The sequence below is a fragment of the Catenibacterium faecis genome, from assembly GCF_014306455.1.
Taxonomy (GTDB): Bacteria; Bacillota_I; Bacilli_A; order Erysipelotrichales; family Coprobacillaceae; genus Catenibacterium; species Catenibacterium mitsuoka_A.
Genome location: NZ_JACRWG010000012.1, coordinates 1 through 45,536, shown reverse-complemented (window position 1 = coordinate 45,536; position 45,536 = coordinate 1). Strand labels below are relative to the sequence as shown.

41 protein-coding genes, 1 pseudogene and 1 other annotated feature are annotated in these 45,536 nt (G+C 35.5%); of the genes and pseudogenes, 2 read left to right on the top strand and 40 right to left on the bottom strand.

The window, feature by feature from the left end:
- Positions 1-181 (top strand): annotated as a pseudogene (locus tag H8909_RS04590) (ISNCY family transposase); the annotation flags it as partial.
- Positions 182-262: 81 nt separating this feature from the next.
- On the opposite strand, the gene H8909_RS04585 reads toward H8909_RS04590, so the two are convergent.
- The 35 genes from H8909_RS04585 to H8909_RS04415 all read right to left on the bottom strand — a co-directional run bounded on the left by H8909_RS04585 (position 263) and on the right by H8909_RS04415 (position 37,869).
- Positions 263-1,060: a Cof-type HAD-IIB family hydrolase gene (locus H8909_RS04585; RefSeq protein WP_187012013.1), complete on the bottom strand. Its 798-nt coding sequence runs from the start codon at positions 1,058-1,060 to the stop codon at positions 263-265.
- Positions 1,061-1,189: 129 nt separating this feature from the next.
- The gene (locus H8909_RS04580) at positions 1,190-3,571 is read right to left on the bottom strand and encodes a YhgE/Pip domain-containing protein (protein ID WP_187012012.1); all 2,382 of its coding nucleotides are present in this window, start codon (positions 3,569-3,571) and stop codon (positions 1,190-1,192) included.
- A gap of 180 nt (positions 3,572-3,751) precedes the next feature.
- Positions 3,752-4,936 carry an elongation factor Tu gene (tuf, locus tag H8909_RS04575; RefSeq protein WP_187012011.1) on the bottom strand — a complete coding sequence of 395 codons (1,185 nt, stop codon included), beginning with the start codon at positions 4,934-4,936 and terminating at the stop codon, positions 3,752-3,754.
- An 89-nt stretch (positions 4,937-5,025) separates the two neighbouring features.
- A complete protein-coding gene (gene fusA / locus H8909_RS04570; RefSeq protein WP_187012010.1) occupies positions 5,026-7,098 on the bottom strand; it encodes an elongation factor G in 2,073 nt (690 codons plus the stop codon).
- A 51-nt stretch (positions 7,099-7,149) separates the two neighbouring features.
- Positions 7,150-7,620 (bottom strand): 30S ribosomal protein S7, encoded by a 471-nt coding sequence (gene rpsG, locus H8909_RS04565; protein ID WP_006505720.1) that lies wholly within the window; start codon positions 7,618-7,620, stop codon positions 7,150-7,152.
- Between the two features lie 39 nt (positions 7,621-7,659).
- Positions 7,660-8,073: a 30S ribosomal protein S12 gene (gene rpsL, locus H8909_RS04560; protein WP_022425216.1), complete on the bottom strand. Its 414-nt coding sequence runs from the start codon at positions 8,071-8,073 to the stop codon at positions 7,660-7,662.
- 168 nt (positions 8,074-8,241) lie between these two features.
- The gene (locus H8909_RS04555) at positions 8,242-8,946 is read right to left on the bottom strand and encodes an SDR family oxidoreductase (RefSeq protein ID WP_187012009.1); all 705 of its coding nucleotides are present in this window, start codon (positions 8,944-8,946) and stop codon (positions 8,242-8,244) included.
- Positions 8,947-9,004: 58 nt separating this feature from the next.
- Positions 9,005-12,718, bottom strand: a complete 3,714-nt coding sequence (gene rpoC, locus H8909_RS04550; RefSeq protein ID WP_187012008.1) for a DNA-directed RNA polymerase subunit beta' — start codon at positions 12,716-12,718, stop codon at positions 9,005-9,007.
- Positions 12,718-16,497, bottom strand: a complete 3,780-nt coding sequence (gene rpoB, locus H8909_RS04545) for a DNA-directed RNA polymerase subunit beta (protein WP_117459729.1) — start codon at positions 16,495-16,497, stop codon at positions 12,718-12,720. The genes rpoC and rpoB overlap by 1 nt, the downstream gene beginning before the upstream one ends.
- Before the next feature lie 154 nt (positions 16,498-16,651).
- Positions 16,652-17,239 carry a class I SAM-dependent methyltransferase gene (locus H8909_RS04540; protein ID WP_187012007.1) on the bottom strand — a complete coding sequence of 196 codons (588 nt, stop codon included), beginning with the start codon at positions 17,237-17,239 and terminating at the stop codon, positions 16,652-16,654.
- A 61-nt stretch (positions 17,240-17,300) separates the two neighbouring features.
- Positions 17,301-17,666: a 50S ribosomal protein L7/L12 gene (gene rplL / locus H8909_RS04535; protein WP_006505726.1), complete on the bottom strand. Its 366-nt coding sequence runs from the start codon at positions 17,664-17,666 to the stop codon at positions 17,301-17,303.
- Between the two features lie 25 nt (positions 17,667-17,691).
- Positions 17,692-18,234, bottom strand: coding sequence for a 50S ribosomal protein L10 (gene rplJ / locus H8909_RS04530; RefSeq protein WP_187012006.1), 543 nt, complete (start codon positions 18,232-18,234; stop codon positions 17,692-17,694).
- A 37-nt stretch (positions 18,235-18,271) separates the two neighbouring features.
- Positions 18,272-18,392, bottom strand: a sequence feature (ribosomal protein L10 leader region).
- Positions 18,393-18,397: 5 nt separating this feature from the next.
- The gene (rplA, locus tag H8909_RS04525) at positions 18,398-19,078 is read right to left on the bottom strand and encodes a 50S ribosomal protein L1 (RefSeq protein ID WP_187012005.1); all 681 of its coding nucleotides are present in this window, start codon (positions 19,076-19,078) and stop codon (positions 18,398-18,400) included.
- Positions 19,079-19,159: 81 nt separating this feature from the next.
- On the bottom strand, positions 19,160-19,603 hold the full coding sequence (gene rplK, locus H8909_RS04520; RefSeq protein WP_117459723.1) for a 50S ribosomal protein L11: 444 nt from the start codon (positions 19,601-19,603) through the stop codon (positions 19,160-19,162).
- Between the two features lie 129 nt (positions 19,604-19,732).
- Positions 19,733-22,777, bottom strand: coding sequence for an FtsX-like permease family protein (locus H8909_RS04515; protein WP_187012004.1), 3,045 nt, complete (start codon positions 22,775-22,777; stop codon positions 19,733-19,735).
- Positions 22,771-23,475 carry an ABC transporter ATP-binding protein gene (locus H8909_RS04510; RefSeq protein WP_187012003.1) on the bottom strand — a complete coding sequence of 235 codons (705 nt, stop codon included), beginning with the start codon at positions 23,473-23,475 and terminating at the stop codon, positions 22,771-22,773. Before H8909_RS04510 ends, H8909_RS04515 begins: the two co-directional genes overlap by 7 nt.
- 78 nt (positions 23,476-23,553) lie before the next feature.
- A complete protein-coding gene (gene nusG, locus H8909_RS04505) occupies positions 23,554-24,153 on the bottom strand; it encodes a transcription termination/antitermination protein NusG (protein ID WP_187012002.1) in 600 nt (199 codons plus the stop codon).
- Position 24,154: 1 nt separating this feature from the next.
- Positions 24,155-24,454 carry a preprotein translocase subunit SecE gene (secE, locus tag H8909_RS04500; RefSeq protein ID WP_022425227.1) on the bottom strand — a complete coding sequence of 100 codons (300 nt, stop codon included), beginning with the start codon at positions 24,452-24,454 and terminating at the stop codon, positions 24,155-24,157.
- Positions 24,455-24,467: 13 nt separating this feature from the next.
- Positions 24,468-24,617, bottom strand: coding sequence for a 50S ribosomal protein L33 (gene rpmG, locus H8909_RS04495; protein ID WP_006505734.1), 150 nt, complete (start codon positions 24,615-24,617; stop codon positions 24,468-24,470).
- 48 nt (positions 24,618-24,665) lie between these two features.
- Positions 24,666-25,292, bottom strand: coding sequence for a sigma-70 family RNA polymerase sigma factor (locus H8909_RS04490; RefSeq protein WP_117459353.1), 627 nt, complete (start codon positions 25,290-25,292; stop codon positions 24,666-24,668).
- A gap of 14 nt (positions 25,293-25,306) precedes the next feature.
- The gene (gene rlmB, locus H8909_RS04485; protein WP_187012001.1) at positions 25,307-26,032 is read right to left on the bottom strand and encodes a 23S rRNA (guanosine(2251)-2'-O)-methyltransferase RlmB; all 726 of its coding nucleotides are present in this window, start codon (positions 26,030-26,032) and stop codon (positions 25,307-25,309) included.
- Positions 26,029-26,427 (bottom strand): Mini-ribonuclease 3, encoded by a 399-nt coding sequence (locus H8909_RS04480; RefSeq protein WP_187012000.1) that lies wholly within the window; start codon positions 26,425-26,427, stop codon positions 26,029-26,031. Before H8909_RS04480 ends, rlmB begins: the two co-directional genes overlap by 4 nt.
- Positions 26,427-27,770 carry a cysteine--tRNA ligase gene (gene cysS / locus H8909_RS04475; RefSeq protein ID WP_187011999.1) on the bottom strand — a complete coding sequence of 448 codons (1,344 nt, stop codon included), beginning with the start codon at positions 27,768-27,770 and terminating at the stop codon, positions 26,427-26,429. The genes H8909_RS04480 and cysS overlap by 1 nt, the downstream gene beginning before the upstream one ends.
- 243 nt (positions 27,771-28,013) lie before the next feature.
- Complete coding sequence (locus tag H8909_RS04470; RefSeq protein ID WP_187011998.1) at positions 28,014-28,334, bottom strand: hypothetical protein; 321 nt, start codon at positions 28,332-28,334, stop codon at positions 28,014-28,016.
- A 49-nt stretch (positions 28,335-28,383) separates the two neighbouring features.
- Complete coding sequence (gene glgA / locus H8909_RS04465) at positions 28,384-29,814, bottom strand: glycogen synthase GlgA (RefSeq protein WP_117459358.1); 1,431 nt, start codon at positions 29,812-29,814, stop codon at positions 28,384-28,386.
- On the bottom strand, positions 29,814-30,923 hold the full coding sequence (glgD, locus tag H8909_RS04460) for a glucose-1-phosphate adenylyltransferase subunit GlgD (protein ID WP_117459359.1): 1,110 nt from the start codon (positions 30,921-30,923) through the stop codon (positions 29,814-29,816). The genes glgA and glgD overlap by 1 nt, the downstream gene beginning before the upstream one ends.
- Before the next feature lie 14 nt (positions 30,924-30,937).
- Positions 30,938-32,065 carry a glucose-1-phosphate adenylyltransferase gene (locus tag H8909_RS04455; protein WP_117459360.1) on the bottom strand — a complete coding sequence of 376 codons (1,128 nt, stop codon included), beginning with the start codon at positions 32,063-32,065 and terminating at the stop codon, positions 30,938-30,940.
- Positions 32,066-32,239: 174 nt separating this feature from the next.
- Positions 32,240-33,445: a bifunctional folylpolyglutamate synthase/dihydrofolate synthase gene (locus H8909_RS04450; RefSeq protein WP_117459361.1), complete on the bottom strand. Its 1,206-nt coding sequence runs from the start codon at positions 33,443-33,445 to the stop codon at positions 32,240-32,242.
- Positions 33,445-34,101, bottom strand: coding sequence for a uracil-DNA glycosylase (locus H8909_RS04445; RefSeq protein ID WP_117459362.1), 657 nt, complete (start codon positions 34,099-34,101; stop codon positions 33,445-33,447). Before H8909_RS04445 ends, H8909_RS04450 begins: the two co-directional genes overlap by 1 nt.
- Complete coding sequence (locus H8909_RS04440; protein ID WP_187011997.1) at positions 34,088-34,918, bottom strand: Cof-type HAD-IIB family hydrolase; 831 nt, start codon at positions 34,916-34,918, stop codon at positions 34,088-34,090. The genes H8909_RS04445 and H8909_RS04440 overlap by 14 nt, the downstream gene beginning before the upstream one ends.
- Positions 34,919-34,921: 3 nt before the next feature.
- On the bottom strand, positions 34,922-35,743 hold the full coding sequence (locus H8909_RS04435; RefSeq protein ID WP_187011996.1) for an HAD family hydrolase: 822 nt from the start codon (positions 35,741-35,743) through the stop codon (positions 34,922-34,924).
- 2 nt (positions 35,744-35,745) lie between these two features.
- Positions 35,746-36,510 carry an alpha/beta hydrolase gene (locus H8909_RS04430; protein WP_187011995.1) on the bottom strand — a complete coding sequence of 255 codons (765 nt, stop codon included), beginning with the start codon at positions 36,508-36,510 and terminating at the stop codon, positions 35,746-35,748.
- Between the two features lie 34 nt (positions 36,511-36,544).
- Positions 36,545-36,832 carry a septum formation initiator family protein gene (locus H8909_RS04425; protein WP_187011994.1) on the bottom strand — a complete coding sequence of 96 codons (288 nt, stop codon included), beginning with the start codon at positions 36,830-36,832 and terminating at the stop codon, positions 36,545-36,547.
- Between the two features lie 72 nt (positions 36,833-36,904).
- On the bottom strand, positions 36,905-37,177 hold the full coding sequence (locus tag H8909_RS04420; protein WP_117459367.1) for an RNA-binding S4 domain-containing protein: 273 nt from the start codon (positions 37,175-37,177) through the stop codon (positions 36,905-36,907).
- On the bottom strand, positions 37,177-37,869 hold the full coding sequence (locus H8909_RS04415) for a glycerophosphodiester phosphodiesterase family protein (protein WP_187011993.1): 693 nt from the start codon (positions 37,867-37,869) through the stop codon (positions 37,177-37,179). The genes H8909_RS04420 and H8909_RS04415 overlap by 1 nt, the downstream gene beginning before the upstream one ends.
- A 329-nt stretch (positions 37,870-38,198) precedes the next feature.
- Between H8909_RS04415 and H8909_RS04410 the strand changes: the two genes are divergently transcribed.
- Positions 38,199-39,449: an RNA-guided endonuclease InsQ/TnpB family protein gene (locus H8909_RS04410; RefSeq protein ID WP_187011992.1), complete on the top strand. Its 1,251-nt coding sequence runs from the start codon at positions 38,199-38,201 to the stop codon at positions 39,447-39,449.
- A gap of 91 nt (positions 39,450-39,540) precedes the next feature.
- Here the strand turns inward: H8909_RS04410 and H8909_RS04405 are convergent, their stop codons facing one another.
- From H8909_RS04405 to H8909_RS04385, 5 genes are all read right to left on the bottom strand, one after another.
- Entirely contained in the window at positions 39,541-39,903 is a 363-nt protein-coding gene (locus H8909_RS04405; RefSeq protein ID WP_129982112.1) for a hypothetical protein, read from the bottom strand.
- Positions 39,903-41,222 carry a M18 family aminopeptidase gene (locus tag H8909_RS04400; protein ID WP_117459370.1) on the bottom strand — a complete coding sequence of 440 codons (1,320 nt, stop codon included), beginning with the start codon at positions 41,220-41,222 and terminating at the stop codon, positions 39,903-39,905. Before H8909_RS04400 ends, H8909_RS04405 begins: the two co-directional genes overlap by 1 nt.
- A 67-nt stretch (positions 41,223-41,289) precedes the next feature.
- A complete protein-coding gene (locus H8909_RS04395) occupies positions 41,290-42,720 on the bottom strand; it encodes an amino acid permease (RefSeq protein ID WP_187011991.1) in 1,431 nt (476 codons plus the stop codon).
- Between the two features lie 278 nt (positions 42,721-42,998).
- Positions 42,999-44,639, bottom strand: coding sequence for a putative manganese-dependent inorganic diphosphatase (locus H8909_RS04390; protein ID WP_187011990.1), 1,641 nt, complete (start codon positions 44,637-44,639; stop codon positions 42,999-43,001).
- Between the two features lie 10 nt (positions 44,640-44,649).
- The gene (locus tag H8909_RS04385; RefSeq protein WP_187011989.1) at positions 44,650-45,309 is read right to left on the bottom strand and encodes a helix-turn-helix transcriptional regulator; all 660 of its coding nucleotides are present in this window, start codon (positions 45,307-45,309) and stop codon (positions 44,650-44,652) included.
- Positions 45,310-45,536: the final 227 nt, after the last annotated feature.

Below are 45,536 nucleotides of genomic sequence, written 5' to 3'. Positions count from 1 at the left end.
TCTTTATCTGATGGAAGAAGTAGCTGAACATGAACTAGTATCAAAGGAATTTGATACTCCTCAGGAGGCACCTAAGAAAGAAAAGAAAAAGTATATTCCTCCAATGGATCATCCATGGAGAAAATCCATCTTTGCGAATTTTGCCACAAAACAAAAGCACCGTTGTGGTGCTAATGTTTGATTATTTTTGGGACATTATCAATTTCGGTTGACACACCCTTTTACAATATGACAAAATTACCCTTTTATAATATGACAAAAATTAGTCTTTGATATAGTTAAAATGCTTACATGCAGCAGTGATTCCTTCTTCTTCAATATTTGTTGTAATATATTTTGCGACTGATTTAAGTTCTGGTACTGCATTACCCATCGCAATACCGAGTCCTGTTTCTTCAATCATTTCTATATCATTACGTCCATCACCAAAAGCAATGGTATCATCAATACTTCTTCCTAGTTCCTTCACTAATTCTTTAATTCCTACTGCTTTAGATGAACCCTTAAGGGTTAAATCAAAAGAACGATCACTTTGATGTCTCTGTACATCAAAATAAGGACTTAAAGCTTCTACCATGACTGGAATATCATCCTTAGAATTGACTACTATCATACCAATATAAGTTTCTATATTCTTATAATCAAATGTATCAATGATTGTTTCTTCCTTCATGCCCCAGTTATTTGCGAATGCCTGGTGAACTGGATCTTCAGAATCTCTGACATATATAAAATCATTACCTTCAAAATAATAGTTAAAATGATGTTTTTCACATAGATCCATAGTAGCTTTAATCGCTTTGGCTGGTACAACATTCTTATAGACACATTTGCCTTTATATTCTACATAAGCACCATTACATGTAACATAGCCTGAAAATGGATACTTCATAACACCATCCACAATAAAACATTTACATCTACCTGTTGATAAGAACACATCATGTCCTTCTTCCTTTAGTTTATCTAAAGTACGGATAGTTTCAGGTGTGATTTCATATATATCCTGATTACAATCAATAAGTGTCCCATCTATATCAAAAAAGAATAATTTATTCATATTACAATCTCCTTTTCTAGCAAGTACTCCCATTATATCAAATGTATATAGAAAAGAAACTACTTAAGATAAGTCTCACAAAATCTTTAATAAGCGATAAAAAAAAGATGGGTATTTCTACCCATCTCACTAACATTCTCCATTAAATACTTCTGGAAGGAATACTTTATGTGTTTTACTTCTATGTCTTACAATTACATAAGTAAGAAGTACAGATACAACAAGTAAACCAACGAAGAATAAGATTTCTGTTGTAGGAACTGCAGTTGCATTCGCAATAACTGATCTAAATCCATTTACACTATATGTGAATGGTACAAATGGATGTAATACTTTATACCAATGTGGTGCAGTTTCTAGTGGATAAGTACCAGCAGAAGCACCAAGGTTAAATACCATGAAGATTAAAGCAATAAATTCACCGATACGACCAAATGCGATTGCAAGGAATGCGATGAATGCCATAAAGGCAAGTGATAATAAGAGCATGAATGCGATACATAATCCTGGTCTAGCAGGAGTGAATCCACAAAATCCTCTTAAGCTGAAGTATAAGATTAATGCCTGTACAATTGATAATGGAACCATGACTGTAGCTTTTGCAAGTAAGAACTTAACTGGGCTATCTGTAGTAGTCATACCCTTACCAAATGGATACATTAAGCTTAATGCCATACATGCAACATATAAAGCAACACTCATCATATAAGGTGCCATTGCATGACCATTGTTTGGCATGTTAGTTATTTCTTTCTTTTGTGTATCTACTGGAGTAGACATCTGTTTGTATGTCTTGTTAGTAGATTTGATATTACTCTTCCTAGAAGCATCTTTTAAGCTGCTTGTAAGTGTATTAGTTCCATCACCAATAGTAGTTAATCCTTCACCTAATGTTGCAGATCCTGCTGCTAACTGGTTAGATCCAGAACTGATCTTTAATGCACCATCAGCTAACTGAGAAGCACCACTATTTAATGTTTTATTGTTTGAAGCAAGTGTACCTAAACCATTATTTACCTGTTTAACGCCACCTGTATAAGTCTTTAAACCACTCTGTAATGTACCTAAGCCTTCATCAATCTGGCTTACTGCACCAACCATACCAACTGAATTAGAAGTTCCCTTCATATTAGCCTGTACTGTTTTTAAGTTAGATACTAATGAATTAACTGCTGAGTTGTTGGCAGTGGCTAATTGTTGTGAACCAGCTAATAATTCCTGTGTCTTTGCATTCGCTGTTGACTGATTCTTTAATACTTCCGCATTACCATAAAGTAATGTAGTTAACTGTTTTAAATCACTTGTATTTAATTTATTTGTTAACTGAGAAGCTACCTGTCTTAATGTCTGTGCCTGTGTGGCATGACTTGTTGCCTGCAACATTAACTGTTGTGCTAGTAGAGGCTGAGTTGCCTGTAAACTTTCTGCCTTTGCCTTTTCTGCTGCAGCTAATTTATCTAGCTTATCCGCATTTGTATTCATAGTACCAATTGTAGTTGCCATTACAGAAACCATACTATCTAATTTTTTAGCTGCCTGTAAGTTGTTTTCTACTAAATTGTTATCATCAATACCTGCCTGAATCTTAGTAAGTGCTTCTGATAACTGTTTTGAACTTTCGTGCATTTCGTTATTCTTCTGAGTTAATGTATTTAACTGTTCAGCGTTCTGATTCAAACCATCAGATAACTGTTTTTCAGCAGCCTTCACAGCACTTAATAACTGTGAGCTACCAGACTTTAATTGAGCAGCACCATTATTTAATGTAGCACTGTTGTTATCTAACTGCTGTGTACCCGCTTTTGCAGTAGATACACCTTCTGTATAGGCACTTAATCCTTTTACTAAAGAATCAGCACCATCATTGAACACTAATGCGCTTGAAGCAAGAGTATTCAAGTTTTCTGTGATAGTCTTATTACCTTCACTTGCAGTAGCTACACCATCACTTAATTTCTGTGAACCATCTGCAGCTGTATTGAAACCTTTACTTAATGTTTTTACATTCTTGAATAAGATCTTTGAATAAGTCTTAGTCACTGTTGATGAGATTTCAGCTTTTACTTTAGCCATAGCTGAATCATCCATCTTAGTCGCAATGTAGTTTGTCTGTGGATTTGTAGTATATGTGAGCATCATTGTCTGTGGATCATCATCCAATAATGTCGTCGCATTTTTAGAGAAGTTTTCAGGAATAGTAATTACCATGTAATAATTTCCATCTTTTAAACCTTTCTGTGCTTTTGTTGATGAAACAATATTGAAATCCATTGAATCATTCTTTGATAGTTTATCACTTAGCTGTTTACCAATATCCATAGTAGAACCATTATATTTAACTTCTTTATCCTTATTTACAACGGCTACTGGAAGCTGATCCGTTTGACCATATGGATCCCACATAGAACCTAAGAAAACACAAGCATAAATCATCGGAATGATCATGATTGCACAAAGTACAATTTTAAGCCATGTACTTTTCGCAATGTTTTTCCATTCTGCTTTAATCATATTACCCTTTCCTTTCTGTCATCTTCCTAATGACTAGTAGTCATTTTAGTTGACCGTTAGTCATTTATCAATTTACAAATAAGGTCATTTGATAAAAAAACATGATGTAAGCGTATATCATTTTTTAATAAATATAAAAAAAAGACTGCTGACATAAGTCAACAGTCTAATGAACTAAAATTATTCAATGATTTCAGTTACGTTACCAGCACCTACAGTACGTCCACCTTCACGGATAGAGAACTTAGTACCGTTTTCGATAGCGATTGGGTGAATTAATTCTACAGTGAATTCTACGTTATCGCCTGGCATAACCATTTCAGTTCCTTCTGGTAATTCGATAACACCAGTAATATCAGTAGTTCTGAAATAGAACTGTGGTCTATAGTTACCGAAGAATGGAGTATGACGTCCACCTTCATCCTTAGTTAATACATAAACATGAGCGTTGAATTTCTTATGTGGATGTACTGAACCAGGTTTAGCTAATACCTGACCTCTTTCGATCTGGTCTCTGTTGATACCTCTTAAAAGAACACCAATGTTATCACCAGCTAGAGCGTAGTCAAGTAACTTTCTGAACATTTCGATACCTGTAGCAACAGTCTTCTGAGTTTCATGGATACCAATGATTTCAAGTTCATCGTTAAGGTTTAACTGACCACGTTCAACTCTACCAGTAGCAACTGTACCACGACCAGTGATTGTGAATACGTCTTCAACTGGCATTAAGAATGGCTTATCAGTTTCACGAGCTGGATCTGGGATATAAGAATCCATAGTGTCTAATAATTCATGGATTGCAGGAGTCCACTTTGGATCACCTTCAAGAGCCTTTAATGCAGAACCACGGATGATTGGAGTGTCATCTCCTGGATAGTCGTATTCAGATAATAAATCACGAACTTCCATTTCTACTAAGTCGATTAATTCTTCGTCATCAACCATATCGCACTTATTTAAGAATACGATGATGTATGGAACACCAACCTGACGAGATAATAAGATATGTTCTCTTGTCTGAGGCATAGGTCCATCAGTTGCAGCTACTACTAAGATAGCACCATCCATCTGAGCAGCACCAGTGATCATGTTCTTGATGTAGTCAGCATGGCCTGGACAGTCAACGTGTGCATAGTGACGATGAGCAGTTTCATATTCAACGTGTGCAGTGTTGATTGTGATACCACGTTCTTTTTCTTCTGGAGCAGCATCGATTGCAGCATAGTCCATAGCTTTAGCCTGACCTTCACTAGCTAATACAGTAGTGATAGCAGCTGTTAAAGTTGTTTTACCATGGTCAACGTGACCGATAGTACCAATATTTACGTGAGTTTTCTCACGGTTAAATTTTTCCTTAGCCATTTAAGGTTATCCTCCTATATAATTCTAAAATTTTACATAACTATTTTAATAGATTTTATTGAGAATTGCAATAAAAATCATAGTTATTCTTATTTTACGCCGTTCTTTTTAATGATTTCTTCCTTGATTGATTTAGGAACAGGTTCATAACGGTCGAACTGCATTGTATAGTTACCACGACCCTGTGTGAATGATCTTAAGTCTGTTGCATAACCGAACATTTCAGCTAGAGGTACAGAAGCTTCAACCATTACAGCATTTCCTCTTTCTTCCTGACCATCGATCATACCACGTCTAGATGAGATATCACCCATAACGCTTCCTAAGTATTCAGAAGGTGCAGTTACTTCTACCTTCATGATTGGTTCAAGGATTACTGGAGCACACTTCTTACCAGCAGCTTTTAATGCCATAGAAGCAGCTACTTTATATGCCATTTCTGATGAATCGACATCATGGTAAGAACCGTCGAATAATGTAGCCTTAACGTCAAGTACTGGGTAACCAGCGATCATACCAGTTTCTAAAGCGTCTTCAAGACCAACTTTTACAGAACCGATATATTCTCTTGGAACTGATCCACCAACAACAGCGTCAACGAATTCAAATCCTTTACCTTCATTAGGTTCGAACTTGATCCAAACGTGACCGTACTGACCACGACCACCAGACTGTTTAATGTATTTACCTTCACATTCAGCAGCCTGAGTAATAGTTTCTCTATAAGCAACCTGAGGAGCACCAACGTTTGCTTCTACATGGAATTCTCTCTTTAATCTGTCAACAATGACATCAAGGTGTAATTCACCCATACCAGCGATGATAGTATCACCAGTTTCAGGGTTTGTAGATGTTCTGAAAGTTGGGTCTTCTTCAGCTAATTTAACTAAAGCTTCACCAAGTTTGTTCTGGTCAGCTTTTGTCTTAGGTTCAATTGCTAATTCGATAACTGGTTCTGGGAATTCCATCTTTTCAAGGATAACGAAATCGTCTTCCGCACAAAGAGTATCACCAGTTGTAGTGTTCTTGAAACCTACTGCAGCAGCGATATCACCAGCATAAACTTCATCAATTTCTTTACGTGTATTAGCATGCATTAATAAGATACGACCAAGTCTTTCTTTCTTATCTTTTGTTGAGTTCAATACATATGAACCAGCAGTTGCAACACCTGAGTATACACGGAAGAAAGTTAACTTACCTACGAATGGGTCAGTCATAACTTTGAATGCTAAAGCTGAGAATGGTTCTTCATCAGATGCATGACGATCAACTTCGTTACCTTCAGCATCTACACCCTTGATTGCAGGGATATCAGTTGGAGCTGGTAAGTAGTCAATTACAGCATCAAGCATTGGCTGAACACCCTTATCTTTGTAAGCAGAACCACAAAGAACTGGGAATAATTCAACAGCGATTGTACCCTTACGGATAGCAGCTTTAACATCTTCGATTGCAGGTTCTTCACCTTCAAGAATCTGCATCATTAAATCATCATCAAATGAAGCAGCAGCTTCTAATAAAGTCTGATGATATTCTTCAGCCTGATCAACATATTCAGCTGGGATTTCTTTTTCGATTACATCGATACCTTCAGCACCATCGAAATAGATAGCTTTCATCTTTAATAAGTCGATAACACCTTCGAATGTATCTTCAGCACCGATAGGTAACTGTAATGCAACAGCATTAGCACCTAATCTTGAATTTAATGAGTTAAGTGACATGATGAAATCAGCACCAGTAGCGTCCATCTTGTTTGAGAAAACAATTCTTGGTACGCCATAAGTAGTAGCCTGTCTCCAAACTGTTTCAGTCTGAGGTTCTACACCTGCTTTAGAGTCAAGTACTGTAACGGCACCATCAAGTACACGTAGTGAACGTTCAACTTCTACAGTGAAGTCTACGTGGCCTGGTGTATCGATGATGTTAATACGATATCCTTTCCAGTGAGCTGTAGTTGCAGCAGAAGTGATAGTGATACCACGTTCTTTTTCCTGTACCATCCAGTCCATCTGAGATCCACCATCATGAGTTTCACCGATTTTATGGATTTTACCTGTATAGTAAAGAACACGTTCAGTAGTAGTTGTTTTACCAGCATCGATGTGAGCCATGATACCGATATTACGTGTTTTTTCTAATGGAAATTCACGAGCCATAATTTTCTCCTTTCAAATACTTTTTCTTTTAATTTATATGTAATAAAGATATTACCAACGGAAATGTGCGAAAGCTTTGTTAGCTTCTGCCATTTTATGAGTATCTTCTTTCTTCTTAACAGCAGCACCTGTACCGTTAGAAGCATCGATAATTTCGTTAGCTAAACGATCAACCATTGTATTTTCGTTTCTTAAACGAGAATAGTTAGTTAACCATCTTAAACCTAAAGTCATTCTTCTTTCAGGTGTTACTTCAACTGGTACCTGGTAGTTAGCACCACCAACACGTCTTACCTTTAATTCAAGTACAGGCATGATGTTGTTGATAGCTGCGTCGAATACTTCCATAGCTGGCTTTCCAGTCTTTTCTTCAACTTTTTTGAATGCTTCATATAAGATGTTCTGAGCAACACCTTTTTTACCATCTAACATGATGTTGTTAATAAGCTTAGTGATTGTTTTACTATTGTAAATTGGATCAGGTAAAACATCTCTTTTCGCAATACGTCCTTTTCTAGACATCGGCAAATTCTCCTCTCTCTATTTTATTAATTTAAAAATTTATTTCTTAGGCTTTTTAGCTCCGTATAATGAGCGGCTCTGCATACGATCTTTAACACCAGCACAGTCCATAGTACCACGGATAATATGGTAACGAACCCCTGGTAAGTCCTTAACACGACCACCACGAATTAATACAACAGAGTGTTCCTGAAGGTTATGACCGATACCAGGAATGTAAGCTGTAACTTCTAATCCATTTGATAATCTAACACGGGCATATTTACGTAATGCTGAGTTAGGCTTCTTTGGTGTCATTGTAGCAACACGGGTACAAACACCACGCTTCTGAGGTGAATTATCATTAGTTGGTCTTTTTGCTAATGAGTTGTAACCTCTATTTAAAGCTGGAGACTTACCCTTTTTAGTCTTTTCGCTACGTCCTTTTCTTACTAATTGGTTAATTGTAGGCATGATTTTCTCCTTTCTAATTCTAACACACAATTCCGGGTGTTTCACAAATTTGTTTTTATATATGTGCCCTCATCGGACACCTTTGTCAGTATATGACAAATAAAAGTCCTCGTCAACTACTTTTTTTAGTTTTTTTTATCAATTTTTTTTTTAGTTTTTTTTATCAATTTAATCCAAATGCCATCCACCATCTTCATGATAGATCATCTGTTTAGTCATTCCACCATCAATACAAATATTCTCACCATTGATGAATGTTGCTTTTGACGAACATAAAAATAAAACCATAGAGGAAATATCTTCTGGATTCCCTACTCTTCCTACTGGCTGTTGATAAGCATCAGGCCCTGTATATGTATTCCCGTGAGTATCAATCCATCCTGGCGAAATAGAATTCACTCTCACTTTTCCACTTAGACTCATCATTAATGCGTGTGTAAGGGCTGATATGCCACCTTTTGCTGCAGTATAGCTTTCTGTATTAGCCTGACTCATTCGGTCTCTAGAAGACGAAATATTGATGATTACGGCATCGCCATTAAAATACTCTTTAAATAGCTTAGTTAAATAGAATGGTGCAGTGACTCCTACAGACAATGCATATTGAAATTCTTCATAGCTACATTCATCAATACCTAGCATGAGTGGTAATGCATTATTTATTAGATAATCTATATGTCCATGTTTATCTAATACATAAGATACAAATGATTCTAGAGTTTCTTTACTCGCAATATCTCCTACATAGTGATTTCCTTGTACTTTATCAATTATTTCTACAAAAGCACCTTGTTTTTTGAAATCTTCTGCTATTGATTGTCCTATTCCATGTGCCCCACCTGTAACAACTACAACTTTATCCTTAAACTCCATAATTTCCTCCATATATATGAAAACACTATGAACATTTGTCCATAGTGTTTCTTATTCATTAAGCGTCATGGTGAGCAGAAACAAATTCTTCTGCTTCATCAAACATTGTAGATTCAGGAGTGAAGTTTTCAGCTTCTTCTCTTGATTTTTCAAGTTCAGCCTGCTGAGCAGCTTCTTCTTCCTCTCTCTTAATTGTTTCGTCAGACTTTAAAGGTCCTCTTAAGCCAGTACCTGCTGGTAATAGCTTACCGATAATAACGTTTTCTTTTAGACCCTTAAGTGGATCGACTTTACCTCTGATGGCAGCATCAGTAAGAATTCTTGTAGTTTCCTGGAATGATGCAGCTGATAACCAAGAATCAGTTTCTAATGAAGCCTTAGTAATACCAAGTAAGATTGGTCTACCTACAGCTGGATGTTTACCTTCCTTAAGAACCTGTCTGTTTAATTCAGTGAAGTTCTTAACTGAAACATGAGATCCTGGTAATGCGTCTGTATCTCCGCCTTCTACAATCTTCATTCTTCTCATCATCTGCTGAATGATGATTTCGATATGCTTATCAGAAATTTCGATACCCTGTAATCTATATACCTGCTGTACTTCTTTTAAGATGTACTTTTCTACAGCTTCTGCAGAGGCAACAGATAATAATTCTTTTGGAGAGATAGAACCTTCAGTAATCTTATCACCTGGTTCAACAATATCTCCTTCTTTTACAGCTAACTTAGCACCAATTGGTGTTAAGTAAGTCTTAGTTTCAAGATCATTTGCGACAGTCACTTCTGAACGCTGGTTGTTATGGTCACCCTGAGTTGTAATTGATGAAACATGTCCATTGATTTCAGAAATAATAGACTTAGCCTTTGGAACACGTGCTTCAAACAATTCCTGGATACGAGGAAGACCCTGTGTGATATCGGCGTCACCGGCAACACCACCCATGTGGAATGTACGCATTGTAAGCTGAGTACCTGGTTCACCGATTGACTGTGCAGCCATAATACCGATTGTTTCACCAAGTAATACTTCCTGACCAGTTGCTAAGTTTAGACCATAGCACTTACGGCAGATACCGTTCTTAGACTTACATCCGAAGATGTTTCTAATTTCAACAGTCTTGATACCAGCATCAGATACTGCTTTTGCTGATTTTTCAGTCATTAATTCATTTGCATGGACAATGATTTCACCAGTTGCTGGATCAACGATATCCTTTAATGAAGTACGACCAATAAGTCTATCTACTAATGGTACGATGACGTTACCATCAGCTGTATTAATTAATTCAGATACTTTGAATCCCTTATCAGTATGACAATCATCTTCTGTGATAATAACTTCCTGAGCTACATCGACAAGACGTCTTGTTAAGTAACCTGAATCGGCAGTCTTTAAGGCTGTATCTGTAGAACCTTTACGGGCACCATGTGTAGAAATGAAGAATTCTGATGCAGTTAAACCTTCACGAAGGGCAGACTTGATAGGAAGTTCGATAGTTTCACCCTTAGGGTTACTCATCAATCCACGCATACCTACAAGCTGAGTGAAGTTAGAGATGTTACCACGGGCACCTGAATCTGACATGATGAAGATTGGGTTATCACGGTCAGCTTCGAACTCATCTTTAACGATACCAGTAACTTCTTCTTTAACGTCATTCCATAATTTGATTACGGCTGTATAACGTTCATGTTCTGTTAACTTACCTTTGTTGTATAACTTCTTGATGACTTCAAGATGTTCATCAGCATCATCGAATAAGTGATACTTATCCTGAGGAATCTGAATATCGTAAGCTGATACTGTAATACCAGCGATAGTTGAATAATAGAATCCCTGATTCTTTAATCTATCAAGCATGGCATGGATTTCATCAACTGGACAGATCTTGAAGTATTCATCGATGATTGCTCCAAGAGTCTTCTTAGTGAACTGCTTGATTAAAGGCTGATTCTTAATATGTTCCTTGATATCTGTACCATAAGGTAAGAAATATTTCATAGGAGTTGCTTTTAAGCTTGCCTTATCTGGATCATTTAAGTATGGGAATTCACCTTCAAAGATCTGGTTGAAGATAATCTTACCTACTGTAGTGACTAAGTACATGTTGTTCTGTTCTTCAGTGAATGTCTTATTCTTTAATGCTGAAGCACGGATTGCAATTCTTGTATGTAAGTTAACAGTCTTATTGTAATAAGCCATTAATACTTCATTTACATCAGCAAATACTGTACCTTCACCAATCTGATCAGCTTTTTCTGTTGTTAAGTAATAGTTACCAAGCACCATGTCCTGTGATGGAGTAACGATAGGTTTACCATCTTTTGGACCAAGGATATTTCTAGAACCAAGCATTAACTGTCTTGCTTCCTGAATTGCTTCTTCACCAAGAGGTGCATGGATAGCCATCTGGTCACCATCGAAGTCGGCGTTGAATGCTGGACATGCTAATGGGTGAAGACGAATGGCACGACCTTCTACTAGCTTAGGTTCGAAAGCCTGGATACCTAATCTATGTAATGTAGGGGCACGGTTTAATAATACTGGGTGATGTTTGATAACATCTTCAACGATTGGCCAGATCTTATCATCCATCTTATCAATCATACGTTCAGCAGCTTTGATATTAGTTGCTAATTCGTTTCTTACTAATCCAGAGATAACGAATGGCTTAAATAAGTTAACAGCCATTTCTCTTGGAATACCACACTGGTACATCTTTAATGTAGGTCCTACAGCGATAACTGAACGTCCAGAGTAGTCTACACGCTTACCAAGTAAGTTCTGTCTGAAACGTCCCTGTTTACCTTTAAGTGTATGTGAAAGAGATTTTAATGCTCTTCCTCCAGCACCTGTAATAGGCTTAGAACGTCTACCATTATCAATTAAAGCATCAACGGCTTCCTGAAGCATACGCTTTTCATTCTGTACGATGATACTAGGTGTACCTAATTCTAATAATTTCTTTAAACGGTTGTTACGAGTAATGACACGTCTATATAAGTCGTTTAAGTCACTTGTCGCAAAACGACCACCGTCTAGCTGAAGCATTGGTCTTAAATCAGGTGGAATAACTGGAAGAACATCCATGATCATCCATTCTGGCTGGTTATTAGAACTTCTGAATGCATCAATTGCTTCAAGTCTCTTTAATAACTTCTGTCTCTTCTGACCCTGAGCTTCTTTTAACTGAGTTTCTACATCTTCAAGTTCAGCATCTAAGTCAACCTTCTGTAATAATACTTTGATTGCCTCAGCACCGATTTTAGCCTGGAACTGACCACCGAACTTTTCAACACAGTTACGGTAATCTCTTTCAGATAATACCTGCTTGTATTCAAGTGGTGTAGAACCTTTATCAGTAACAACATAAGATACGAAGTAGATGATTTCTTCTAACTGTTTAGGTGACATATCAAGGATAAGTCCCATACGAGATGGAACTCCCTTTAAATACCAGATATGTGCTACTGGAGTAGCTAATTCGATATGACCCATTCTTTCTCTTCTTACTGAAGAACGAGTGACTTCGACACCACAACGGTCGCAGACAACACCTTTATATCTTACTTTCTTATATTTACCACAAGCACATTCCCAGTCCTTAGTTGGACCAAAGATTCTTTCACAAAATAAACCATCTTTTTCAGGCTTCTGTGAACGATAGTTGATTGTTTCAGGTTTTTTGACTTCGCCATATGACCATTCACGAATCTTCTCAGGAGAGGCTAAACCGATCTGAATTGCTGAAAAATTATTATTCTCTGCCATTATTCTTCCTCCTCACCGCTTTTTCCAAATAATCCTTCGATAATATCATCGACTGATTCTGGAGCTTCATCATCATCGAAGCTGTCTTCTACGATTTCATCTTCACCTTCGGCAACGAATTCTTCGTGAGTGTCAACTTCTTCATCTTCTTTTTCTTCTTTATCATCATTTTCTTCATCTTCTTTTGGCTTCTTAGGCGCATCGAATGAACGAGGGAAACGACGATCTTCATCTTCGATATTACCTACATTGATTTCATTACCTTCATCATCTAATAGACGAATATCTAATGCCAATGCCTGTAATTCTTTCTTTAATACTCTGAATGATTCAGGTAATCCTGGTTCAGGTAACTTCTGTCCCTTAACAATTGCTTCATAAGTCTTAACACGTCCTACAACGTCATCTGACTTAACTGTTAAGATTTCACGTAATGTATATGCTGCACCATAAGCTTCAAGTGCCCATACTTCCATTTCCCCGAATCTCTGACCACCGTTCTGAGCTTTACCACCAAGTGGCTGCTGAGTAACAAGTGAATAAGGACCAACTGATCTTGCATGTAACTTATCATCAACCATGTGACATAACTTGATCATGTACATGATACCAACTGATACTTCGTTATCGAAATATTCACCAGTTTTACCAGAAATAACTTTCTGTTTACCATTTTCTGGCATACCAGCTTCCTTCATGATATTTTCTAAGTCCTTAGAATTGATACCATCAAAGGCTGGAGTAGCGAAATACTGACCACCTAACTGTCTAGCAGCATAACCTAAGTGTAATTCTAATACCTGACCGATATTCATACGAGATGGTACCCCTAATGGGTTAAGCATGATATCAAGTGGTGTACCATCCTGTAAATGAGGCATATCTTCTGTTGGTAAGATCTTAGAAATGACACCCTTGTTACCGTGTCTACCTGACATCTTATCCCCTTCAGAAATCTTACGCTTCTGAACGATATATACTTTAATAACCTTGTTTACACCTGGCTGTAAATCATCTCTTTCAACTTCTTTATAAGCAAGAGAGTTTGCTGAACCATACTTGTTTTCAGTCTTTCTTTCTTTACCTCTACGAGTGAATACTCTGATACGATGTACGATACCAGAACCACCATGAGGTACTCTTAATGAGTTATCTTTAACTTCTCTTGATTTTTCACCAAAGATAGCTAATAATAGTTTTTCTTCTGCAGATAATTCTGCCTGTCCCTTAGGAGTGACTTTACCAACTAAGATATCGCCTTCCTTAACTTCAGCACCAACACGGATAATACCGTTTTCGTCTAAGTTAGAACGAGCATCATCACCTACGTTAGGGATATCTCTAGTAATTTCTTCAGGACCAAGCTTTGTATCACGACATTCAATTGTATATTCCTGAATGTGGATAGAAGTATAGTAGTCTTCTTTTACAAGCTTTTCATTCATGATGACAGCATCTTCGTAGTTATAACCATTCCATGTCATGAAACCTACAAGAACGTTCTGTCCTAATGCTAATTCACCCTGTTCCATAGCTGGTCCATCAGCAAGAACCTGACCCTTAAGAACATGTTCACCAGCCATAACAATTGGACGATGGTTGATACATGTACCAGCGTTAGATACAGTGAACTTTAATAACTTGTATGTCTTTTCGCCACTTTCACCTTCAACGATGATCTTCTTAGCGTCAGCATATTTAACAGTTCCTTCTTCTTTCGCAACAACTGCAGCACCAGAGTCTCTTGCAGCCTGGAATTCCATACCTGTTCCTACATAAGGCGCATGTGGATTTAATAGAGGTACAGCCTGTCTCTGCATGTTACATCCCATAAGGGCACGAGTGGCATCATCGTTTTCCAAGAATGGGATACATGAAGATGCAACTGATACGATCTGTTTAGGTGAGATATCGATGAAGTCGATTTCTTCTGGCTTAGCCATGATGTTTTCACCTAAATGACGTGAAATAACCTGTTCATCAATGATACGGTCATTTTCATCAGTCTTAACTTTTGCCTGAGCAATAATATAATTCTTTTCTTCATCTGCTGTTAAATAACGAATATCATTTTCATCAATAACGCAGTTATTTACTTTACGATATGGAGTTTCAATGAATCCATATTCATTTACTTTTGCATAAGATGCAAGTGTAGAAATCAACCCGATGTTAGGACCTTCTGGTGTTTCGATTGGACAGATTCTACCATAGTGAGATGGATGGACGTCTCGTACTTCATAACCTGCACGGTCTCTTGATAAACCACCAGGACCTAAGGCAGAAAGACGTCTCTTGTTTGTTAATTCGGCAAGTGGGTTAATCTGGTCCATGAACTGAGATAACTGAGAACTTGCGAAGAATTCTTTGATTGCAGCAGTCAATGGACGAATGTTTGTTAATGACTGTGGAGTCATAGAATCATCTTCAGCTAAAGACATTCTTTCCTTAACTACTCTTTCCATACGTGATAAACCAATACGGAACTGGTTCTGAACTAATTCACCAACAGTTCTAACACGTCTGTTACCTAAATGGTCGATATCATCTAATAAACCAATACGGCTCATTAAAGACACTCTATCTTCTGCTGCTAAGTCCTGAGAATCAAAGATATCAACAAGGTTAAGCATATAAGAATATGCAGCAATAAAGTCTGAAATAGTGACAAACTTACTATCTAATGAAAGATCAGTACCGATTACTCTCATCTTGATAGACTTAGATTCATCTGTATATACATCTAATACCTGAATAGTATGATTAGAATGCATATTTTCGTTAGTTTTAATTTCTTTTGTATGTGCACCTGCTTCAAATACTGGCTTTAAGATTTCTAATTTATCTTTAGTAATCTTAGTACCTTCTGTCATTACAACGTTGCCATCAACGTCAACAACATCTTCAGCAAGAACACGATCAGCGATACGATCTAATAAGCTTAATTTCTTACGTAGCTTAAAACGACCTGCTTTTGCTAAATCATAACGCTTTGGATCGAAGAAACGCGCAAATAGTAATGAGTTAGCACCATCTAAAGTAGCTGGTTCACCTGGTCTCAACTTACTATAAATTTCCATCAACGCATCATCAGTGTTATGTGTTGGATCCTTTTCAAATGTATTGTAGAGGAACTGGTGTTCTCCGAAAACTTCAATAATATCTTCATTTGAAGAAAGTCCTAGAGCACGTAAAAGAATAGTACCTGGAATCTTCTTCTGACGGTCAATACGAACATTTAGAACATCCTTGGCATCATTTTCAAATTCTAACCAAGTACCACGAGATGGGATCACCTGTCCATTGAAGACAATCTTACCAATCTTGTCTGTTCCATTACCAAAATAAGCTCCTGGAGAACGAACTAACTGTGAAACGATAACACGTTCTGCACCATTAACAACAAATGTACCTGAATCTGTCATTAATGGGAAATCACCCATAAATACTTCACTTGTCTTGATTTCTCCAGTTTTCTTATTTACAAGACGTAAAGTAGCACGCAAAGGAGCTGCATAGATTGCATCTCTTTCTTTACTTTCATCTGCATCATATTTAGGCTCATCAAAACGACAATCTACAAACTCCAATGATAATGTGTCGTTAAAATTTGTGATAGGATAAATATCCTCAAATACTTCTCTTATACCTTTTTCCTGAAACCACTTAAATGAATCTGTCTGAATTTCGACAAGGTTAGGTAGTTTCAAAGAACCACTAATACGAGAATAATTGCGTCGCTTAATGCGGCTTTCTGCAGTTCTTACATTCTTTTCCAAAATCCGTTCCACTCCTTTTTTAATCTCTATCTGCAAGCTAAAAAGGGTCAAAATGACCTGCTTTTATACATGAGTAGGCATTTTAGTATACTAGCACAAGGGTACTTTTGTGTCAACCCAAAAAGGGAAATTTATACAATTTCCCTATAGTTCATTATTTAATTGATTGAATTATGTAATAGCCTTTATTTCGCTTCAATACTTCCGCATTCCCAAAGACTTCTTCCATGCATTTCTTAGCACTTGGTGCACCCTGCTTCTTTTGTATGACAATCACAAGGCGTCCATTCTTATTTAAGTGTGAATAACTTTCTTTAAGAATAGTAGTCACAACACTCTTGCCAGCACGAATTGGAGGATTAGAGATGATCATATCAAATGTCTTCTCTACATTCTCATATGCATTACTTTCATATACATGCATATCTTCAAGATGATAATCTTCAATTGTACGTTTAGCAAGTTCCATTGCGCGTCTATTGACTTCAACCATATCAAATGCGACATTTGGATAAACCATCTTTAAGCTGATACTTAAAGCACCATATCCACACCCAACATCCAATACTGATTTTACACCTTCTAGATTAACGGTGTCAAGTAGTGTTCTTGAACCGAAATCTACACTATCCTTAGAGAAAACACCACGATCACTATGAAACTCAATAGAATGTCCTTGATAATCGAAGTGAATAATCGTTGGTCTGCTTTCTATTTCATCATTTGTATAATAGTGTGACATTCTCATTCCTCATAAGAAAAAAGCCCTAAGATAGGGCTTTTATAATTGTGTTTGTATTAAATTACTTTAATTCAACAACAGCACCAGCAGCTTCTAAAGTTTCCTTTAACTTAGCACCTTCTTCAGCTGGTACGTCTTTCTTGATTTCAGATGGAACCTTGTCAACTAAGCCCTTAGCATCAACTAGTCCTAAACCAGTGATTTCTCTAACAGCCTTGATAACTTTAACCTTTGTAGGTCCAACTTCCTTAAGGATTACTGTTACGTTAGCAGCAGGTCCTTCTTCTTCAGCAGCAGCAGCAACTGCAACTGGAGCAGCAGCTGTAACGTCGAACTTTTCTTCGATTGCTTTTACTAATTCGTTTAATTCTAAGATTGTAGCTTCTTCTAAGTAAGCTAAGATTTCATCAGTTGTTAACTTTGCCATTTTAATATTCTCCTTTATTTCGATATTAAGCAGCTGCTTCTGCTTCAGCAGGAGCTGCTTCTTCTGCAGATCCGTCTGCTTCTTTGTCAGCTACAGCTTTAACAGCTCTAGCAACTTTTGATACTGGTGCCTTTAAGCAAGCCAATAACATTGATAACATACCTTCTTTGTTTGGTAACTTTGAAAGTTCCATAACTTCTTCTTTGCTCAATAATTTGCCTTCAACGATTGCAGTCTTGATTACAAGAGCTTCGTGATCCTTAGCAAATTTTGCTAGTACTCTAGCTGGAGCAACAGCGTCATCATGACCAAATGCAATAGCGTTTGGACCAGTTAAGAACTCATCTAATTCCTGTTTACCACAAGCTTCTGTAGCACGAAGAGCTAATTTGTTCTTATAAACTTTAAGTTCTACATTTTCAGCTCTTAAAGCACGACGAAGTTCAGTAACTTCATCAACAGTTAAGCCACGGTATTCAGCAACTACTACTGACTGAGCGTTAGATAACTTATCAGTGATTTCGTCGATGACTGCCTGTTTAGCGACTAATACTTTTTCGTTAGCCATTGTTACACCTCCATAAAAATTTTATTGCAACAATATACACGTTATATTAAAACCCCTAGTTTACCTAGGGGTTTGTCATTTTCATACATGACAATATCCCTCGGTAACAAATTGAGACTTGCGTCAGTTACTGTCTACGGTATATTGATTGCGGCATTAATAATTAAGCAGCAACTTTTACTGCTGGACCCATTGTAGATGAAACTACGCAGTTTTTAACGTAAGTTCCTTTAACTGCAGCAGGTCTGATTCTTAATAATAAAGCATGGATAGCTTCATAGTTTTCAACTAGCTTAGCGCTGTCGAAAGATACACGACCGATTGGAAGATGTACGTTACCATCTTTATCAGTTCTATAATTAACTTTACCGCCCTTAGATTCATTAACTGCTTTAGCAACATCCATAGTTACTGTACCAGTCTTAGGGTTTGGCATTAATCCCTTAGGACCTAAAACACGTCCTAATTTACCAAGCTTAGGCATCTGATCAGGAGTAGCGATCATAACATCGAACTCTAACCAACCTTTAGCGATTTCATCTAAGATTTCCTGGCCACCAACTACGTCAGCACCAGCGTTTCTAGCTTCTTCAGCCTTTGGACCTTCAGCGATAACACAAACTCTCTTTGTTTTACCAGTTCCGTTAGGAAGCACGATAGCTCCACGTAACTGCTGATCTGCATGTCTAGTATCAAGGTTTAACTTGAATACAAGATCAACACTTGCATCGAATTTAGCAGTAGTAGTCTTCTTAACTAATTCAATTGCTTCTTCGATTGAGTATAGCTTGCCAGCTTCAATCTGCTTAGCAGCTTCTACATATTTCTTTCCTTTTTTTGACATTTTCTTTCCTCCTTAAGTGGTCTTAACGGATAGACCTCCCACTGTAATGACGGAATTCAACTCCATCAGATTGCTAATTAATTAAGCGTCTAAGCCTTCTACTTTGACACCCATGTTACGTGCTGTTCCAGCAACGATTTTCATTGCTGCTTCTAAATCATTAGCGTTAAGGTCAGGCATTTTGTATTCTGCGATTTCCTTTAACTTATCAGCACTTAGAGTAGCAACAGTCTGCTTTGAATCACTTGCAGCTTTCTTGATACCACAAGCCTTCTTAATCATTTCAGCAGCTGGAGCTGTCTTTAATACGAAATCAAAGCTCTTGTCTTCATAAACAGTCAAAATTACTGGTACAGTTTCACCATGACGATCTTTAGTCTGATCGTTGAATGCTGTACAGAATTTTGGCATCTGAATTCCTGCACCTGCTAGAGCTGGTCCTGGTTTAGCACCACCTGCTGGGAACTGGATCTTCATAATTCTTACTACTTTTTTACCATTATTTGCCACGGTACACACCTCCATTAAAATATTGTCCGTGCTGTGGTTCGTTTGGGCCGAAACCCTCCCACGCATTTGACGCCATGCGTCGATTACAAATTATACATAATACAAAGCAAAAATCAATGCTTTTTTAATTTTTTTTGACTTTTTTTACTCAATTGATTTTAAGGACTCTACCATATTCACTTGATCAAGAATATGACGCATCGCCAAATTGATAATAATTGTAAAGCCCACTGTCATACCAAACGCAATTAAATAGATATAAAGCGGCATTGTACGAATAAATAACATATTATCCATTTCTACCGTTAATACAACAAATCGATGAAGGAAATAACCAAAAAACATACCAAGAGAGGCACCAATCAAAGAAAGAATGATATTCTCTCTAAAGATATAGTCACAATATTCTTTACGATGGAATCCTAATACCTTGATTGTTGCGATTTCACCTTTACGCTCACCAATGTTGATGTTCGTTAAATTATAAAGAACAATAAAACAAAGTAAGGCAGCACATCCTGATAAGATGGCAACAATAATATTTAATGAAGACATTCTTTGCTGGAATTCATCAAGTGTTGCAGTGAGTCGTTCCATACTACCAATATCATGATGATCAAGATAGTTCTTCAAGGCGTTGATATTTGATTTCTTTGTATTCATATCTACATAAAGTATAGAAGCAGATGGTTTCATACCAGTCAGATTTTCATAGAAAGTCTTACTCATATAGACTTGATGATTGACATAGTGTTCTACGATATCTGCCACCTTGACTGTGTATTTACTATTATTAAGAGAGAAAGTAAATGTTTCTCCTTTTTTCACATTCAGCTTTTCTGCAAGCTTCTGTGAGATAACAACACCCTCATCATTTAAGATAATCTTCTTTTTTGTTTTATAATCCTTAAAGTGAATAAAATTCTTAATTTCATCCGCATTGTCATACACAATCATCGTACTATAATAATCTTCACTATTGCCTAGTACTGTAATATTTTGACGCATAGCACTCGTTAAATTATGAATACCTTCTAGACGCTTGATCTTATTTTCAATCTTTTTTGTATCCTCTACATTACTATTAAGTTTAATAAGTGCATCATATTTATATACTTCTACATATTGTGAAGGAATGATTTCAGAACAGCTGTTCTTAACACCAAATCCCAACATGATTAAGGCTGTGCATCCCGCAATACCAATAACAGACATCCAGAAACGTTTTTTGTAACGGAATAAGTTTCTCATAGTCACCTTCTGATTGAAGTTCAATCGTTTCCAAATAAAAGGTATACGTTCCATGAGTATTCTTTTACCTGCCTTAGGTGCTTTAGGACGCATCAAGACAGATGGTGTAGAAACAAGTTCCTGTAAACAGACACTTAATGTTGCAAGTAATGTAACACCAACAGAAATAAGTATAGTTACAAGTGAAATAGACCATTTCTGTACCAGTACTGCTGATTGATTAATGCCATACATTAAATATGTGAATAAGAAATAGATAATACGAGGGAATGCCTGATTACCTACTAATATGCCTAAGATACAGGCAAAGAATGTTGCTAGAAAAGCATAGACAATATATTGCATTATAACATCCTGTTTACTATATCCTAGTGCACGAAGTGTTCCACAATAGCCTCTTTGTTCTTCTATCATACGTGTCATAGTTGTAAGAGATACTAAAGCAGCTACTAAGAAGAAGATGAGTGGGAATACTTGTGCAATAGATGCAATGGCCTGTTTATAGGATTCATAAGTCGCAATACCGACATTTTCACTTTTAGTAAGTGAATATAGAGTGCCTTTGGGAATCTGACTTAATTGTGATTCTGCTTGTTCTATTTGTGCTTTTGCCTGATCTAGCTGCTCTTTTGCTGTGTTGAGCTGAACCTTCGCATTATTCTCTGTGACTTCAAGTTTACTTTGCTGGATATTAAGTTCTGCTTCAGCTTCATCTAATTGTGATTGGGCTTTTTCTAATTGTATACGCCCTTCTAGTAATTGGCCTACGCCTTGAAGTTTCTGATTAAACTGACCCAAACTTTCATTCATCTCAGTAAGTATCTTTGTATAAGCATCCTCTGCTGATTCTTTATCCTTAATACTACCTAGAGTATCTTTAATAGAGTTCTGAAGTGTTTTGATTTCCTGATCTATTTTCTTAGTTTCATTATAAGCCTGCTGTGAGGCTTGAGTAACCTGTGAGGCTTTCTTTAAATAGACCTTCTTTTGTTCATAGAACTGAATACGTGCTTGAGCTAACTTCACCTTACCCTCTGATATCTGTGAATTAAAAGAATCTAGATTACGCTTATATTCCTGATAACCTTCTTCATATTGTTTCTTTGCATCATCTAACTGTGATTGCATATCTCCTGTTAATTGATCATATTGATCACTTATTTCTTCAGATAATGTACTCTTGATACGTGTATTTACTGTTTCAATCATATCATCATAATCAGAACTAAATAAATCATACTTCTGGGCACCTTCTACATCTACAAGTAAAGAAGTATATAGATGATCATTGTTTCTTAACTGGGCAACCTTACTATTGAGTCCTAGTTCTCTTGCCCCATCATTTAACACTTCCACAAATCCACTATTGGTTCCATCACCTAGTGTATTGGTGCCTCTATCTACATTACTGATATATCGAGGATCATTCACAATACCTACAATCTTATATGTCTTAGTCCCATTATCATTAGAAAGTTCAATCGTATGACCAATTTTGTAATTGTATTTACCTAGATTGACATCAATAATACATTCATCTTCTTTTTTAGGATAACGTCCTTTTACTATTTCAGGACGATCCAGCATATTTTGATCATAGTGATCCTGTGAATAAACAGTGACACCTGATTTACCATCCTTATGTGAAAATAAAGCATCAAACTGATAACATGGGACAACCTTCTTTACACCCTTAAGGCTTCTTACCTTTGCGACATCTTCATCAGAAAAGCCAAGTGTCGCAATATAAGTAAGATCGGCATAATTATGATTATTGAGATATGTATCTACACTAGAAGCCATTGTATAAGGGGTATTTCTTAATCCTGAAAAGACTGCAGCACCTAAGAATATAATCATGAAGATGGAAAAGAAACGTCCTTTAGACTGACTGATGTTCTTAAAGACAGTTTTCCAATAGAATTTCTTTTTTACCATTCAATATTATCGATGGATTCAGGATGTTCATTATATTCCTGTCTTTCCACTTTTCCATTCTTAAGATGTATGACTTGATCAGCCATTGGGGCAAGGGCTGAGTTATGTGTAATAACAATTACAGTCATTCCATAGTTATCACACATACTTCTTAATAAACCAAGAATTGATTTACCTGTTTGATAATCAAGTGCACCTGTTGGTTCATCACATAATAATAGTTTAGGATTCTTTGCGATAGCACGGGCTATGGCTACACGCTGTTGTTCTCCACCTGATAACTGTGCTGGGAAGTTATCTTTACGGTCTCCAAGACCAACACGTTCTAGAATATCTACTGAATTAAGTGAATCCTTAGAAATCTGAGAAGCAAGTTCTACATTTTCTAATGCTGTTAGGTTCTGTACCAGATTATAAAACTGGAATACAAAGCCAATATCATCTCTTCTATAATCTGTTAATTGTTTATCATCATAAGTCGCAATATTATGACCATCTACAACAATAGTGCCACTTGTAGGTGTATCCATGCCACCAAGCATATTTAATATAGTTGTTTTACCAGCTCCAGAGGCACCTACAATAACTGTGAATTCACCTTTATTTACTTTAAAATTCACACCATTATTTGCATAAATAGTGACATCTCCCATTGTATAGCTTTTCACAACATTCTTTAGTTCAATAAATGCATCCATACATTTAACCTCCTAATATTATTGTAAGTGATACCATTTTTATCTTCAAGCACAAAAAAAAGACATGCATAAGCACGTCTATTCTTCGATCTTCTTAAGCTGAATTAATTCCAAATCAATAGGTGTAAGGTTACCTAAGAAATCAACAAGTACTGTTGCTGTTTCTTTTTCTTTATCGATAGATTCTACTTTACCACTCTTAGCTGCAAATGGTCCAGCAAGAACTTCTACATAATCACCTACACCAAAATCAATTTCTACAGCTGTAGTCTGTACACCCATTGACTTTAAGATTGGATCTAATTCTCTCTTATTTACTGGGAAAGGTTTTGCCCCTCCACCAGATGATCCGATGAATCCTGTAACACCTGGTGTATTACGAACAATATACCAAGCTTCATCAGTCATGATCATTTCTACAAGAACATAACCAGGGAACATATTTACTGTCTTGTTCACTTTCTTACCGTTCTTGATTTCTGTTTCAACATGTTCTGGAATCACAATATTGAAAAGGATATTCTGAAGTCCCATTGATTCAACACGTTTTTCAAGATTTTCTTTTACTTTATTTTCATGACCTGAATATGTATTAACAACATACCATTGTCTTCCTTCATTATTGGAATCATGAGTTTCTTCAGTATTTTCTACTTTAGTTTTTAATTCTTCTGCCATATTAACTTAACCCCAATGTCTTTAAAATTAATGCAATTAATGCATCTGCGCCATAGAAATAAACACCTAGAATTACTGTAAATGCAAGTACTACAAATGCATCACGAGCTAATTCTTTCTTTGTTAACCAATGAACATTTTTAATTTCCTGACGAATACCTTTTAGAGAAAACCATTCTTTAAATTTTAATGGATTCTTATCTTCTTGTTCTTCTAAACGTCTTTGACGTTCTAATTTTTTTGCTTTTCTAAGCTCCTTGCGTTCCTGCTTAAGCTTTTCTTTTCTAGCCTTATCATCCATGGATGCAGCCTCCTTATTTCGATTCTCTATGTATCGTATGCTTACCGCATTTCTTGCAGTACTTACGTAATTCTAAACGTTTTACATTTGTTCTGTTATTCTTATAAACTGAATAATTACGTGATAAGCATTCCGTGCATACTAAGATTACCTTTTCTCTCATCTTATCACTCCTTAACCTAAATTAATTTATCATAAATACACAATATCGTCAATTGATAATTAAGAACTCCCCTAATGGATGTGCTCTTAATTTAGTCATTACACGATAAACACTGTTATAAACACACTTTATTGAAATATTAAGCATCAGTGCCACCTCTTTTTCAGGATATCCTAATAAAACAAGATGAAAGATCTTTTGATCTCTTTCTGATGTCTCATTCTGGATAATCGCATAAATAAGTTCCCAGATTTTTTCTAGATTCTGTGCCTTTTGTGGAGAGTACTCCACTTTTTGATCTGCAATCAATTCACCATAAGTGCGTGAATCTTCATAGTTCACAATCTTATCTAGAGAAACAGATTTCTTTTCATAACGGGTAAAGAAAGTATATTGTTTCTTGAGTAATGATTGCATCTTTTTAATAATACAGCTTTTCGCATATACATCAAATGTAGTATCCAAGTCATCACGATAGCTCCAGAATACTTTATCGAAGGTAATCAATCCTACCTGCAATAAATCCTGTGGTTCTAGAGACATAGATGAGATATACTTCATCTTTCTCATCACTGCTTTGACTAAAGCATCATAATAACTATAAAGATATTGTAATGCGACAGGATCATTAGATCTTGCTAAATAAATCAGTTCCTTTAATGTACGATCATCCATAGATCATCCTCCTCTTAGAGAGGATGACGTGAGTTATATACCTGATAAAGTAATACGGCAGTAGCAACAGAGGCATTGAGTGAATTGACATGACCTACCATTGGTAGAATGACATTCATATCACAATGTTCTTTTACTAAACGAGAAATACCAAATCCTTCTGATCCAATCACAAGAACTAGTGGCATATTGTAATCTACAGCACGATAATCTGTAGAGTTATCTAATTCACAACCTACTACCCAGAATCCTTCTTTCTTTAAAGAATCTAGAGTACGAGATAAGTTAGTTACCTGAGCCACAGGAACATGGTCAATAGCACCAGTTGATACCTTTGCGACTGTCGCATTTAAACCAACAGAACGCTTCTTACCAATAATAATACCATCTACACCAATTGCATCACATGTACGAATAATAGCCCCTAGGTTGTGAGGATCTTCCATACCATCAAGCATTAATAAGAGTGGCTGTTTTCCTTCTGGAATGTTACGTACGATATCTTCTAAAGGTGTATAGTCATAACCATCAATTAAAGCCATTACACCTTGATGGTTTACATTCCCTACAAGTTTAATAAAGCCATTTTTATCCGTCATCCTCATTTTTATATTATTCTTGCGACACAACTTCACAATATCATCATTCTTTGACTGGTTCTGAATCATTACTTCATGAACCTGTCTTGGTCCTGTTAATAGTTCTCTGACGGTGTTTTTACCATAAATCCATTCTTTCACTTTGTCACTTCCTCTTCTTCCACATATTTCTTAAATAATTCAAATATTTCATCTAATCTTTCTGTCTGCTTAGTGAGATAAAGATGTCCAATCATTGATTCAAAGCCAGAAGACTGGTTATGTACAACAACTGATTTATTCTTAACTGAATGTCCTTTGCAGTTACGCCCGCGTTTGAATAAGCGCACTTCTTCTTCAGTAAAGAAGTTTTTAGAGAGGGCATATTTCATAAAACCTGCATGGGCATAAGCACTGACATATTTAACAGAAGCTCTTTGTAATTCATGAGGCTTCATAATTCCCTTCCCTGTGAGTAAATATTCACGGACATATACTTCAAAGACTGCATCACCTAAATAAGCAACCGCGAGCGCATTCATTAACTCTGGACGCATTATAGAATGCCTCTTTCAGTTAATTCTTTTCTAACACGGTCTGCTTCATCAAAGTTCTTTTCTTTCTTGTAAGCATTCCATTGTTCATATAAAGCAATATCTTCTTCAGATAATTTAGTACCTTCAAATAAGAAGCCTAAAACATCCCCCATCTTAACAAGAGTTGCATATTCAGTCGCAATGACATCATTGTCTTTTTCTCTCACACGCATCACCTGATTAAGTACTTTTACCTGATCTAATACTTGTGTTAATGCAAGAGATGTATTTAAATCATCTTCTAATGCATTGACCATTGCATCCACAGTTTCCTTCTTATAATCATGAGCAGGAACATGATTCACCTGTAAATATAAAGATGCATTCTTAGTCGCATTTTCTACTTTAGATACTTCTTTACGTACGCCTGCAATGACATCATCTGTCATATTTAATGGATTACGATAGTGAGTAGATAACATCAACCATTTGAATACATTGCATCCAAATTCTACAATTAAATCCTTAGCCCATAATACATTACCTAAAGACTTAGACATCTTTTCACCATCGATATTGATCATCTGGTTATGCATCCAATAGTTGGCGATAGGATGTCCATTATAAGCCATAGACTGAGCAATTTCATTTTCATGATGAGGGAACTTTAAATCCTGTCCTCCACCATGGATATCAATCTTACCATCTTTGAATAGCTTATTAATCATGACAACACATTCAGTATGCCATCCTGGTCTACCTTTTGACCAAGGTGTATCAAACTGAATACCTTCATTTGTTTTCTTCCATAATGCGAAGTCAGTTGTACTTTCTTTCTTCTTGTCATCTTCAGATAGTGTACGATCACTTGCACCCGCAATCAAATCTTCTACCTTAATACCTGATAACATACCATATTCTTTAACCTTAGTAACACGGAAATAAACATCTCCATCTACTTCATAAGCATAACCCTTATCAATTAGTGCCTGGATGAAATCAATGATTTCAGGCATAGTTTCAGTGACTCTTGGTTTATATGTAGGATCTTCAATGTTTAATCCTGCTCTGACATCTTCATATGCTTTGATATATTTATCAGTCAATTCTTTTTCTGTAATACCTTCTGCTTTAGCAGCTTTGATGATCTTATCATCTACATCTGTATAGTTAGATACAAAAGTCACATCATTACCTAGATATTCAAAAGTACGTCTTAATACATCAAACACAATCATTGGGCGTGCATTCCCAATATGAGCATGGTTATAAACTGTAGGACCACAAATATAGATAGAAACTTTGCCTTCTTCAATTGGCTTAAATTCTTCTTTTTTGTTTGTTAATGTGTTAAATAGTCTCATAACATCCTCCTCAAATAAAAAAAGCTCATGATAAAGACGATCCACCTTACCATAGCTTTTCACTCTTAACGCAAGTCAAACGTTCTTTCTTTCAAAAAGACTCAGATGGGTGCATCCTAGAACCTCCCACTAGATGCTTTCACCACTTCATCCTCGCTGTAAGCTTCTTGTTCTATTCATTCTCATCTATAATTTATTTCACTATATCAAATTATCGCCTATTCTTCAAGACAAACGCCGTTCTTATTTCTTTGTATCAGTTAATTTTTTTGAAAGCTTATCTAAACCTTTGGATGTGAGAGAAAGACTTTTGGCTCCAAAGTCTTTCAAATCATTTATACCCTCCTTGAATTCTTCTGTCTCTGTGACCTTTTTTATACCTTCTTTCGCTTTCTTATAAGTGTCTGATTCAGAAATAGTGGTTGCTGCCTCTTTCGCACGATTAACACATTTATTAACGTTCTCTTCACTTAATATTTCTTCTGTATTCTCTTTTACCTTCTGAATACCTTTTTGTACTTCTTCACTTTCAGCAAACTCTTTGACTTTATCTAATATACTCATAATATCATCTCCTAAGCAAAAAGATGGAGGAAACTCCCCCATCTTTGTATTAACCAAGTAATGAACCAAATACTCTTAAGTATTCATCAGCTGAACGGTCCCAGTCTAATTTTTCAGTCATAGCACGATAAATTAAACCATTCCATTGATCTTTATCATCATAGTAGATATGTAATGCATAATCGATAGTGTCCATCATTTCATGAGCATTATAATTAGCAAAACTGAATCCAGTACCAGTACCATCAAATTCATTGAATGGCTGAACACTGTCTTTTAATCCACCAGTTTCTCTAACGATAGGAATTGTACCATAACGTAAAGACATCATCTGAGATAATCCGCATGGTTCAAATAATGAAGGCATTAAGAACATATCACAGCCTGCATAAATACGACAAGATAAACCAAAATCATATTTTAACTGTAATGAAATCTTTGGATTACCAAAACCAGCAATTTCTTCTAATGGTTCTTCATATTTCTTATCACCAGCACCAAGAATTAATAACTGAACCTTTCTCTGCAAGATTTCTTCCATACGATTAAGGATCAAGTCTAAACCCTTCTGCCATGTTAATCTAGTTACAATACCAATAAGTGCAACATCAGGATCCTGTGGTAATCCTACCTCAGCCTGTAATGCAAGCTTATCCTTCACCTTTTCAGTATAGACGCTATTAGCGTTGAAATGGTAAGGAATATTTGGATCTGTTTCTGGGTTATTTGTATCATAATCGATACCATTCAAAATACCATAAAGATCATCTTTACGCATAGCAAGGATACTCTGTAATCCTTCACCATAAGCATCTGTTAGAATCTCCTTGGCATAAGTTGGAGAAACAGTTGTAATTGCATCTGAATAAAGAATAGCTGCTTTCATCATGTTCATGCAATCATCATTACGTACATTACCGTTGTAATATAAGTAGTTATCTAAACCGAATAGATCATTCAATAAGAATGGATCACATTTACCCTGATAAGCGATATTATGGATTGTGAATGTAATCTTCACATTACCATAGAAATCATAATAGCAATATCTTTCTTTGTATAAAGGCGCAATCATAGCAGTCTGCCAGTCATGTAATGACAAGATATCTGGCATGATATTTAAACGAGATAAGCATTCAAGAACTGCAAAGTCATAAAATGCAAATCTTTCATAATCATCATCATACCCATATAAACCAGGTCTTCTGAAATATTGTTCATTATCCACAAAGAAATAAGTCACACCATCATATACTGCCTTAAAGACACCACAATAGCATCTTCTCCATCCTACCCATAAATAGAAGTTAGTCACATATTCTAAAGTTTCTGGAAACTTGATATCCTGATACTTAGGAAGAATGACATAACATTCATGACCTTTCTTCACAAGTTCTTTTGGTAAAGAACCGATAACGTCAGCGAGCCCTCCAGATTTAATATAAGGAAGTGCTTCACCAGCAGCAAAAACGATTCTCATTAGACAATGTCACCTTCTTTGACATACAATGGATCACTTGCATCGCCAATAAGTTCTTTAACATGTTTTACCTTAGCATCTTTATCCATAATAACATTTTCAAGATGAGCACCTGCTTCTACTGAAGAACCACTAAATAGGATAGAGTTCTTAACAACAGCGCCTTTACCAATCTTAACATTACGTCCTAAGATACTATTTTCTACAGTTCCATCAACAAATACACCGTTCGCAATATAAGAGCTTTTTACTTCAGCATCCTTCAGATACTTTGAAGGTGGTGTATCGTTAGTATTTGTGAAAATTGGCCAGTTAGACTTGAATGCCTGAGTTGATACATCGATATCAAGGAATTCAAGAGATGTCTTGAAGTAAGCTGCATATGAATCAATGCATTTTGCGAATCCTTTATATTCATAAGCGTTGATCTTCATTTCATCTTTTAAATAATTTAAAGTATCTCTTAAATCGTAGAATACAGATACTTTCTGTGCTTTATAAAGCATCTTGATTAATGCTTTTCTATTAATTACATAAGTTTCAAGTGAGATTGAACGATCCTTGCGATTACCTTTATTTAATTCAAAATCAACAACCTGCTTGTCCTTAATCTTTAAGAAATCAGAACCGATAAATGCTTCATTCGCATTCTTAATTTTCTTATATACTACAGTCACATCACAACCAGATTTTTCATGTGCTTCTACAACATCAGAGAAATCCATAGTAGTAATGATATGTGCTGGAGAAATAACAACATAATCTTCAGTTGATTTTTCTAAGAATGCAATATTTTCTAACATATTGTTGATGTCATGGTTGTACATGTTACTGTTTGCATATTTTTCATCATATAATAATGAAATACCACCTCTTTTAGAGTTAAAGTTCCATGCATTACCAGAACCAATATGTTTCAATAATGATCTTGGTTTTTCTTTTACTAAAATACCAACTTTATCAATACGAGAGTTTGAAAAGTTAGATAATACGAAGTCAATAACACCATAACGACCCAAGAAGCTAACTGAAGCAACTGGACGTCTTTCTGTTAATCCTTTCAAAGATACATCACTGTGTAAATTGATTAATCCTACTACATTTGCCATTTGCTCTTCACTCCTTATCTGCCATTGTCACTTACTAAAGCGACTTCTTTTGCTTCATCATTCACAACTGTTCCAGCTTTAACTACAACGCCTTCATCAATAATTGCTTTCTTGACAACAGCGCCTTCTTCAATAAGAACACCAGGCATTAATACTGAATCAATAACCTTAGCACCTTCACCTACGTTAACATTATTGAATAAAACAGATCCTTCAACTTCACCATTAACAACACATCCCTGTGTAACTAATGAATTCTTTACACTTGCATCTTTACCAATTAACTGTGGTTTACCAAGTGTATCTTCTGAATAGATCTTCCAATCTTTCTTGATGTTATAAAGATCAAGTTCTTTATCATCAAGAAGGTCCATATTTGCCTGCCATAAGCTTTCAACAGTTCCTACATCTTTCCAATAGCCATCAAAAGTCCAAGCATATAACTTCTTCTTATCTGCAAGCATGGCAGGAATAATATTCATACCAAAGTCATGCTTACTGTTTTCATCTGCTGCATCAGCAATTAAGTATTTACGTAATTCTTTATAACTGAAGATATAAATACCCATTGAAGCCAATGTAGATTTTGGTTTTTCTGGTTTTTCTTCGAATTCATAAATATAGCCTTTATCATCTGTATTCATGATACCAAAACGGCTTGCTTCTTTTAATGAAACATTTAGTACAGCAACAGTTAAATCTGCACCTTTTTCTTTATGCACATTCAACATTTCTTCATAATCCATCTTATAAATGTGGTCACCAGATAAGATCAATACATATTCTGGATCATACTGATCTAAGAAGCTAATATTCTGATAAATTGCATCAGCAGTACCTGCATACCAAGTAGCACCTACTTCTCCTCTTTCACGTGCTGGTAAAATTGCAGCAAGTGAGTTATTACCATCAAGACCCCATTTAGTGCCTGAACCAACATAAGTTCCTAGTAGTACTGATTCATACTGTGTTAAAACACCTACTACATCAATACCTGAATTGGCACAGTTACTTAGTGGGAAGTCGATAATACGATATTTACCACCAAAGTAGACAGCAGGTTTAGCAACTTTCGCAGTTAATTCTTTTAATCTTGTTCCACGGCCACCGGCTAGGATCATAGCAACGATTTCTTTACCCATTTCTCTATCTCCTCCTAAAAATGTAATCGCTTTCTTTTCGATAAATCTATTCTATCACAATTGCTGCAATTATGATAGTTATAAGATTCATTTTCATTAAATTCCTCTATTTATTATACTACACATCTATTACATTTTAAATATAAAAAAGTCAGACTTACGTGTAAGTCTGACTTAATAGTTCTGTTTTAAATATTTTCTTACAGAAGAAATAAAATGAAGTGAACCTGTAATAACAAGCTGATCATGCTTAAGTAATGCGACTTTAATAGCTTCTGCAAAATGTGGGACTACAGTTACAGAACTAAAGCTGCGATAACCATCTAGATCAGATGCACGTTCATCATTAAATGATGTCAAATAAATTGGATAACCTGCTTCATCGATCAGTTCAATCATTTCATCTACATCCTTATCCTTTAAACCTGAAAAGATAAAGACTGTATCTTCAGTACGGACATACTGCACTGTACTTAGTAACGCTTTAATACCATCCGTATTATGCGCACCGTCAAGAATAACTTGATGTCCTGCTACAGTCATCATTTCAAAACGACCATACCATACAGCACTTTCTATCGCCTTTTCAGTTGTTTCTGAATCTAAAGTAATAAGTTTATTCGCAATAGTAAGAGCTAAACGTGCATTCGCAATCTGATAAATTCCCTGATTCTTTAAAGTAAAGGCCATATCACGATAACGGAAATGGAATGGATAACGTGATACCTGATATTCAGGTACAACAACCATTGTCGCACCCATTGCATCACATTGTTCCTGTAATCTTGCAAGTACTGTTCCTTCTACTTCACTTGTAATAAAGTATTGTCCTTCTTTAATGATTCCCATCTTTTCATTAATGACATCATAAAGACTAGGACCAATCTGATCTAAGTGGTCATTCCCAATATTAGTGATTGCACTAATAATTGGCTGAATGACATTTGTCTTATCATTGGCACCACCAATACCACATTCAATAATACGATAATCTAAGTCATGAGTAGAGAAATAATCTAGCATGATTAAAACATCAATTTCAAACATAGATAGATTCTTTTCTTCAATGACTGATTCATATTTATTAATCAGTGCAAGTAAATCTTCATCACTAATAGGATGATCATCAATACGAATACGATCATTATGCTTAATCATATAAGGAGAAGTAAATGTTCCTACATGATATCCATGCGCATTTAAAATACTTCTTAGATAGTTCACTGTAGAGCCTTTTCCATTTGTACCTGCAATATGAATCATATTCTTCTGTTTTGTATCAATACCTAATTCTTCTAGAATTCTTCTAAATGATTCAATTGTATTCTTATGTCTCTTAGATTCAATATATGCGATTGCTTTATCTATATTTCTAAACATTAATCAATCCTCCAATCTATTGGTTCTATCCCTTGACTAACAAGAAATTCATTAGTACGAGAAAATGGCTTAGAGCCAAAGAAACCACGATGAGCACTCAAAGGAGATGGATGCGCACTTGTAATGACACAATGTTTATTTGTATCAATCATACTGGCTTTGTTTTCTGCCTGACGTCCCCATAAAATAAACACAACAGGCTTTTCACGTTTATTCATCTCTTCGATAATATGATCAGTAAAGATTTCCCAGCCTTTACCTTTATGAGAATTTGCATATCCTTCCTGTACTGTTAAGACAGTATTCAAAAGAAGAACACCCTGCTTTGCCCAGGCTGTCAAATCACCATGATTTGGTATATCAATACCTACATCATCATGAGCTTCTTTATAAATATTCACAAGTGAAGGTGGTATGCGTACGCCTTTATTCACACTAAAAGCTAAACCATTGGCTTGATGTAATTCATGATAAGGATCCTGACCTATAATAACAACCTTTATATCTTCATAATCACAGAAATTAAATGCATGCAATATATGATTATGAGGAGGAAATATTGTTTTAGAAGCATATTCTGCTTCTACAAATTTATGTAATGCTTGATAGTAAGGCTGTTTGGCTTCATTTTCAATAATAGATTTAAATGTCTTCATGAAAAATAAACTTCTTAATTAATTCTGCGACTACACCTTCATTATTATCTGCATGCGTTGTGTAGTCACATGCTTTTTTAACATCTTCAACTGCATTACCTGCAGCGACAGCTAAACCTGCTTTTTTAAGCATTGCCATATCATTATAGTTATCTCCAACCGCAATAGTTTCTTCTATCTTGATACCTAATTGATCTGCAAGATGCTGGAGTCCTACTCCTTTATCTACGCCTTCCTTATTGAATTCCATATAACGGTTAGAAGAATAGCTTACTGAACATCCTTTAGTAATATCTGTCATTTTTGGTTCTAAGCTCATTAAATAAGGTACATCCACATTCTGATATAAAATCTTTGCGATAGTGGCATCCTTTAAGAAATCAACACTATTTTCTTTTGGATAAACAACTTCAAGCTTCTGATGCTTGATTCTTTCTGCTTCAGATTCACTTAAGTTATATACATAAAGTGTATCATTTGTATAAACATGTATGCAGACATCCTGTTTTAAACCAAATTCAAAGATTTCCTTCATCTTATCAAATCCTAAACCATTGAATTCAATAATACGATTATCTTTATTCTCAGTTAAAGCAGCACCGTTAAAGCTTAAAACATATTCTCCTTCCATATCTTTTAAACCTAACTGTGTTAGTTCAGGCAAGATCTGCATATAACCTCTTCCTGTTGCTGGTACAAACTTCACCCCACGTTCCTTCACTGCTTTTTGAATCCAATAAATATTACTTTCTGGTACAACATGGTCATCGTTTAATAAAGTTTCATCTAAATCACTTGCAATTAATTTATATTCCATCTCTTATGCCCCCTTTAATACAAATGTTTCTATTACTTCTTTCACTGCGCCTTCATCAAAATTCTTTTCACAGATATAATCACTGATTTCTTTAATATCATCATGAGCACAGCTCACACAGGCTCCTAGTCCTGCTTCCTTAATCATTGAAACATCATTATAATTATCGCCAATCGCAATTGTATCATTAATATCAATATTCAAATAATCTGCAAGCCACTTTAAACCTACACCCTTATTAATACCAATCGCATTACATTCTAGATAACGTTCAGAAGAGAAAGTGAGTTCTACTTGGTCTCCAATATCCTGATACATCTCATCGCGTAATTTCTTCAAATAATTCATATCTCTCTTTACCAAAAGAATCTTTGCGATAGATTCATTTTTTAAGAATTCAATCTCATGATCATATATCACCTTCATTGGCGTTTTCTGTTCAATCTTTCTATTTACTTCAAATTCATCTGGATTATAAATATAACAGCAGTCTAATGTAAAAACGAGCATGCAAAGATTTTCTCTACATCCATAATCAAAACATTTCTTTAATAATTTATAATCAAGCCCCTGGAAATGAAGAATCTTAAAGTCTTTATTCTCTACTACAAGACCACCATTAAAACAAATAGAATATTCACCAGGCATGTCATATGTACCAATTTCTTTAAGAATATCCCCAATCATTCTATGAGATCGTCCCGTTGCGACTACAAAACGCAAGCCATGCTTTTTAGCCTCACGTATAGCCTCCTGATTAAATACAGGAACATGCTGTCCTATAAGAAGTGTTTCATCTAAATCCGATAACATCATTTGATACATAATCATTCTCCTCCATATAAATAAGACATAAAGACTGGTACTCTATTTCTCCAGCAGGCTTCACTATGTACATCATGTTCAAAGACACGATACATATAGTCAATTCCTTTTTGTCTTATTAAATATTCTATTTCATTATTAGACCATAAATAATCCTGACTCAAAGAGTCATCATCATAACCTTCTTTATCACCTACATCAAAATAGAAACGTTCAATTCCACTTAGGTCACTTGTCTTCACTAAATCAATAAATTCCTTTTGATAGAGCCAATAAGCAGTTGAAACTGCAGCACCTTTATGAAATACATTTGGATGCTTCATACAGGCATACGCTGTAATAATACCACCAGAAGAACTTCCTACCATAGCAGTATTATCTTTAATAGTTCGAAAGCGGCGATCTATAGAGGGCTTCAAATCATGAATCAGCCACTGACAATAGTCTTCTCCTGTACCTTTAATTATCTCATGAGAATCATCACGCATTAATGTACCACTTTCTACATCCCATGGCCCATACTCACTTGCACGACCATATTCACTAAAGGCACAGGGAATAGCCACAACTATGACCTTCATCCCACTTCTTTTTAAATAATCCTCCATACCCCAGCTGACACCAATATAAGCCTGATCATCAAAAAAGGCATTCTGACCATCATTCATATAAAGAACAGGATATCTCTCTTCACTTTGATAATAGTCATCAGGAAGATATACAATTATATTTTTATCTCTACATTTATTATAAATCTTTTGAAACATACAATCTCCTTACAAAAACAAATAAGCCTCATGCTTATTTATTTTCCGGTAGAATAATCACTTCTTCACCATTTTTAGAAAATATATAATGACTACGTGCATAACGTACTACATAATCACTATCATTCAAACTATCTACTTCTTTTGCGAGTTTTGCTTTTTCTTTCTTTAATTCATTCTCTTGTACAACAAGTTTCTGATAAGTGGCCTTTTCAGCCTGGATATGCTGTACTTTTGCGATTAAAGTATAAATAAGAAATACAGAAATTATAAGAAAGACAATTCCATATATGTTACCCATTTTTCTTTTCTTTTTAGCCATTCGAGTCAACTCCTTAACTACTCGCATTATACCATTATTCTGCTATTAAAAAAAGAACCTTACAAAAGGCTCTTAGTAAATAGTTTCTTCTTCTACTTTTTCTTCTTTAATAATTTCATAAAGAGAAGATGCTTCATCCTTTAATACATGGTCTTTAAGCATCAATACTTTCAATGTTAAAATAGTACGTCCAAAGCTAACTTCTATTTCATCGCCAATTTTCAATTTAGTAGCAGGTTTAGCTACTTTACCATTTACTTTAACACGTGATGCTTCACTTATTTCTTTAGATAATGTTCTTCTCTTAATAATACGTGATAACTTTAAAAATTTATCTAATCTCATTATTTATCCTCTTCAAATAATCCATTCGCAAATATAAAATCAATATCTTCTTTCTTAAAGAAGTCATACTGTTCTTTTTCTTTAATTGTCCAGGCACCTATTTTAATATGTCTACTTTTTAAATCTACTATTTCTTCATGTGTTAAATAAGAATAACGACTATGAATACCATCTAAATGATGATCAATCACCTGCTGTTTACACTTCTTATAACCTCTTAGTACAATTAAAGCATAATAAGAATCAGGCATTAAAGCACGCATATTTAATAATCTTTCTAGACTTGTAGAAGAAAAATAAATACGCTCTGTCATATGATGCTTCATAATCACATCTCTTAATTTTTCTTCAAGACCACTAGATACAGTATCCTTGATTTCTATATTCAATAATTTATCGGTAGAATCAAGTAATGTCAAGAGAGAATCAAGCGTAGGAATCTGTTCTGTGATATCCATCTTATTATTATAATTATATTGACGTGCTTCTTTAAATGTCATATTTCTTAAAACACCTTTACCATTACTTGTACGATTGATCTTATCATCATGTAATAACAGAAGTTCGCCATCTATTGTCATCTGTACATCTGTTTCTATCCCTTCAAATGAAGAATTAACTGCTTTTTCAAAAGCAGACATTGTGTTTTCTGGAAATAAATCACTATACCCTCTATGTGCTAATCTTTTCATTATAATCACCCTTTCTAACAAAAAAAGCCAGCGTTCAGGTCACTGGCATGAGGCAGTTGAAGAGAATCGGCAGGTGCTAATGTTCTCTTCCTACTCCATTATAACATCTTTCTGTAATAAAGATAGCCATAAAAGGTTAATTCTAAATTAAAGGATTTACGAGAAAACAAATTTATCTAAAGAAACGGCAGAAATCCCCATCTCAATATAAAACATAGGTGGGTAATGAATGCCGATGATGAATTTGTTTGAGAAATTTTGGAATAGTGAGAGTATAAAATATATGGGAAGCTTTTTTTTCCTAAATCTATAAAAAGGAGGCTAAATATATGTATCTTACAGTCAAACAGCAGGTAAAGCATCTGTCTAAGGAAGACTATCGTTCCATCAAGGAATTATGTCATATTGCAAAGAATCTTACTAATCAGGCAATCTATAATATCAGACAGCACTACTTTGCAGAAGGCAAGTATCTCAATTATGAGAAGAACTATGCACTTCTGAAGTCGTCTGATAACTATAGAACGCTTAATTCCAATATGGCACAGCAGATACTGAAGGAAGTAGATGGTTCATTCAAATCATTCTTCGGTCTTCTTAAAAAGGCAAAGCAGGGAAAGCATGCACTTAAGGACTGCAGACTTCCACGCTATCTTCCCAAGGATGGATATACTACACTCGTCATTGGATTTGTAAGACTTAAAGGGAATAAGCTCATACTTCCATATTCAAACAGCTTCAGAAAGACACATAAGGCTGTTGAGATTACTATTCCACCTATACTGCTTGATAAGAAAGTGAAGGAAATACGTATCATACCAAAGGCAGATGCCAGGTTCTTTGAAATTCAGTATACCTATGAAGCTGAATGCATTCAAAGGAATCTCAATACAACAAATGCACTGGCATTAGATCTTGGTATCAATAATCTCGTCACTGGGGTATCAAGTAAAGGTGAAACATTCATCATTGATGGAAGAAGACTGAAGTCCATCAACCAGTGGTTCAATAAGGAAAATGCAAGATTACAGTCCACCAAGGATAAGCAACATTATGGCAGGAAGACAACCAACAGACAGAAGACAATAGCATGCAAACACAACAATAAAATCAATGACTATATGAACAAGGCTGCACGCAGGGTGATTGATTACTGTATCGATCATGATATCGGAACTCTTGTTGTGGGCTATAATGAAACATTTCAAAAAGGTTCCAATATAGGTAAAAGAAATAATCAGATATTTATCAATATTCCTTATGGAAAGCTAATAGATAAGCTTAAGTATCTCTGTGAATTGAATGACATCATACTTGTCATGCAAGAAGAATCCTACACTTCAAAGGCCAGCTTCTGGGATAAGGATGTCATACCAGTCTATAAGAGTGATGATACTGAAGAATACCATTTCAGTGGAAAGAGAATACATCGTGGACAGTATAGAACAGCCACCGGACAAGTTCTGAATGCAGATGTGAATGGTGCATTAAATATCATGCGTAAAAGTAGCGTTGTGGATGTAAACATCCTATACAGTAGAGGCGAAGTGGACACGCCTATAAGAATAAGGATTGCCTAGCAATAGGTGGAGACTTAAATATCAATCTTCTTAAACGGATGCGTAAGCATCTAAAAAACCCCGACTTAATAAAATATTAAGTCGGAGTAGTTCACTTTGGCCATTCTTTACTGCACAAACGATTTGAAGCAATCATTCCAATGACTAATACTAGGAATGAGAAATCAATTCCCTTAGGGAATAAAACGTTTAAAATTAGTGCGAAAAGAATGCTTAATAATGTAATATTGAGTGATTTAGAAGAAATCTTTCTCTCTTTATATATCTTATATTGCATCTTGATCTGCAGGAATGCCAGAACAAGTGCAACAACAGCAACTAAGCTATCGATATAGAAATTGATTAAATACTTCTGATTGATCAGCTCTTTTACAAACATAAGAGCGATATAGGAAGTCATGGTTCCTACCATCATAGAAACCATGAGCTTTTCTCTATCTTGTTGAAACTTCATTAGCGTTTAATTTCTAAGCTATGAGTAGATGTTTCCTGAATATGTGAATCAAATAATGCCTTCATTAATGAGATTGCATAGTAAGTATCCTTGATACCAGCAGTTTCATATGATGAATGCATTGCAAGCTGAGGTAAACCGATATCTACAGCATTCATAGAAGCCTGAGCCATAGCGATATTACCTAAAGTACTTCCTCCAGCCTTATCTGAACGGTTAGCGAAATACTGTAGAGGTACATCTGCGCCAGATGCAAGAGCCTTTACAACTGCCATTGATACGCCATCACTTGTATATTTCTGACCAGCATGTGACTTAACGACAACACCTTCATTCATATAAGTGCAGTTAGTTGCATCAGTATGTTCTGGATGATTTGGATGTACAGCATGTGCATTATCTGAAGAAAGCATGAAGCTTGATGCAAGTGCACGGTGGTAGTCTTCTTCAGTTTTACCTAAAGCACTGTTGATACGAGTTAATGTATCTCTTAATAATGTAGAGTCAGCACCCTGCTTAGTTCCTGAACCTACTTCTTCGTTATCAAAGCAAGCCATGATATCGATTGATTCATCGTTATAACCAGCAAGTAATGCCTTTAATGAAGCGAAACCACACTGTAAATCATCTAAGTGACCTGCAGAAATGAATTCTTCATTAGCACCCCAGATAGATGGAGCCATACGGTTGTAAAGATATAAGTCATGTCCTAAGATATCTTCTTTCTTTACACCTAATTCATCCGCAAGAATCTGTTTGAAGTCTTTCTGACGATCATCACCAGCACTTAATAATGGAAGCATATCGACCTGTAAGTTATACTTAAATCCATCATTAGCAGCACGGTTCATATGAATAGCTACATTAGGGATCATTAATAAATCACGATCAATGTTTAATAATTTAGTAACGATGCTGTTACCTTCAGATACTAATACACGACCAGCAATTGATAGAGGACGATCTAACCAAGTAGCACATAACATTCCTCCGTATCCTTCAGTATTTAACTGAGTATACTTATTCTTCACTTCGATTTCAGCATTTTCTTTAACCTTGAAAGTTGGTGAATCAGTATGTGAAGTCACAATGTTGAAACTGTAGTTGTCTAACTTTGTACCTACTTTGAAAGCTAAGATACTTGTATTATTTCTTGTTACATAATACTTACCACCTGGTACAATATCCCAATGTTCACTTTCTAATAATTCTTTAAATCCATCAGCATTTAAGATCTGACGATAGTTTTCTACTGCATGGAAAGCAGTAGGACTTTTTGATAAGAAATCTAATAATTCTTTTGAAGTTTCCTTAAACATTTTTATTATCTCCTTAATTTATATAAAAATATCCTTCTGGCCCTGCCAAAAGGATATTTTATATCATTTATCTTTTTCCTTCACGGCGTTCTTTTTCTGCAAGTTTAGGCATGATTAATCCTAAAGCACAAAGAACTACAGGGGCAATTACGTTTAATGCGAATGTGAATGGATCTTTGTCATACATACCAAGTACACAGCAAGCTGCAGTTACGATAAAGCACCAGATACCGAAGAACTTAGCAACAGCCTGATTCTTAACGAAACGATATTCTGCTGGGAACTTGTCCATAGCCTGACGTAAAGCAACATAAGCAGCAAATACCCATAAGTAACGCATTGGCATACATACTGAGTTAAGCTTATTTAACTGTTTTAATACAGCAGCTGCACCAGGAACGAATGACTGGATTAAGATGATTGAACCAGAAAGTACAACAACTAACTTAATACCGTTAATATATGCACCATACTTATTCTTCTTGAATAAAGCAGATGGGATATAATCTCTAGTTTCTTCGTTGTCTAATAACATTCTAAGTGGAGCATCAATACTTAATACTAAAGTAGAGAACTGACCAACCATGTTACATAATGCGTAGATAACTAGTAATGTATCACCCATATGATAGTATTCACCTAATTTCTGGAATGACCAATAAGCCCCGTTAGCAACATAGCTTTCGAATGCCTGTTCAGAAGCATTGATCATCTTAGGATCGAACATCATACCCATTGCGAATGTACCTAAGATAGCACATACACAAACCATGATAGCAAGTGCAATCATACCTTTAGGGAATCCCTTTTCAGGATTTTCTACCTTGTTTACATATGGTGAAATCTTTTCACATCCACCAACCGCAAACACTAAGATAGATAATGATGTGAAGTACTGTACATTGAACTGTGGCACGATGTTTTTTAAACTAAAGTCCATATGTACATAGCCACCATTAGGGTTGATAGCTGGTGCTGCGAACATCATTAAGATATAAAGGATTGACATAACAAACATTGAAGTTCCTGCTAATGTAGCAAGTTTCTTTAGTGGGTTTAATCCACGGCTTGCGATATAGCAGAATAATAAGAATACAGCAAGTGTAGCTAACTGAACATAGATAGTTGGTAAGCTATCATAAACTGTATGGTTTCTGAAGATTACCCAGCTAAGAGCCTTTAATCCACCAGTACCTTTACTTGCGATATAAGTGATGTGACAAGCCCAATAAGTGAACCCTGCATAGTATGCAAGTTTAGGACCCATTGTTTCCATGATCCATGAGCTGACACCCCCACCGGCATTTTTAAATGCTGAACCAAGTTCACCAACCATAAGGGCATATGGTACGAAGTATAAAGCGAACATTAAAATCCAACTGAATATAACCTGGATACCGTTGAAGTAAACGAAACCATTTAGTACGTTACCAAATCCCCAAACAGTAGAAAATGCCATAAAAGCCAGGGTATACCATTTCATTTTTGAGTTTTCCATACTCTCCTCCTTAAATATTTTTTGTTTAAAAATAAAAACAATCTTTTTATGCCTCAATAAGTATACCAAATTTTCTGCAAATATACCATACTTTTATATGTACAAACTACAAAATTGGATAAAATTATAGCGATATTTACGAAAAAATAGTGAAATATTATTTCGAGTAACTGTTTCAATTAAGTATGCAATAATAAATTATTCTTATTGTTTTAATTTATCAACATTTTCAAATAAAAAAAGCTATTCGTTGAGTTCTCAACAAATAGCTAAATTTATTAAGCGTTGATAGCACGAGTGATAGCTGGAACAACCTGTTTCTTACGAGAAATAACACCTGGTAAGTTTGCCTGATGTTCAACTAACTGTACATTAAATGCATTTTCTACATATTCAGGATGGCTGCCTGCAACAAATACTTCACTTGTCGCATTGATTACATCAGTTAATAATAGAACTGCTGTATCGAATCCATTTTCAACACATAGATTTTCCATATATTCAAGCATTTCAGCCTTAAGTGGTGCAAAACCATCGATATCCATAGTATTAACCTGAGCAATACCAACTTTTGTATCACCAATATTGAATGCTTTGTAATCCTGGTTATAGATTTCTTCAATTGATTTACCTACCAATGAAGTACCAGCCTTAAACATTGCAAGACCAAATTCTTCAGCATCTACACCGGCGATTGAAGCTAATTCTAAGGCAATTTCCTTATCAGTCTTTGTGCAAGTTGGAGATCTGAATAGTAATGTATCAGAAATAATAGCTGCTAACATTAAACCAGCAACATTCTTAGGAATTTCTACACCCTGTTCCTTATACATTTTCGCAATAATTGTACAAGTACAGCCAAGTGGTTCAGCTCTGAACTGTAATGGACCTACAGTCTGGAAATCAGCCACTCTGTGGTGGTCAACTACTTCTAGGATTTCAGCTTCTTCAATACCTTCTACAGCCTGTCCTCTTTCGTTATGGTCAACAAGAATCATCTTCTTATGATCACCAGTAATAACCTGGAAACGAGAGATAGTACCTACTACCTGATCATTTAAGTCAATAACAGGATATGAATGATATCTTGTTTCACTCATTACTTCTTTCAAGTAATCTACAGTATCATCTGTAGAGAAGCATGTTAAATCACCCTTCTGCATTACATATTCAACAGGTACTGCCTGAATAATCTGCTGAGAAGTCTTGAATGTAGTGAAAGCAGTAGTCACTACACTGACACCTGCATTCTTACATTCTTCAAGAACTGATTCTTCTAAGTGTAATGAGTTAGTAAGGATGATTAAATCAACCTTCTTCTTCAACATTTCACGAATACCTTCAGTTCTGTCACCACCAGTAATGATAACATCATGTTCATTAACATGATCAATAACTTCCTGAGAGTTCATACCAGTGATATGAAGACTACCTTTGATTGTACGTAATTCTGGGTTTAAATAAACGATCTTAGCATCTAATGTATCTACTACGTTTTCAATTGGAGTATGCGCATTCTTTAAGATATCTTTATCCCAATCTTCCATATAACCTTCAATAATGTTTGTAGAAGATAATAAACCTAAAAGATGAGAATGATCATCTAATACTGGAGCGCTCTTTAAGTTCATCTGGCACATTAATGACCAAGCAGTTCTTAAAGTTAATTCTTTAGAGAATAGAGTTACCTGATCATAATCAAGATCTTCAACTTTCTGTTTAACTGACTTTAATAACTGTGGTGTATGTGCATTAAATCTCTTTAATACATACTCAGTTTCACGGCTTACTTCACCAAGTCTTACTGGTATTGCCTGTCCGTACTTATGAGTTGCATTTAATAAATATGAATAACTGATGGCCGCACAAATTGAATCTGTATCCGGATTCTTATGACCACTTACGTAAACTAAATCCATGTTTTTCCTCCTATGCTTTCTTTAAATAACGATAAATTGTTGGCTCAGAAACATCTAACTTATCTGCAACTAGGGCAATTGCACCTTTCACCTTGAATGTTCCTTTGTCCTGCAAGTATTTAACAACTCTGATCTTTTCTTCTACTTTTAATCTTTCTGCATGAACATAAGATGGCACTCCCATATTCTGCATACATTCATTGATATATTTTTCTACCATCTCATCAAGTGGAGAAGATAAGATTTCGATTGGGCTATCATATTTGAATTCTACATTTGTATTATCCTTAATACCTAGGATTCTTCTCATTGCAGTTTCAATATATTCAAAATCTGTGACGTTAACGTTAATACAAAGCATACCAACAGGATAAACATTGCCTGGTTCCTTGATCCAGTATGTTGCAGATTTCAACAGTTTACCATCAGGTCCTGCTGTTTTGTAGTTCATGACATAGTCACTTTTTTCATACTGTTTTGTTTCTAAATAATGAACAGATAAATTTGAAAGCTTAGCGCCAACTTCTCTGCCAGAAATCTCACCGTTTGCGATAGCAACAACTTCCTGTTGAGGAGATGTGAGATCGTGTAAAGCTATTTCAACATTATCCCCTAACGCAACACCCAGGAATGGGACAAGGGCTGCATATGGTTCTAATAATTTATGCATTATACTTCCTCCTTTACAACAGAGTATTTTATCATAATAAAAAATGTCAGTAAATTATTATTATCATAAAACAGAAACTTTTTATTAAGCAGAAAAAAGACACCTTTTTGAACCGCCCCTGTCAAGTAGACAGGTGAAATAATTAAAAACATGTACCCTTGCCTGCCACGTAGTGGCAGGCAATTTTTTTATGCATAATGTGTCGCCTTATATTTCTGTATCGCCTT

Coding starts and splice junctions, on each gene's coding strand:
- rplL (WP_006505726.1), bottom strand. CDS start 17,666: ATGGCAAAGTTAACAACTGATGAAATCTTAGCTTACTTAGAAGAAGCT.
- H8909_RS04555 (WP_187012009.1), bottom strand. CDS start 8,946: ATGGAGTTTAAGGATAAAGTTGTAGTTGTTACAGGTGGGGCACATGGA.
- H8909_RS04430 (WP_187011995.1), bottom strand. CDS start 36,510: ATGTTTCAAAAGATTTATAATAAATGTAGAGATAAAAATATAATTGTA.
- H8909_RS04585 (WP_187012013.1), bottom strand. CDS start 1,060: ATGAATAAATTATTCTTTTTTGATATAGATGGGACACTTATTGATTGT.
- H8909_RS04400 (WP_117459370.1), bottom strand. CDS start 41,222: ATGTTTAAGGAAACTTCAAAAGAATTATTAGATTTCTTATCAAAAAGT.
- cysS (WP_187011999.1), bottom strand. CDS start 27,770: ATGAGACTATTTAACACATTAACAAACAAAAAAGAAGAATTTAAGCCA.
- H8909_RS04480 (WP_187012000.1), bottom strand. CDS start 26,427: ATGCGTCCAGAGTTAATGAATGCGCTCGCGGTTGCTTATTTAGGTGAT.
- H8909_RS04445 (WP_117459362.1), bottom strand. CDS start 34,101: ATGAAGACATTTAAATCTATTATTGAAAATGAAGCCAAACAGCCTTAC.
- H8909_RS04470 (WP_187011998.1), bottom strand. CDS start 28,334: ATGAGTATATTAGATAAAGTCAAAGAGTTTGCTGAAAGTGAAGAAGTA.
- H8909_RS04385 (WP_187011989.1), bottom strand. CDS start 45,309: ATGCATAAATTATTAGAACCATATGCAGCCCTTGTCCCATTCCTGGGT.
- H8909_RS04510 (WP_187012003.1), bottom strand. CDS start 23,475: ATGGATGCATTTATTGAACTAAAGAATGTTGTGAAAAGCTATACAATG.
- H8909_RS04540 (WP_187012007.1), bottom strand. CDS start 17,239: ATGTCACACTATTATACAAATGATGAAATAGAAAGCAGACCAACGATT.
- H8909_RS04490 (WP_117459353.1), bottom strand. CDS start 25,292: ATGGATGATCGTACATTAAAGGAACTGATTTATTTAGCAAGATCTAAT.
- H8909_RS04515 (WP_187012004.1), bottom strand. CDS start 22,777: ATGGTAAAAAAGAAATTCTATTGGAAAACTGTCTTTAAGAACATCAGT.
- rplJ (WP_187012006.1), bottom strand. CDS start 18,234: ATGGCTAACGAAAAAGTATTAGTCGCTAAACAGGCAGTCATCGACGAA.
- tuf (WP_187012011.1), bottom strand. CDS start 4,936: ATGGCTAAGGAAAAATTTAACCGTGAGAAAACTCACGTAAATATTGGT.
- rpmG (WP_006505734.1), bottom strand. CDS start 24,617: ATGAGAGAAAAGGTAATCTTAGTATGCACGGAATGCTTATCACGTAAT.
- H8909_RS04440 (WP_187011997.1), bottom strand. CDS start 34,918: ATGGAATATAAATTAATTGCAAGTGATTTAGATGAAACTTTATTAAAC.
- rpsL (WP_022425216.1), bottom strand. CDS start 8,073: ATGCCTACAATTAACCAATTAGTAAGAAAAGGACGTAGCGAAAAGACT.
- rplK (WP_117459723.1), bottom strand. CDS start 19,603: ATGGAGGTGTGTACCGTGGCAAATAATGGTAAAAAAGTAGTAAGAATT.
- glgA (WP_117459358.1), bottom strand. CDS start 29,814: ATGAGAATCGTTTTTGCTGCTGGTGAAGCACTTCCTTATATTAAATCT.
- H8909_RS04420 (WP_117459367.1), bottom strand. CDS start 37,177: ATGAGATTAGATAAATTTTTAAAGTTATCACGTATTATTAAGAGAAGA.
- H8909_RS04450 (WP_117459361.1), bottom strand. CDS start 33,445: ATGTTTAGAAATATAGATAAAGCAATCGCATATATTGAATCTAAGAGA.
- nusG (WP_187012002.1), bottom strand. CDS start 24,153: ATGGCAGAAGAATTAAAAACTAAAGTAGAAAATACTGAAGAAACTCAT.
- fusA (WP_187012010.1), bottom strand. CDS start 7,098: ATGGCTCGTGAATTTCCATTAGAAAAAACACGTAATATCGGTATCATG.
- rpoC (WP_187012008.1), bottom strand. CDS start 12,718: ATGGCAGAGAATAATAATTTTTCAGCAATTCAGATCGGTTTAGCCTCT.
- H8909_RS04410 (WP_187011992.1), top strand. CDS start 38,199: ATGTATCTTACAGTCAAACAGCAGGTAAAGCATCTGTCTAAGGAAGAC.
- H8909_RS04580 (WP_187012012.1), bottom strand. CDS start 3,571: ATGATTAAAGCAGAATGGAAAAACATTGCGAAAAGTACATGGCTTAAA.
- H8909_RS04455 (WP_117459360.1), bottom strand. CDS start 32,065: ATGGGTAAAGAAATCGTTGCTATGATCCTAGCCGGTGGCCGTGGAACA.
- rplA (WP_187012005.1), bottom strand. CDS start 19,078: ATGTCAAAAAAAGGAAAGAAATATGTAGAAGCTGCTAAGCAGATTGAA.
- rpsG (WP_006505720.1), bottom strand. CDS start 7,620: ATGTCTAGAAAAGGACGTATTGCGAAAAGAGATGTTTTACCTGATCCA.
- secE (WP_022425227.1), bottom strand. CDS start 24,454: ATGGATGATAAGGCTAGAAAAGAAAAGCTTAAGCAGGAACGCAAGGAG.
- H8909_RS04425 (WP_187011994.1), bottom strand. CDS start 36,832: ATGGCTAAAAAGAAAAGAAAAATGGGTAACATATATGGAATTGTCTTT.
- glgD (WP_117459359.1), bottom strand. CDS start 30,923: ATGGCAAATGTAGTAGGATTAATCAATTTACACAGTGATGTATCTTTG.
- H8909_RS04415 (WP_187011993.1), bottom strand. CDS start 37,869: ATGAAAAGATTAGCACATAGAGGGTATAGTGATTTATTTCCAGAAAAC.
- H8909_RS04405 (WP_129982112.1), bottom strand. CDS start 39,903: ATGAAGTTTCAACAAGATAGAGAAAAGCTCATGGTTTCTATGATGGTA.
- H8909_RS04435 (WP_187011996.1), bottom strand. CDS start 35,743: ATGTATCAAATGATGTTATCGGATTTAGATGAAACACTTCTTATAGGA.
- H8909_RS04390 (WP_187011990.1), bottom strand. CDS start 44,639: ATGGATTTAGTTTACGTAAGTGGTCATAAGAATCCGGATACAGATTCA.
- H8909_RS04395 (WP_187011991.1), bottom strand. CDS start 42,720: ATGGAAAACTCAAAAATGAAATGGTATACCCTGGCTTTTATGGCATTT.